The organism is Pseudomonas sp. TUM25319, from assembly GCF_056388475.1.
Map to the genome: position 1 here is coordinate 170,771 of NZ_JBWJFH010000002.1, position 54,085 is coordinate 224,855.

Annotated in this window: 66 protein-coding genes and 4 pseudogenes (2 of these 70 cut by a window edge); 21 read left to right on the plus strand and 49 right to left on the minus strand. The window is 54.8% G+C overall.

Annotated features, from left to right (window positions below):
- The 6 genes and pseudogenes from AC05QJ_RS32255 to AC05QJ_RS32280 all read left to right on the plus strand — a co-directional run.
- Window positions 1-138, plus strand: partial view of a (2Fe-2S)-binding protein gene (locus AC05QJ_RS32255; RefSeq protein WP_476748099.1) — the final stretch only. It extends 177 nt beyond the left edge of the window; only the last 138 of its 315 coding nucleotides appear in the window; its start codon lies off the left edge, out of view; it ends in the stop codon at window positions 136-138.
- Complete coding sequence (locus tag AC05QJ_RS32260; RefSeq protein WP_476748100.1) at window positions 131-1,507, plus strand: FAD/NAD(P)-dependent oxidoreductase; 1,377 nt, start codon at window positions 131-133, stop codon at window positions 1,505-1,507. The genes AC05QJ_RS32255 and AC05QJ_RS32260 overlap by 8 nt, the downstream gene beginning before the upstream one ends.
- A gap of 17 nt (window positions 1,508-1,524) precedes the next feature.
- Window positions 1,525-1,881 (plus strand): RidA family protein, encoded by a 357-nt coding sequence (locus AC05QJ_RS32265; RefSeq protein WP_476748101.1) that lies wholly within the window; start codon window positions 1,525-1,527, stop codon window positions 1,879-1,881.
- A 106-nt stretch (window positions 1,882-1,987) separates the two neighbouring features.
- Window positions 1,988-2,821, plus strand: coding sequence for an ABC transporter ATP-binding protein (locus AC05QJ_RS32270; protein WP_476748102.1), 834 nt, complete (start codon window positions 1,988-1,990; stop codon window positions 2,819-2,821).
- 509 nt (window positions 2,822-3,330) lie between these two features.
- Entirely contained in the window at window positions 3,331-4,116 is a 786-nt protein-coding gene (locus tag AC05QJ_RS32275; RefSeq protein ID WP_476748103.1) for a lysine/arginine/ornithine ABC transporter substrate-binding protein, read from the plus strand.
- Between the two features lie 479 nt (window positions 4,117-4,595).
- Window positions 4,596-4,829 (plus strand): annotated as a pseudogene (locus AC05QJ_RS32280) (Lrp/AsnC ligand binding domain-containing protein); the annotation flags it as partial.
- A gap of 73 nt (window positions 4,830-4,902) precedes the next feature.
- On the opposite strand, the gene AC05QJ_RS32285 reads toward AC05QJ_RS32280, so the two are convergent.
- The 18 genes and pseudogenes from AC05QJ_RS32285 to AC05QJ_RS32370 form a co-directional block, all read right to left on the minus strand.
- The gene (locus AC05QJ_RS32285) at window positions 4,903-6,531 is read right to left on the minus strand and encodes a TniQ family protein (protein ID WP_476748104.1); all 1,629 of its coding nucleotides are present in this window, start codon (window positions 6,529-6,531) and stop codon (window positions 4,903-4,905) included.
- Window positions 6,532-6,803: 272 nt separating this feature from the next.
- A complete protein-coding gene (locus AC05QJ_RS32290) occupies window positions 6,804-8,468 on the minus strand; it encodes a TnsD family Tn7-like transposition protein (protein ID WP_476748105.1) in 1,665 nt (554 codons plus the stop codon).
- A gap of 15 nt (window positions 8,469-8,483) precedes the next feature.
- Window positions 8,484-9,944, minus strand: a complete 1,461-nt coding sequence (locus AC05QJ_RS32295) for an ATP-binding protein (protein WP_476748106.1) — start codon at window positions 9,942-9,944, stop codon at window positions 8,484-8,486.
- On the minus strand, window positions 9,941-12,109 hold the full coding sequence (locus tag AC05QJ_RS32300; protein WP_476748107.1) for a Mu transposase C-terminal domain-containing protein: 2,169 nt from the start codon (window positions 12,107-12,109) through the stop codon (window positions 9,941-9,943). Before AC05QJ_RS32300 ends, AC05QJ_RS32295 begins: the two co-directional genes overlap by 4 nt.
- Window positions 12,106-12,960: a TnsA endonuclease N-terminal domain-containing protein gene (locus AC05QJ_RS32305; RefSeq protein ID WP_476748108.1), complete on the minus strand. Its 855-nt coding sequence runs from the start codon at window positions 12,958-12,960 to the stop codon at window positions 12,106-12,108. The genes AC05QJ_RS32300 and AC05QJ_RS32305 overlap by 4 nt, the downstream gene beginning before the upstream one ends.
- A 364-nt stretch (window positions 12,961-13,324) precedes the next feature.
- Window positions 13,325-13,525: a hypothetical protein gene (locus AC05QJ_RS32310; protein ID WP_476748109.1), complete on the minus strand. Its 201-nt coding sequence runs from the start codon at window positions 13,523-13,525 to the stop codon at window positions 13,325-13,327.
- 368 nt (window positions 13,526-13,893) lie between these two features.
- Window positions 13,894-14,313 (minus strand): hypothetical protein, encoded by a 420-nt coding sequence (locus tag AC05QJ_RS32315; protein WP_476748110.1) that lies wholly within the window; start codon window positions 14,311-14,313, stop codon window positions 13,894-13,896.
- A gap of 350 nt (window positions 14,314-14,663) precedes the next feature.
- Window positions 14,664-15,095, minus strand: a complete 432-nt coding sequence (locus AC05QJ_RS32320; RefSeq protein WP_476748111.1) for a hypothetical protein — start codon at window positions 15,093-15,095, stop codon at window positions 14,664-14,666.
- Between the two features lie 18 nt (window positions 15,096-15,113).
- Entirely contained in the window at window positions 15,114-15,347 is a 234-nt protein-coding gene (locus AC05QJ_RS32325; protein ID WP_476748112.1) for a hypothetical protein, read from the minus strand.
- A gap of 18 nt (window positions 15,348-15,365) precedes the next feature.
- Window positions 15,366-15,869, minus strand: a pseudogene (locus AC05QJ_RS32330) (phage protein NinX family protein).
- Window positions 15,793-16,029, minus strand: coding sequence for a hypothetical protein (locus AC05QJ_RS32335; protein WP_476748113.1), 237 nt, complete (start codon window positions 16,027-16,029; stop codon window positions 15,793-15,795). The pseudogene AC05QJ_RS32330 and the gene AC05QJ_RS32335 overlap by 77 nt, the downstream one beginning before the upstream one ends.
- Before the next feature lie 105 nt (window positions 16,030-16,134).
- A complete protein-coding gene (locus AC05QJ_RS32340) occupies window positions 16,135-16,467 on the minus strand; it encodes a hypothetical protein (RefSeq protein ID WP_476748114.1) in 333 nt (110 codons plus the stop codon).
- Between the two features lie 113 nt (window positions 16,468-16,580).
- Complete coding sequence (locus tag AC05QJ_RS32345; protein ID WP_476748115.1) at window positions 16,581-16,916, minus strand: hypothetical protein; 336 nt, start codon at window positions 16,914-16,916, stop codon at window positions 16,581-16,583.
- A 1,176-nt stretch (window positions 16,917-18,092) separates the two neighbouring features.
- On the minus strand, window positions 18,093-18,374 hold the full coding sequence (locus tag AC05QJ_RS32350) for a hypothetical protein (RefSeq protein WP_476748116.1): 282 nt from the start codon (window positions 18,372-18,374) through the stop codon (window positions 18,093-18,095).
- Window positions 18,375-18,395: 21 nt separating this feature from the next.
- Entirely contained in the window at window positions 18,396-18,626 is a 231-nt protein-coding gene (locus AC05QJ_RS32355) for a hypothetical protein (RefSeq protein ID WP_476748117.1), read from the minus strand.
- The gene (locus AC05QJ_RS32360) at window positions 18,623-18,943 is read right to left on the minus strand and encodes a hypothetical protein (protein ID WP_476748118.1); all 321 of its coding nucleotides are present in this window, start codon (window positions 18,941-18,943) and stop codon (window positions 18,623-18,625) included. Before AC05QJ_RS32360 ends, AC05QJ_RS32355 begins: the two co-directional genes overlap by 4 nt.
- Window positions 18,944-18,952: 9 nt before the next feature.
- Window positions 18,953-19,486 (minus strand): hypothetical protein, encoded by a 534-nt coding sequence (locus AC05QJ_RS32365; RefSeq protein WP_476748119.1) that lies wholly within the window; start codon window positions 19,484-19,486, stop codon window positions 18,953-18,955.
- 90 nt (window positions 19,487-19,576) lie between these two features.
- Complete coding sequence (locus tag AC05QJ_RS32370) at window positions 19,577-19,993, minus strand: hypothetical protein (protein ID WP_476748120.1); 417 nt, start codon at window positions 19,991-19,993, stop codon at window positions 19,577-19,579.
- A 110-nt stretch (window positions 19,994-20,103) separates the two neighbouring features.
- On the opposite strand from AC05QJ_RS32370, the gene AC05QJ_RS32375 reads away from it, so the two are divergent.
- A complete protein-coding gene (locus AC05QJ_RS32375; RefSeq protein ID WP_476748121.1) occupies window positions 20,104-21,087 on the plus strand; it encodes an IS5 family transposase in 984 nt (327 codons plus the stop codon).
- Between the two features lie 659 nt (window positions 21,088-21,746).
- On the opposite strand, the gene AC05QJ_RS32380 is transcribed toward AC05QJ_RS32375, so the two are convergent.
- The 4 genes from AC05QJ_RS32380 to AC05QJ_RS32395 form a co-directional block, all read right to left on the minus strand.
- Window positions 21,747-22,010, minus strand: a complete 264-nt coding sequence (locus AC05QJ_RS32380; RefSeq protein WP_476748122.1) for a hypothetical protein — start codon at window positions 22,008-22,010, stop codon at window positions 21,747-21,749.
- An 8-nt stretch (window positions 22,011-22,018) separates the two neighbouring features.
- The gene (locus tag AC05QJ_RS32385) at window positions 22,019-22,357 is read right to left on the minus strand and encodes a hypothetical protein (protein WP_476748123.1); all 339 of its coding nucleotides are present in this window, start codon (window positions 22,355-22,357) and stop codon (window positions 22,019-22,021) included.
- A gap of 67 nt (window positions 22,358-22,424) precedes the next feature.
- Window positions 22,425-22,730, minus strand: a complete 306-nt coding sequence (locus AC05QJ_RS32390) for a hypothetical protein (protein WP_476748124.1) — start codon at window positions 22,728-22,730, stop codon at window positions 22,425-22,427.
- 17 nt (window positions 22,731-22,747) lie between these two features.
- Window positions 22,748-22,933, minus strand: a complete 186-nt coding sequence (locus AC05QJ_RS32395; protein WP_476748125.1) for a hypothetical protein — start codon at window positions 22,931-22,933, stop codon at window positions 22,748-22,750.
- A 106-nt stretch (window positions 22,934-23,039) separates the two neighbouring features.
- Here AC05QJ_RS32395 and AC05QJ_RS32400 point away from each other — a divergent pair, with 106 nt between their 5' ends.
- On the plus strand, window positions 23,040-23,300 hold the full coding sequence (locus AC05QJ_RS32400; protein WP_476748126.1) for a hypothetical protein: 261 nt from the start codon (window positions 23,040-23,042) through the stop codon (window positions 23,298-23,300).
- An 84-nt stretch (window positions 23,301-23,384) separates the two neighbouring features.
- On the opposite strand, the gene AC05QJ_RS32405 is transcribed toward AC05QJ_RS32400, so the two are convergent.
- The gene (locus tag AC05QJ_RS32405; protein ID WP_476748127.1) at window positions 23,385-23,834 is read right to left on the minus strand and encodes a hypothetical protein; all 450 of its coding nucleotides are present in this window, start codon (window positions 23,832-23,834) and stop codon (window positions 23,385-23,387) included.
- Window positions 23,835-23,977: 143 nt separating this feature from the next.
- Between AC05QJ_RS32405 and AC05QJ_RS32410 the strand changes: the two genes are divergently transcribed.
- The 4 genes and pseudogenes from AC05QJ_RS32410 to AC05QJ_RS32425 all read left to right on the plus strand — a co-directional run bounded on the left by AC05QJ_RS32410 (window position 23,978) and on the right by AC05QJ_RS32425 (window position 26,303).
- Window positions 23,978-24,355: a hypothetical protein gene (locus AC05QJ_RS32410; RefSeq protein WP_476748128.1), complete on the plus strand. Its 378-nt coding sequence runs from the start codon at window positions 23,978-23,980 to the stop codon at window positions 24,353-24,355.
- A gap of 147 nt (window positions 24,356-24,502) precedes the next feature.
- Window positions 24,503-24,862, plus strand: coding sequence for a hypothetical protein (locus AC05QJ_RS32415; RefSeq protein ID WP_476748129.1), 360 nt, complete (start codon window positions 24,503-24,505; stop codon window positions 24,860-24,862).
- Between the two features lie 14 nt (window positions 24,863-24,876).
- Window positions 24,877-25,389, plus strand: a pseudogene (locus tag AC05QJ_RS32420) (tyrosine-type recombinase/integrase); the annotation flags it as partial.
- A 428-nt stretch (window positions 25,390-25,817) separates the two neighbouring features.
- Window positions 25,818-26,303, plus strand: coding sequence for a hypothetical protein (locus AC05QJ_RS32425; RefSeq protein ID WP_476748130.1), 486 nt, complete (start codon window positions 25,818-25,820; stop codon window positions 26,301-26,303).
- Window positions 26,304-27,314: 1,011 nt separating this feature from the next.
- Here AC05QJ_RS32425 and AC05QJ_RS32430 read toward each other — a convergent pair.
- Window positions 27,315-28,253: a restriction endonuclease gene (locus AC05QJ_RS32430; protein ID WP_476748131.1), complete on the minus strand. Its 939-nt coding sequence runs from the start codon at window positions 28,251-28,253 to the stop codon at window positions 27,315-27,317.
- 641 nt (window positions 28,254-28,894) lie between these two features.
- On the opposite strand from AC05QJ_RS32430, the gene AC05QJ_RS32435 reads away from it, so the two are divergent.
- Entirely contained in the window at window positions 28,895-29,506 is a 612-nt protein-coding gene (locus AC05QJ_RS32435; RefSeq protein WP_476748132.1) for a hypothetical protein, read from the plus strand.
- Window positions 29,507-29,978: 472 nt separating this feature from the next.
- Window positions 29,979-30,284, plus strand: a complete 306-nt coding sequence (locus AC05QJ_RS32440; RefSeq protein ID WP_476748133.1) for a hypothetical protein — start codon at window positions 29,979-29,981, stop codon at window positions 30,282-30,284.
- Window positions 30,285-30,599: 315 nt separating this feature from the next.
- On the opposite strand, the gene AC05QJ_RS32445 is transcribed toward AC05QJ_RS32440, so the two are convergent.
- From AC05QJ_RS32445 to AC05QJ_RS32460, 4 genes are all read right to left on the minus strand, one after another.
- Entirely contained in the window at window positions 30,600-30,761 is a 162-nt protein-coding gene (locus AC05QJ_RS32445) for a hypothetical protein (protein ID WP_476748134.1), read from the minus strand.
- Window positions 30,762-30,798: 37 nt separating this feature from the next.
- Complete coding sequence (locus AC05QJ_RS32450; protein WP_476748135.1) at window positions 30,799-31,332, minus strand: N-acetyltransferase; 534 nt, start codon at window positions 31,330-31,332, stop codon at window positions 30,799-30,801.
- 978 nt (window positions 31,333-32,310) lie between these two features.
- Window positions 32,311-32,529, minus strand: coding sequence for a hypothetical protein (locus AC05QJ_RS32455; protein WP_476748136.1), 219 nt, complete (start codon window positions 32,527-32,529; stop codon window positions 32,311-32,313).
- Between the two features lie 200 nt (window positions 32,530-32,729).
- Window positions 32,730-32,909: a hypothetical protein gene (locus AC05QJ_RS32460; RefSeq protein WP_476748137.1), complete on the minus strand. Its 180-nt coding sequence runs from the start codon at window positions 32,907-32,909 to the stop codon at window positions 32,730-32,732.
- Between the two features lie 168 nt (window positions 32,910-33,077).
- Between AC05QJ_RS32460 and AC05QJ_RS32465 the strand changes: the two genes are divergently transcribed.
- Window positions 33,078-33,452: a hypothetical protein gene (locus AC05QJ_RS32465; protein WP_476748138.1), complete on the plus strand. Its 375-nt coding sequence runs from the start codon at window positions 33,078-33,080 to the stop codon at window positions 33,450-33,452.
- 138 nt (window positions 33,453-33,590) lie between these two features.
- Here AC05QJ_RS32465 and AC05QJ_RS32470 read toward each other — a convergent pair whose 3' ends face one another.
- From AC05QJ_RS32470 to AC05QJ_RS32555, 18 genes and pseudogenes are all read right to left on the minus strand, one after another.
- On the minus strand, window positions 33,591-34,289 hold the full coding sequence (locus AC05QJ_RS32470) for a GNAT family N-acetyltransferase (RefSeq protein WP_476748139.1): 699 nt from the start codon (window positions 34,287-34,289) through the stop codon (window positions 33,591-33,593).
- Between the two features lie 70 nt (window positions 34,290-34,359).
- A complete protein-coding gene (locus AC05QJ_RS32475) occupies window positions 34,360-34,617 on the minus strand; it encodes a hypothetical protein (protein WP_476748140.1) in 258 nt (85 codons plus the stop codon).
- A gap of 226 nt (window positions 34,618-34,843) precedes the next feature.
- A complete protein-coding gene (locus AC05QJ_RS32480; protein ID WP_476748141.1) occupies window positions 34,844-36,553 on the minus strand; it encodes a DUF4942 domain-containing protein in 1,710 nt (569 codons plus the stop codon).
- 127 nt (window positions 36,554-36,680) lie between these two features.
- Window positions 36,681-36,902: a hypothetical protein gene (locus AC05QJ_RS32485; RefSeq protein ID WP_476748142.1), complete on the minus strand. Its 222-nt coding sequence runs from the start codon at window positions 36,900-36,902 to the stop codon at window positions 36,681-36,683.
- Window positions 36,903-37,623: 721 nt separating this feature from the next.
- Window positions 37,624-37,974, minus strand: coding sequence for a hypothetical protein (locus AC05QJ_RS32490; RefSeq protein ID WP_476748143.1), 351 nt, complete (start codon window positions 37,972-37,974; stop codon window positions 37,624-37,626).
- 145 nt (window positions 37,975-38,119) lie between these two features.
- Complete coding sequence (locus tag AC05QJ_RS32495) at window positions 38,120-38,377, minus strand: hypothetical protein (RefSeq protein WP_476748144.1); 258 nt, start codon at window positions 38,375-38,377, stop codon at window positions 38,120-38,122.
- Between the two features lie 76 nt (window positions 38,378-38,453).
- A complete protein-coding gene (locus AC05QJ_RS32500) occupies window positions 38,454-39,023 on the minus strand; it encodes a hypothetical protein (RefSeq protein WP_476748145.1) in 570 nt (189 codons plus the stop codon).
- Window positions 39,024-39,123: 100 nt separating this feature from the next.
- Window positions 39,124-39,399, minus strand: coding sequence for a hypothetical protein (locus AC05QJ_RS32505; protein ID WP_476748146.1), 276 nt, complete (start codon window positions 39,397-39,399; stop codon window positions 39,124-39,126).
- Window positions 39,400-39,599: 200 nt separating this feature from the next.
- Window positions 39,600-39,926 carry a hypothetical protein gene (locus tag AC05QJ_RS32510; protein WP_476748147.1) on the minus strand — a complete coding sequence of 109 codons (327 nt, stop codon included), beginning with the start codon at window positions 39,924-39,926 and terminating at the stop codon, window positions 39,600-39,602.
- Between the two features lie 58 nt (window positions 39,927-39,984).
- Window positions 39,985-40,329, minus strand: a complete 345-nt coding sequence (locus tag AC05QJ_RS32515) for a hypothetical protein (RefSeq protein ID WP_476748148.1) — start codon at window positions 40,327-40,329, stop codon at window positions 39,985-39,987.
- A gap of 73 nt (window positions 40,330-40,402) precedes the next feature.
- A complete protein-coding gene (locus AC05QJ_RS32520; protein ID WP_476748149.1) occupies window positions 40,403-40,885 on the minus strand; it encodes a hypothetical protein in 483 nt (160 codons plus the stop codon).
- A gap of 217 nt (window positions 40,886-41,102) precedes the next feature.
- A complete protein-coding gene (locus AC05QJ_RS32525; protein ID WP_476748150.1) occupies window positions 41,103-42,209 on the minus strand; it encodes a hypothetical protein in 1,107 nt (368 codons plus the stop codon).
- Window positions 42,210-42,297: 88 nt separating this feature from the next.
- Window positions 42,298-42,807: an HNH endonuclease gene (locus tag AC05QJ_RS32530; protein WP_476748151.1), complete on the minus strand. Its 510-nt coding sequence runs from the start codon at window positions 42,805-42,807 to the stop codon at window positions 42,298-42,300.
- 549 nt (window positions 42,808-43,356) lie between these two features.
- Window positions 43,357-43,692, minus strand: coding sequence for a hypothetical protein (locus tag AC05QJ_RS32535; RefSeq protein WP_476748152.1), 336 nt, complete (start codon window positions 43,690-43,692; stop codon window positions 43,357-43,359).
- 121 nt (window positions 43,693-43,813) lie between these two features.
- Entirely contained in the window at window positions 43,814-44,143 is a 330-nt protein-coding gene (locus AC05QJ_RS32540) for a hypothetical protein (RefSeq protein WP_225786335.1), read from the minus strand.
- 180 nt (window positions 44,144-44,323) lie between these two features.
- Window positions 44,324-44,581 carry a hypothetical protein gene (locus tag AC05QJ_RS32545; RefSeq protein WP_476748153.1) on the minus strand — a complete coding sequence of 86 codons (258 nt, stop codon included), beginning with the start codon at window positions 44,579-44,581 and terminating at the stop codon, window positions 44,324-44,326.
- A 76-nt stretch (window positions 44,582-44,657) separates the two neighbouring features.
- Complete coding sequence (locus tag AC05QJ_RS32550) at window positions 44,658-44,906, minus strand: PapB/FocB family fimbrial expression transcriptional regulator (protein ID WP_095158318.1); 249 nt, start codon at window positions 44,904-44,906, stop codon at window positions 44,658-44,660.
- Between the two features lie 60 nt (window positions 44,907-44,966).
- A pseudogene (locus AC05QJ_RS32555) lies at window positions 44,967-45,625 on the minus strand (tyrosine-type recombinase/integrase).
- Window positions 45,626-47,315: 1,690 nt separating this feature from the next.
- Here AC05QJ_RS32555 and AC05QJ_RS32560 point away from each other — a divergent pair.
- Together AC05QJ_RS32560 and AC05QJ_RS32565 are read left to right on the plus strand one after the other, a co-directional pair.
- Complete coding sequence (locus tag AC05QJ_RS32560; RefSeq protein WP_476748154.1) at window positions 47,316-47,636, plus strand: LexA family protein; 321 nt, start codon at window positions 47,316-47,318, stop codon at window positions 47,634-47,636.
- On the plus strand, window positions 47,633-48,904 hold the full coding sequence (locus AC05QJ_RS32565; RefSeq protein ID WP_476748155.1) for a Y-family DNA polymerase: 1,272 nt from the start codon (window positions 47,633-47,635) through the stop codon (window positions 48,902-48,904). The genes AC05QJ_RS32560 and AC05QJ_RS32565 overlap by 4 nt, the downstream gene beginning before the upstream one ends.
- An 80-nt stretch (window positions 48,905-48,984) precedes the next feature.
- On the opposite strand, the gene AC05QJ_RS32570 is transcribed toward AC05QJ_RS32565, so the two are convergent.
- Both AC05QJ_RS32570 and mobI read right to left on the minus strand, forming a co-directional pair.
- Complete coding sequence (locus AC05QJ_RS32570) at window positions 48,985-49,308, minus strand: hypothetical protein (RefSeq protein WP_476748156.1); 324 nt, start codon at window positions 49,306-49,308, stop codon at window positions 48,985-48,987.
- Window positions 49,309-49,343: 35 nt separating this feature from the next.
- Window positions 49,344-49,835, minus strand: coding sequence for a conjugative transfer protein MobI(A/C) (mobI, locus tag AC05QJ_RS32575; protein ID WP_476748157.1), 492 nt, complete (start codon window positions 49,833-49,835; stop codon window positions 49,344-49,346).
- Window positions 49,836-50,418: 583 nt separating this feature from the next.
- Between mobI and AC05QJ_RS32580 the strand changes: the two genes are divergently transcribed.
- Window positions 50,419-51,429, plus strand: a complete 1,011-nt coding sequence (locus AC05QJ_RS32580; protein WP_476748158.1) for a ParM/StbA family protein — start codon at window positions 50,419-50,421, stop codon at window positions 51,427-51,429.
- Between the two features lie 14 nt (window positions 51,430-51,443).
- Window positions 51,444-51,932, plus strand: coding sequence for a hypothetical protein (locus AC05QJ_RS32585; protein ID WP_476748159.1), 489 nt, complete (start codon window positions 51,444-51,446; stop codon window positions 51,930-51,932).
- Between the two features lie 39 nt (window positions 51,933-51,971).
- On the opposite strand, the gene AC05QJ_RS32590 is transcribed toward AC05QJ_RS32585, so the two are convergent.
- Window positions 51,972-52,667: a LexA family transcriptional regulator gene (locus tag AC05QJ_RS32590; RefSeq protein WP_476748160.1), complete on the minus strand. Its 696-nt coding sequence runs from the start codon at window positions 52,665-52,667 to the stop codon at window positions 51,972-51,974.
- 347 nt (window positions 52,668-53,014) lie between these two features.
- On the opposite strand from AC05QJ_RS32590, the gene AC05QJ_RS32595 reads away from it, so the two are divergent.
- Both AC05QJ_RS32595 and AC05QJ_RS32600 read left to right on the plus strand, forming a co-directional pair.
- A complete protein-coding gene (locus tag AC05QJ_RS32595) occupies window positions 53,015-53,632 on the plus strand; it encodes a transglycosylase SLT domain-containing protein (protein WP_476748161.1) in 618 nt (205 codons plus the stop codon).
- Window positions 53,633-53,634: 2 nt separating this feature from the next.
- Window positions 53,635-54,085: the 5' portion of a hypothetical protein gene (locus tag AC05QJ_RS32600; RefSeq protein ID WP_476748162.1), read on the plus strand. 59 nt of this gene lie beyond the right edge of the window; 451 of the gene's 510 nt are visible here — the first part of the coding sequence; its start codon is at window positions 53,635-53,637; the stop codon falls past the right edge of the window.

Consider the following 54,085-nt stretch of genomic DNA (forward strand, 5'->3'; position numbering starts at 1 on the left):
TGCATGATGGGTGTGTGCTTCGAATGCCTGGTTGAAATTAACGGCGTCTCCAGACAGGCCTGCCAGGTGCGGACTCAAGCAGGACTCAAGGTCAAAAGCCACTGCCCCGCAGCGGCCGGAGGTGGCGTTCATGGCTAACCACGTACAGGTCATCGTTCTGGGGGCTGGCCCTGCCGGCATCGCGGCCGCAATGCGTCTGCACGCTGAAGGCGTAAAAGTCCTGGTTCTTGATGAACAGGCAACGCCTGGCGGGCAAATCTACAGAGAGGTCAGCCTGGCCTCTCCAAAGCGCAAAGAGCTGCTAGGTAAAGACTATGCAGCGGGGAGCACCCCTGTCGCCACCTTCATGGAGAGCGGGATCGATTACGTTCCCAATGCCTCGGTATGGCTGGTAACGGCTGAGCGCGAGGTGCACTTCCGTGTGGCGGGAGAAACTCGTGTCGTATCCGCGGACCGTATTCTGTTCTGCAGTGGCGCTTACGAACGCCCTATGCCCGTTCCGGGTTGGACTCTCCCAGGCGTCATGACGGCAGGCGCGGGTCAGATTCTGCTGAAAACCGGCGCACGTGTGCCCAATGGTGCCGTTGTGCTCGCAGGCACAGGCCCTCTGCTCTACCTGCTGACGATTCAATACTTGAAAGCCGGTGTGAAAATCAAAGCTCTGGTGGACACCTGCACTCGCGGAGATCTAATCGCCGCAGCCCGCTTTCTGCCTGCTGCATTGCCTGCTTGGAAGCAGCTCTTCAAGGGCATCTCCTTGATGGCTCAAATACGGCGGGCGGGCATCGATTGGTACCAGGGTGCGACTGACATCCAAATCGAAGGTGACGCAAAAGCTCAGGCCGTTAGTTTTACCCACAGAGGCGAACACCGGCAGGTGAATTGCGACCTGGTGCTGCTGCATCAAGGCGTAGTGCCGAATACCCATCCAACGCTGTCCATTGGCGCGGAACACCGTTGGGATGAAGGCCAGGTCTGCTGGGTCGCCGAACAGAATGAATGGGGCGAGCTGAGCGTTCCTGGCTTCTTCATCGCAGGCGATGGCGCGGGCGTGAACGGAGCAGAAGCAGCGGCTTTGCAAGGTCGACTCGTCGGACTTGGCATCGCAGTTTCCCTGGAAAAACTCACCCGTTCGGCCGCACAGCCGGAGGCGCAAAGTGTTCGTCGCGCCTGGCAGAACCTCCGCTGCATACGCCCCATGCTGGAACGTCTGTATCGCCCCATTCGGAGCCTACAACTTCCTGCAGACGGCACCATCGTTTGCCGATGCGAGGAGGTCACAGCAGGCGCAGTGCGCGAATACGCAGCCATGGGATGCCTGGGGCCAAACCAAACAAAAGCATTTGGCAGGTGCGGTATGGGTCCCTGCCAGGGCAGGCAATGCGGTCTGTCCGTGACGCAAATTCTGGCTGATGCCCGACATCTGCCGCCTTCTGAAGTCGGCTACTACCGCATTCGCCCTCCACTCAAGCCAATCACTCTCGCCGAGCTGGCCAACGAAAAGTAACCATGGAGCAGAACTCGATGACTTCAATCAATCGCATAGAGAGCAACGCCCGTTTGAGCCGAGCGGTCGTTCATAACGGTGTGGTGTACCTCGCAGGAATCACTGCTACCGACTGCACTCAAGACATCAGAGCCCAGACGCGCGACGTGCTTCAGAAAATCGAAGAGCGCCTGGTTCAGGCAGGAAGCGACAAAGATCACATCCTGTCCGCTCAAATCTGGTTAGCCAATATCGTCCAGGACTTCGACCCGATGAACGCTGAGTGGAGTGAATGGCTCGGATCGGCCGGTCGGCCTGCGCGGGCGACATGCCAGGTAGCCTTTGATGATCCAACACTGTTAATCGAAGTGATCATCACAGCTGCCGTCGCCTAGACCTGAATGTTGCTCTGCAGGACCAGGGCAAATTATTTACGCCATCCAGCATTTTCAATGCGCCTAACAGAATGTGACGTGCGCAAAGATTAAAATAAGGTGTCTTATGTCCATCTCCTCAGAAGCAACATCCTGGAAATTGAAAAACGGCTCGCAGCCCGCAAATGGCGCTGGAGCTGAGCCAAAACTCAGTATCTCAGGCCTGTGCAAACACTATGGAGAGCACCAAGTCCTCCGTGGGGTATCACTTCAAGCCGACAAAGGAGATGTGATCAGCCTGATAGGAGCCAGTGGTTCAGGTAAAAGCACGCTGTTGCGCTGCGTGAATTTCCTTGAGCAGCCGGACGCAGGAAAGATCCAGCTGGATGACTATTGCCTCGAGATTGGTGGGGCTGCTGGTAAACACAGCCTGCCTAAGGCCAAAGAGCTCCAAAAGCTACGCTCAAGGCTGGCGATGGTGTTTCAGAACTTCAACCTTTGGAATCACATGACGGTCTTGGACAACGTGTGTCTTGGTCCTCAGAAGGTCTTGGGTGTATCCCGCCAAGAAGCGGTTGAGCGAGCTGAAAAGTACCTTGAGAGAGTAGGCCTTCCATCTCGTACGACGCAGCAGTATCCATCAACCCTGTCTGGTGGTCAGCAGCAACGCGTCGCTATTGCTAGAGCGCTTGCGATGGAGCCCGAAGTTTTGCTTTTTGACGAGCCTACCTCAGCGCTTGATCCCGAGCTGGTGGGCGAGGTGCTGAAGGTCATCAAATCACTCGCCGAAGAAGGCAGGACGATGTTGATGGTCACTCACGAGATGGCTTTCGCCCGCCAGGTCTCAAGCAAGATTGTGTTCCTTCACCAGGGATTAATCGAAGAGGAAGGCAACGCAAGCATCTTAGATGCGCCGCAAAGTGAACGGCTGCAGAAATTCCTGGCTAATAGCTTGAAGTAATTTTCTGCGAATGCAGCTCATGACTACAACTGAAATAGGGCTCTGCTATGTCCATCGTTTCGAACCCTCAATACAACGATGCTAAATCCAACAGAGCTGCTAAATATTTGAACAGGCAGGAGTTGCAGTTCATAAATGGGATGACATCCCACTTGCTTCTAGTCATTGAACCTCGATCCAGCGAATTTGTGATAGCAAGTGGTGCCACCGTTCGTGTGCTGGTCGAGCATCAATCAACTGAGCAGGCAATTGAGGTTGAGTACCTTCCCGGTGGCATGGTCGTCTACACGAGCGACGGGGGCCAGGTAGAGGTGTACCAAGATGGACGACGGTTGCCCCATGACAATCAAACTCGTGGAATGGCAACCAAGCTCAATCGATAAAAATCATTAAATGTCTTATTGCCAGCCCGTATGCAGACTTTTGTCCTACTATGAGCATGTATGGTCAACGGTTCTTCCGATGAGCTCGGCACAGCTTTTCACAACTTTTGATACGAGCGCATTAACATGGCCTTGAACAAGTTCGTCTGTACAGTTCTCACCGCAGCAGTGTGTGTTGCCAGCAGTTTATCCATGGCCAGTGAAAAGGCTCTGCGAATCGGCATTGAGGCGGCATATCCTCCATTTGCCTACAAGACGCCGGATAACAAGCTGGTGGGTTTTGACTACGACTTGGGCCAAGAGCTCTGCGCCAGAATATCGGCTAAGTGTGAGTGGGTCGAGATGGAATTTGACGGGCTTATCCCGGCGCTTAAAGTCAGGAAAATTGATGCTGCGATCTCCTCCGTCTCGATCACTGAAGCACGAGCCAGGTCTGTCGACTTCACAAATCCGTACTATCTTCTGCCCGCCAAGCTGGTGACACGGAAGGATAGCGGAATCAATGTTGCCCCCGCCGACTTGAAGGGGAAGCGCATTGGCGTTCAGCGAGCTTCCAACTTTGATCGCTACGCAAGTGAGGTTTTCGAAAAAGCGGGCGCCGAGATCGTGAAGTACGGCACGCAAAACGAGGTGTTTCTTGACTTGGCAGCGGGGCGCGTCGATGCCTCGCTCGCCGGTTCCCTTGTGATTGAGGACGGCTTCTTGAAAACGCCTCAAGGTGCCGATTATCACGTGCTGGATCAGAATTTCACTGATGAGGCTTATTTCGGTACCGGTGCAGGTATTGCGACTCGTAAAAATGATCCATTGGTAGGAAAGCTGAATGATGCATTAGCGGCCATCAAAAAAGATGGCACCTATGAAAAAATCCAGCAGAAGTATTTTCAATATGATATTTCAGGCGACAAGTAACAACCCACCCTACCAACATAGCCTGAATTCATATCTGCCTAATGAGTAGTCCTGATAAATCTGCAGATTGGTTATAAATTTGCGGTTCGGATTATCTTCCCGAACAGAGCCGTGGTAGACAGGCTTCCTGCATATTTGTTGGAGGCCTCTCCACCCCTATGAAATCGTTGGAAGCGCCATCTTTATGCTCAACCATCTTTCTATTCGTGCAAAAGTCATCCTGTTATCCGGGCTGTGCCTGCTCGCGGTAGTGGGGCTAGTTTTGGGCATGAATTTGTATCAATCGCGTGAGAATAATCACGTTGTTGGCGATGCCAGCTCGCAGATGCTGACTCAAAGCGTAAAAAACCTGCTGCAAGCAATTTCCGCTGAAAAAGCCTTGTCAATTCAAAAGAGCTTTGGTGAAAACGTGCTGATGCTGAGCGCGCTGAATGATCAGGTTAAAGATTTGCGCAGGATGGGCCAGAAGCGCTCGATGAGTCAAGGTGCAGCCACGTTCTGGCAACCTAGTGGTAAAGCGCCTGAGAGCCATGGGACAGGTGCAGCAGCTTTGTGCGGTGAGCGGAGAATTCGACTACGTGGCTTGGCTACGCAGCGACTCACCAGAACAACTAGACCAGTTACTCGACCAAATTGGCAACGTGGATGGGGTAGAGAACACCACCACGTCGATTATCCTCAGCAGCAAGGTCGATCGCGGCCAGCCAAGCTGATGGGCTGAGCCCCCTTAGATTGCGCTGCGGCGATCAAGGATGATGGGGGCATACGATCGGAGAGGCGGCACCTCTAAAAAGAGATTTCCATCGGCGGCCCTTCCCAATTCCTAGATACGCCAGTCGACTTCAACAACTCCTCTGCTGAAACACCTGCTTTGGACAAACTTTCCAGGTCCCACTCAAAAAAGCTCGTAAACGCCTTGAACACCTTGGCTGCCAATACCGAGATCAACCTCACCGTCTCGTACTTTACGGGAAGTCCCATCTTGATCAGCTCAGCGACAGTCCATACCAAGGTTCTCAAACGGAAATGCCAGACAGATTCCTGATGAAGCTTGATCAGTTTATATGTCTGGGGGAATTTCTGTGTGCGCAGGCTTATTTCATGGGGCAACGAACGTGGAAGAAGCGTTTGCAAATTGCGCATATTGACCCGCTTCAGATCCTTCGTACACCGATACAAGTCGTCCACGCCTGCTTGAATAAGTGCTGCATACCCAGCATCTCGTGGGTCCACAGCCAGCTTGTCCGTCGCCAAAACTTTATTTGGTTTCCGAAACTGTGCCATCAACCATGCGTTATCGTTTTCATTAATCCATTTGGTAGGTCTATAGGCCTTCTTCCAAAGATAATCCATATCAGCATCTGAACGGAGAGCCAAAAGCATTTCAATTTTTCTGCGATGGCCAGCTCTTTTACTATCCTGACTACCTTCACTCTCTCCTCGAAAAACTGGTCTTGAAGCGCTTAAAAGAATTGATTCGTTATTTAGTGCTGCCTCGAACACATCTGCGCTTCTGAACAGATGAAGGGCAATAATTAAGTGTCGAGCAAGGGGCATGTTAAGTTGACCTTTGTCAGATTTCAACCTAATCCATTGCTCATGCTTTCCTTGCTGGTAGGCCGGATCCGCGCTCGACAAAAGCTCATCACCGAAGGTGTCTCGAATACTCGAAAACAATTTGGCGATGCCTGCGTTATGTCCAAATACATAATCGCGCTTTTTACACTGCCGTACGTAGCAAGAGCTTAATACTGTACTACCAATCGGAGGTATATTTCTGTTCAGAATTTCGTGTGCGAATAATGCAACTTTTTTCTCTAAATGAGAGCCTTTGAGTGTTGACGACGCCTGGAGCGGGCTCCAACCGCAAGCGCATGGCTCAGTCAGGTTTGGGAGTAACCTTAGTTTTCGGTAGAAAGGGTGCGAACATTTGGGACATGCATGGATCAGTGCGTCGCCGTGTCGCCAGCATACGGCTACACCTGGAATATGGTGTGATCGATGCCAATAGGCGTAACCCTGCTCGATGAGGTCTTCCTGGACGCAGGTAGGACAAATCTTAGCCATGCCATGGATGGACCCCTCTCTGCGGGGGACGCGTACCACTCCATCAATAGTGGGCTCTCCTGCGTGCTGCGGTCCTTCCCTGACCCCCAGAAATGGCCTGTATGCTGGAAAGGTGGTGTTGGCATTGATCAGCTCTGCGAGATTGGACTCCGGTTGACCTGGCAGCCTGCCGGCCAGGGCCTCGATCTGCTTTGGCACGATGGTACTCATGCAAAATGGCTTCGTATCAAATAGATCGCGGTACGTCTCCGCCGCGGTCCTATTGCCTGACAGAAAGTGATATCGGGTGATGCGAGAGTGCAGCATTTCGTCCGGCATCGAGGCGGGGAAAAATAGAAGATCAGACATCTTTTCCGACTTACAGGCTAGGGTTAAAAAAGGACGTGCAAAAGGCGATATACCTAGTTGTATAACATGGAAGATTGTACCAGGGTTAGTATTCTTGAAAAATTTGATGTGAAGCCATGTAACCTCAGAGCCACAGCATTTTACTGGAAATTATACTGTTCAGTAAAACTCAGATACTGGACGCGTATTGATAATTTTATGGTTCGTCTTTTCACAGACTTGTTCTATTAATTAGAACAGCAGGGAGCCGATGTGTGAGCCGTGATCGGCTTTTACGTCGAGGGTCTGATGCTCGCTGTCCGGTAAAGAGAAGACAGCGAAAAGGGCTTTCCTTCCAGGAGCAGTTTGCGTCTCGCCCACCGCAGGCGCCGCTCACGAAAGGCGTAGGTTGACTCACACGCCTTGTCGAGCGCAGCCGCACAAAGTGGCAGCTTCGAGAGTTGCTTTTCGAAGCGAGAAAGCACATGGAGCTCTCGTCCAATCCTGGTACGTGAGATGCGCACAGGCTTGCCCGGCAGCGCACTAAGTGTCTTGGCGCAGAGCAGTATGTCGCCGGCTAACCTCGCATCGAGAGCGGCAAACGTCTGGGCACTGTTCCTATTAGGTGCACGATGGGCATTTGAGCCTGTAGTACGCTGCGAAAGCCAGTGTCGATCACAGCGGTACAACCACGCATATCCTCTGCAGGCGTGTGCCTTGTGATGACGGTAATCTGCTTCAAAGGCAGCCCGCTTCTCACGGAGCTCCGCCTGGAACCTAGCCCTCCTCCAGAGCGCCGGCCCGCCAGCAACTTTGCGGATGGATCGATAGACATAAGTCAGAGAAACACCAGTGATGACCGCAATCGTTCGAGCATCGGTCCCTATCATGGCGTGCTTCCACACGGCGGTATCTGCAACCTCCAGGCCATTGCTGACAGCTAACGATGAGACGTTCTCGGGTAGTCCCATGTGAAATTTCGAAATACGCTCAAAATCCGCTTCAACACAGCCGATACGCAGCAATGTGGCCATTTCAACCCGCAGTGCACTGGCCAACAGTATGAATTTGAGCGGATGGTGAGAAGCTCTAGGCTTTCGGAGCAGCTTGGTGACCCATGTGGCGGGGATATCCTCACGAGACTCGCCAAGTACACCAAACTCCCATTCGGAGGGGAGCGCAGCGAAACTCTCACCAATGTGTTTTGCAAGCAACTGTAGCTTTAGACGATTGGATCGAGATGCGAGACCTAGCTTCACTGCGCCTTGTACAAGCGCGTAACGGACCGCACACGCCGGTAGCGCACTTACACCCGAGTCGAGCACCTGCTGCGAGCGCAGCGCTACGTCCCTAAGCGCGAATAGGTACCGCGACTCGATATCCAGGGACACCGTGTGCGCTTGAACAATATCGTCACTGGGTAGGTTGAGGAACCGAGAGTTGCGGCTGGACCACCGATGATCCAAGACCCTGAGGATTGTGCCGTGATACGGACATACCAGCACGCCTGGAAGCAAGTGAACCCTATGCCAGTAAGCTACCCCCCACTCATCCTGATCTTGGGCAATACAATCCGCGCAGCACCTAATCCTAGAGGCGAAGCCGATTCGGCTCGCGTTGACCCCCACGCACAGCATCAGTGCTCTGCCGTTACCAGCCATGGACCTTCGAGCTTGGTCTAGCTGGCTTTGGCTTAGGAAAGGCGCATAGTAGGGCAGCAGCGTGTGTTGCTCGATAAGCTCGGTTACCGATAGCTCGGTGCCTCTGGGTAGCATCCCTGCCAGATCAGCTAGGCGGCTTGGCAAAGCCACATTCTGTGAAAACGCCGGCGCAAACTTCACATCGGCAAATGCTGCTCTAGAGCTGCGTAATCCGCAAAGACGCGCATAGCGAGAAATTAAGCTATGAAGCGTCTCGTCAGGGAATCCTGTGGGGAAGAAATGGAGATGAGCATCCACTTCACCACCTCCGTCTCACTCTTTGCGATACATCGGCGAGAACTCAAAGAGGTCGTTGTTCAACCAACCTGCTGCCCGTAGCGCACCGATAGGATTGTCGTTTTCACTCAGCGCTTTTGCTGCTGACTCTTCCACTGCAACGGCGGCAGGTGCCTGCGGGGTTTTCCCAGCAGTTGCAGGAGGCGGGGCCGTCTGGCTGACGCGGGGTACGACACTTCGGAGCAGAGTAAGGCGGTCTGCCCGACACAAACCGTCAAACGCCATCATGTCATTCAACTGCTCTTCTAGGGGCAAAAGATCGTCAAACCGTCGCATCCGTCCAGGATCTCGACTTCGCAGCGCTGATAAGGCAGGTCTGAGTATCTGCATCTTCGAATTACTAACCTTCTCAATAATTTCGGCAGACACACACTCCGAGCCACTCTGAATCGCATATCGCTGGCTGAGCACCAGCAGCTTCACGAGAAAATCGGTGACGCCTTGCGTGTGTTCGTACAAGGCGTCAAAAATCTCATCGGTGAGTACCGCAGTCTGCTTGCACCACTGATAGCTCCAGAGATTTTCTACCAGTATCTGCCATTCCTCATCGTCCTTTTCAAAACGCTTAAACTCAAGCGTCCCTGAACCAGAGACTCGGCGGGCAGTACGCATGACCTCCGAAAACAAGCTGATCATCGAATTCGTGCCGCTGAAAACGACAGGAATACCAATGTTGTTCACCAGATGTAGAAAGAAATTCAGCATGCTTTCTTTGCCCCCCGTTTTCGCCAAGTGGAGGTTTTGAAGCTCGTCAATCAACAGAGCGCCGATGTAAAACGTACTGGCCACCTGCTCCATCTGCTGCAAGGCGTCATTGATATTCCGATGCCTGTAGCGCTTGTAGTAGTCCTTGTCGCCCAAGGCCTCACCCACCGCATAGAAGAATTGCTGGCAGAAGCCACTCAATGATCCATCCCGTGGGCAGTCAAGCTTGAGCCATGTGATCTGGGTCTGGACGAATTGCTTTCCCTCATAGCGTTCATGCCGAATCGTCTGCGGATAAAGACTCAAGATGGCATGCAACGCTGTCGACTTTCCGATACCACTCAGGCCGACTACCGTAAAAGTCTCGGCGGTAGACTTAAAGGCGTCATGATAGCGCTGAGCCCCCGATAGGGAGTGCAGGTGTCGAACTGTCGACGCTGAGGTAGGGTTGCGACCTACATAACCTCGGCGGATAAGCAGTGAGAACTGGGCCTCCAGCTCTAGATGCAATAGAAACGGTTGCACCACCGTTTTCAACCGGTCAATACAATGAAGCCTGGTCGCGCTTTCAAGGTTCAGCTCATTCGGGTCCACTGGCTGGGGAAAATTCGATATCAGATCCATGGCCGTCACCTCCGACAAGATCGGAGGAAGGGCTTCGATTAGCGGATTCCCAGAATATTCCCGAATATCCTGATTGGAGTAGTTTGCGAAAGTCTGTGCACCTTTCATTGCTTCTGCCCTGGGCGGATTTTTTTGAGCAAATCGATAACCTGCGCAGTGCGCTGGCCGGCGTACGACTCATGTGCTTTCCGGGTAGGTTCAGAAACAGGAGCTACCGGCTCAGCCCGTACTCCATCCGGGACAAATGCGACTTCGCGCTCACGTGACCTTTCTTCAGTACGGTTTTCGCGAATGTTCCCCGTAGCCTCCGCTTTGGTGGCGGCAGCAGGCTCAAGCTTACGCTCCGCAAGTGCATTGCTAACGATTAGATCTACTTCATCGCTGAGCTGCACACGGCTTTCCAGCTCCGCGTGCCGGTGCTGTGGCGGCGTTTGGCGATGCGCTTCGAGCAGGTCATAGATCTCGTCCGAGCGGTAGTCCGAATATTTGACATCAGACCGACGCAGGTCACAGCGGATGAACTGCTTAGAATCATCCTGTATCCAGATATGGGCAGCAGAATTCGGATCGTACCTGCACTCGATCGCCCAAACGCCACGACTGCGTGCCTTGGCAAACCAGTTCTTCTCAACTGCCATCCCGCAGACATAGTGCATACCACGGAAAACAAGCCCACCCTTCTGAACGGTTGCGCGCTCGCGGGGCAACAGGTGCAAGTAGACGAGCTCATCAGGGCGGTTGTTGGGTACGATCATTTGGTTGTCGGATGCCCAGGTCCATATCCCGGTGGGCGTGGGCTCTACACCGTCATTGATCATTGCCTGTGTCAATCGATCAGGCTGGCGATGGTGCCGGTTGTAATGAAGGATGCACCTGATGATGATCTGCGTGAACTCCCTCAGGTTCAGCGTTGCATCGAGCCGGTAATCTCGCTCACCACGCTCCTTATCCCGTGCAGCTACTCCACCAGGAAGCCATCTGATTCCGGTGAGATCATTCAAAATACCAAACCGACTCTCGACCATCGGTTTCCAGTCAGGACGGTACGGGGGCGCAGTGCCCATCTCTATCCCCAGGCCTTTTGAAAGCCCCTCTGCCGCCAGCGACAGCATCTCCCCTCTATCTGCGTATATTTGGTGAGGCAAATGATGGCAGTCCCAGTCCGCCGATTTAATCTCAATGCCGTTCCGCGCACAGAAATCGACCTTAGATGTGAACGTATTGAACAACGCCTGTCGAGCCCCATTCCAGCTCGGACCTTCCAATCCGATATAAAGGCCGACAATCATCCCGGAGAAACTGTCGACAACTATATATACAACTGGCCGTCCTATGAGCATCCGCCGGGAGTAACTGTTAACCAAGTAAATGTCGGCTATGGTCGCATCGATTTCGAACTGATGGCAGGGCCCGCGAAGCCAGTCCCTCACAGTACCAGATAAGGGGCGGCTGTCTTTCAACCACTTCCTTAGTCCCTGACGCCCGCGCTCCGTCTCGACTTCATCAAAAAAAATACCGCCCCAATATTTAAACTGCCTTAGGCTGGGGATTTCTGAAGTCGGCAGAAGCCTAAGCTCTTCTCCATCCTTTTTAGAAACATCGCGCACAGAATAAAATTTTCGTAACATTTCACCATAAGCACTAGAAATGGACGACTTCTTGTCATTTACATAAAGAGCGTAGCCAACTCGAATGCATCGTTTATCCACTGCACTGAGCATTTTGGTAGGCGGAATAAGAACTCCTTGGAACTTTGGTTTTCTCCCTGGAGGTCTTTCCGGGACGTAAACTCGGCTGGCAACACCTACCGCCGTATAGTTCTTCAGCAATGCATTTCGTACCTGACCAAAAACCCAATAGCGGTAAAGAATCCGATAAATAGTTTTCCTCTGAACGCCAAGCTCCGAAGCTCTGCTGCTGACCAATCGACCCAATTCACCTTGAACAAATATTTGCCCTGGATAGTGAGGATCTAGCAGTGGAGCGATTATGGCCCATTTCTCGTCCCTGGCTTGCTTGGCTCTCTCATCCAGATCCTCCTCTAACACCAGCATGAACTCAGGCGTAGTGATAGCCACAGACTTGGTATCACCAGATTGAAGGGAGCCGCGAAGCTCCTCTAACCCTAAGGTGTATGGCTGCCGAGGCGCGTCAACCAAGTCAATCAAAACTACCGCGTCATCTTTATCATCAATGTAAATAACCCTCGCCATCGCGTTGATGACCGACGACTCAGTGACAGGCTCAAAAACACCATTGACGAAAACAGTCACGACAGATTCTCCTTCAGGGATGACTGAACCGGGATTTTGAAGACCTCAAACTTTGGCACTGGCGCGGTAAGGTGTAGAGGAGCATTAACCAGATCGACCTTTAGCGTCTTGGTCCAAATTAGATGAAAGAAAATCCCTTGCGCATCAATATACGAAATGGATAAGTGGTTCGCGATCTTGCGCAGGCATGTGGCTAGCGTCCACGGATATTCTCTACTGTTCTCCAAACATTCAATAAATTCAATATGCAGCGAAACTTTCATCAAGTCTCGATGCAGCTTTGAATATTTCCGGAGTAGCCCGAGATTCTTGATCAGATCAGGAGTAAAAAACTCATCAGTAATGATGGTCCAATCGACACCTTGACTGTTCCAAAATCGCTTTTCAACATCGAGTTTCTCAAACGTGCGCTTGCTGCCTTTACCCACTAGATCCGAACGATATTTAACCGTTCTAGCGACAGACTTAAAGCTCCCGTCAGGCTCCCTCAATGTCAAAAGGAAATCAGTGGTCATCACATACGGTAAGGTGGTTTTAGGATATCTCGGATACCTCACGCCTATCGCGGTCGCGATCGCTTGTGCACGCTCAACCGGAAACAGTGGATATTGCTCACGGATATCCACCACATCTTCAGAAAACTCGCAAACAAGAAAGTACGACCGCTCAAGATCGGAAAGAAAATGGTGAATCCTATCTACCTTTACTCCCTGGATCTTGTGAGAGCGCCCTCTCGAAGGAACGTCCTGAACCCGAAGCCATGGCACATAGCTAACACCGGCGCCCTCGCCAAATCCATTTGCTACGTGCCGTTCAATGTCCTGCTGTGATGCAAAACTGCGACCTCGCAACCCACGCCTCCTCAGTCAATGCGTACAGCTTCACCTCACGCCGGAAAAAGACAGTAGGAGAAAGTGGTCGCCTTACCGACCACCTAAATGATCTCCTACCCTACACCCGTCACAAATCGAAGCGATGAATCCGGACCAACGGAAGAAGCCCGGAAAAGGAAAACCCCCGTAGATACGGGGGTTTCAGGCTTGTGTCAATCTATGTTGCTTTGTGTCGAACTTTATTGTTTTGTGTCAATCTTTATTGTTCAAAACCACTTCATTGTGTTCTCCGTAAATTTAGGGGCGCGAAACCTGCGCCCTGATACCGCCGCTATCCCGGTTTTTTATGCCAAAGCTTGGGATGCAACTGAACGTGTTTTTCCTACTTCGCGGCGCTTTTGCCGAAGGCAAAGCACACAGCGGCGCTGACACCCGCTGCAACAGCGGGAATCATTGGGTTAGGGGCCAGGAAGTAGTGCAGCGCACCGCCAGTCAAACTGCCGGCGACAAAGCCTGCTGCTGCTTTCTGCCAGAGTGGGGCTACACCGTACTGTTTGGAGTAAAAGGCCTTGATACGACGCATTGGACTACCTCAATTTCACGGGCGCGAGAATCGCGCCCTTGTGGCGCACCACCAGGTGCGATTATCAATGACGCGAAGATGGCGTACCTTCACTGGCATAGCCCGCACAGCGGCGGGCTTATAGATGCAGTGGGATTTCCGTTGATTCAGTGCTGATTGCGCAGGGCTGCTTTCGAGGCGTCCCGTTCGATAGCGGCCTGAGTATTCAGGATCGGGAACGAGCTTCCCAAGCCCGGATCGCTCACGACAGCTTTGCTGCACCTGGTGCATTCGTAAATGCAGTAACCCAGCTTGCTGTCAGGGTGGCCCTGGGCGATTTGGAAGTTGTGTCGGCCTAGCAGGCACAGAATCTTCATGGCGTCGTTTCTCTAGACCTTTGGGGCAAAGCCGCCCAGTTCGAACACTGGCTCGGCTTTCGATACATCTACAGCTTCGGTGCGCCCGTCCTGGAGTCGAAAATCGACATTCTGCGGCTTGAGAAAAACGTGGGTAGTGGCCTGGTTGACGATGTTTTCGGCAGTGGTTGTTTCAACCGGGAAGTGCTGCCTGAACGTCGCTGCGTCTTCTGCCTCCACTTCACGTAACTGTTCCGCAGCTTCGTCGCTCAGCCCGCTCTTGGAGTGAGCGAGTGCCAATAGGTCGGTGAGAGCGCCCGACCGCTTGAGGTAATCTGCGTGATCGTCCTCATTGAACGGCCCGACCTGATGCTTGGGATAATAGATGGCCAGCGCTTCCTGATGGGAGCGGGCATTGTCGATCAGCGTTTTTTCCAGTGGTGTAATGGCCATAGTCATTCCTTAGTTGCGCCCGGCTTATCCGGTGCCTCTATCGTCATAGCCCGCACTCGGCGGGCTGGTGATCAGCAGCGTTTTCCGACTTAGCTCTTGTGTTTGAACCAGTGCGGTCGGCAGTACCGAATCCACTCGCTAGATGAATGGCCCAGGCCTGTTCCCAGGGGGCCCACAATCAACAGAGCCAGCCACCAGTACCCGGCTTTAAACAAAACAATCATGGTCATTGTGATGAGCGCGAGGCAAACAGCGCCGATTACAGCAATCATGATCCACACAGTTTTGTTGCTGAGGGCCCGTGCCTTTTCCTGTCTGATCACGTGAATAAGTGCCATACGGGATATCCTTTAACTCTCGAGAATTCCGGTCGCGGCCTGCTTGATTCCGCAAATCACCTCACGGCCAGTTGCACGCTCACGCAGATTTTTGGCATTGAAACCACGAGGGAGGAGGTTATCTCCACTTTGATCGCTCAGGCGAAGCGCCCAAGCGTCCTTCCAGCTCAGTCCGGCCTGTCGTTCAGCAAGATTGTTTCTTAGCTTGTCGAAGGACTGAGTTTTCCCTTTCGCAACTTGGTTTATGTCTCGCAGCGAGGACCAGCGACGGCTGTTTTCATCGGACGCCCAAACAGAGTTCCAGCCCATCGCATTGGCCGTGGAAAGTTCATCGTCACAAAGTTCGTCCACCATCATCAGCGGTTTACTGGACTCAGCAAGAACCGCCTTTGCGGATGCGGCTCCAGCCTCATAGGCTTCTTTTCGTTGTGCTTCGGTAGCCATGATTCGTTCTCAGGTAGATCAATCGAGGCCGCGCAGGGGCAGGCCAAAATCATCGCGCAACACACGCAATTGCTCTTTGTCCATTTCGTCCAAGTCAGAGCAATCGGCGTCGGCTAGGCCCTGACGGCGCAACAGTGCGGCAACATCCTCAACCTGGACAATGAACCGGGCCAGATCAGCAGCTGCGTACAGAATGCCCTGCTGCAACTTGGTCGGTTTCCGAGGGCGTCGGGGCTTTAAGCAGGTGGTCATGGTCTCGTTCTCCGATACCTAGTTAGGTGATTTGATTGCTGGCGTTTCTGCCCTTCTGACAAGTTCATCTGGAACCATAACGGTATCGCCCAGTTGCGAAGCCACAACAGCGCGACAGATGGCAACCAGAGGGCTATCGCCACCCTGGTAGCGTTGATCGTCTTGGCCAGAAACCCAAGCCTCCCAACAGTCCCCGCTCACCTCGATCAAATTCACGCGATACTCAAAGATGAACGGGCCGCCCTAACTCCAATCGGTGGACGGCGTGTAACCACCTGGAACGCGGATAGTACTCAGGCGGAAACCGGTGATTACGGCATGCTTGCCTTCAACCTCAACCAGTTTCTCACCATCGGCCTTAGCCACAGCCCAATCCAAGGCTGCACCAGCCAATTCGCTGGCTTTTACTTCCACTGTTGTTGTCATGGCCTGGATTTTCCCCAGATCAGTGAACCGCTTTCGCACACAGCTCTTTGGCCTGCGCTCGTGCCTCGTCTGCGATGTATTCACGGAAGTCTTCATGGTTCTCGATCATGTCGAGAATGGTCATTTCGTCTTCGTTGGATGCAGCGGTGATTTCGCCGCCGTGCTTCTCAACCAGAGCACGGACGCCAGTGCTGATTGCACTTGAAGCTTCTTGGCCTTCCGGCAGGCGGATGACGTATGTGAGGAATTTGCTCATGCTTTAAGTCCATATCGGTACTGTTCACGGACGCGAAAACGGCGCCCTGGTACGGGCTTAGCCCCACGTTGATGGCGGGGCTTGGGCGTAGCTGGGCGGTTTCTTTTATGCGGCGACCAGCGCCGACATCGCGTCGAGCAGAACGCGCTTTACCTCGTCGGTATCGCCCTCATGCGACACGAAAGCCACGCTGTCCAGCTTGTCATAGGCGGCCTGCATAGCGGCCAGCGCCTTGGGCGCCGAGGTGACTGCGCGGGTGCAAGTGTCGGCAATAAGCCGTTCCTGGTCAGGGTCTGCAGCACGCACGGTGAGGAATAGAATGTAGTCCTCGCCGGCCTCATCCATGCTCGGCACCTGGGCATGGCTGTAGAGCTGGGAATCGCTGACACTGGCCCGCTCCGCTACCGGGAATTTGATCTGCATTGGCTTCATGGTCATGGGTCTCATTCCTTCGATTGGGTGGACGCCGATGGGGTGTCCTCTACGACCTCAGCCCAGCGAGTGATGACTGGGCCTGTGGTGTACCAGGGCGGCAGATACGCCGCGGTTTGCTATGTAGATTGCCGCTCAGTGTCTGTCGCGTCCTCGAAGCCAAGGTTGATCAAATGGTCTTGAAATGTTTCGACGGTCAGTTGTTCAGACCCACTACCTGCGACTACAGCAACCAAGTCATGGCAGAGTGAGAGTGCACGCCAACCGTCATCAAGGACGCGCAATTCAGCACTTCCAGCATGAGAAATCTTCGGCCAAGTGATTTCAAACTCGCCCTGGTAGTTTTCGCCGGCTTCAACGCTAACGATGAATCGCTCGTGGGCGTCATTTTCAAGGGCTGAAGATGCATACCAAGCTCTGGACGTCTGTACGAAGCTCCGCTTGTAAGTGCTCATGGTTTTACGTTACGCCTGCGGTTGAATGGCGGGACTGGCTTTCCAGCCGAATTCGGTCTGACGCCAGATGTAGCCGAGCTTCCGACCAATGCGAAGGTAATAAGATGCCCCTTGGCGAGTGAGCCAAGCTGCGTGCCCATCGGCATCAATCAAGCGAGAATTGCTTCGAGTATTCATGACGATTCCGTAATCAGTTGGCTTATGTCGCCGGGGTGCAGCTGCGGCTCTTTGGAGTAAGATCTCCCTAGCCTCTTGCCTGAACATCCAGGCTGCGGGCACAGCCCCGACTTGTTGTTGGCATTATCCAGCATTACCTGCAAGCGCAAGCAGCAAACTGATACCTTTACTGGGTCGAATAGCTAGAACTCGCGCTGTTAGCGAGCGTCACCCACTGCAGGACTGTCACCCTCATTGACGTTGACCTGTTGGCCAGGAGGCCTGCGAAATCAACTAAAGAAAGCCAGTCGGCTTCAGCCATCCATCCCTCTTCTCCAAGCTCGCTCTCTACGAATGCAGCGATTAAGAATGTGTAATCTTGACAGAGGCCCCATCTTTAGCCCTGCACTCATGCAGATAAATCACATGCAGGCGCTTCCAGTAGTATCGTTCGGCGTCCAGCTGGTCCCGACGCGCTGCTGCGATACATGCTTCCATCGTCTCAAAGAACCGAGAAGGCCCCGCGGCTGGCTTGCATCCATTCATGCAAACAGTTGTTAGGAGAATTACATTCTCAAGACCCACCAATTTAAATCCCTTTTCCTGTTGCGTGGTGTTGCGCGTCGGCAAGCAACAGCCAAGCGCCTTCCTTGAAGGCCCGGCGAACCGGGCGCGTAATGCTCAAAGTGTCTATTCAGTAACAAGAACACCACCGCTATTAACACTGTGTTTCCCAGGTGGGATTAGGACTTTCTCCCCACAGCAAGGGCATTGTGCATTGACAGTGATTGCTCCATGAACGGTCAGCCCCTCCGGCATGTCCAACGTCAACTCACTGACCGTTCCCTTTCCACAGGTATATTGGCGAGTCGCTTTGACATAACTGTTAGAGCTGAGCTTACCGTCTTTAAACGTGAATTCAGGCATTTTTGTCTCCTTGGTGCCCCGGCCGATCCGGCGCTCCTACTGACGTAGCCCAGCATGTGCTGGGCTTGGGCGTACCTGGTCGTTTACCCGGAACTATTCGCTGTCTGCACGCGGTGGAGTATCACGCGCCATACGCTTGGAGCGCATGTCAAAAACGGTGATAGCAGCGGCGACGGCAACGAGCCCGACAACTGCCCCCATGAAGGCGTCACCACTCACAACACTATCAATTGCGCCATAGGCGCCAAGCACAGCTAGTCCGGCGAACAACGTTTCGAGACACAGCTTGCCTTCGCGGCCACGAATTTTGGCGAGAACGAAAATCGCGGCGCCGCTTCCCAAAAGGATAACGTTAAAAACATCACTTTTATTCATCGTTCGGTTTCCTTGCGCTAGTCACGCTTGGGCTTCTTCCAGGGCTTCGATGGCCTGCTCTACAGCATCCACCGCCGTGCTCAATTGCCCGGCTGCCAGCTCCATCGCTTGACCACGTTCGGTTTGTTGCAAGCCTTCGCTCAGATTGTCGAAGCCTTCCTGTTCTTCCTCTTGCAACTGCTCGATGCGCTCGCGCAGATCCTGCAACTGCGTGGTGATTTCAGTCAGTTCCTTGCGGCGTGCCTTGTTCATTCTTCCGGGACCAAAACAAATTCAATCAAATCGGACTTCACCTTGGGCGAGGTAGCCATGCGCCCGAAAGCGTGGTTGAGGGTGTAGGTCGGTGGGATCACCAAAGGCCCACCCTCGGGAGAATCCTTAGCGAAGTCATGCCGCCGTTGAATCTTTGCACCCTTGGGGAGCCAGACCGTTACCTTCGACTGACCTACCAGCGCAGGGCAACACACGATTTCATCGTCCACCGGCTCAAACTTATATGTCGCCGGGTTGCGTTCAAACCACTGACACAGTGCGACCATTTTCACGCTTTTCGTGCAAGGCTTCGACATGGCGATTTTCTACAAGAAAACCGTGTCAGTGACGGTCTTGCCGCCATCGGCACCGATGGCGGTCATGAGCATGCGCGCACCTTCGCCGCCACGTGGCTCGAAGCCCTCGGGAGCCTCGATCAGGAAGCCAAATGCGCGTGTTTCTTCGCTGCCAAGGGTGTAGCCGCGGCTGAAGTCCTCATTCTCCGGCAGGCGATCAGCAAAAAACGGTCGCACCATCTCGACCTCACTGGCGGTGAGCGGATAGAAAACGTTGTTCGAGTGCTGCATCAACCATCCACCGTTGCCTGCATGACACAAGATGTAATTGTCCGAACCGAACTGCCCCTGCTTCAAACGCACCTGGGCAACCCAACCGATTGAGCCACGCATTGAGGCGCCATGCGGGCCTGTCTTCACGAACATGCCTTGCTCGGGCATGCGGCGCCCCGAAAAACCGCCTACGGTCTGCATCCAACGAAGCTCATGATCAGCATGGATTGCATCGTGGATTTGCCTGTGCAGCTCGTCGAACTCGGCCTGGTTGCTTTCATCCAGCGGCATATCGTCATTCCTTCGATAGGGTGGACGCCGAAGCGGTGTCCTCTACGGCCTCAGCCCAGCATGAGCTGGGCTTGGGCATCCTGGGGTTAGTCAACAGCGGTTTGCAGCGGCCTCAACAGCAAGATTTGGCATCGCCATCTCCAGCGCCGCGCGGTTCGGGAACTCGCGGTACAACTCCAGGAATTCGTGGTCCTCGGCGTCGAACGCATGAACCAGGCAAGCGGTATCAGGATGGGGAATTCCGGTGCCGCCCGGATCAGTGATGTGGAACCGCACGCTGCCGATCACCTTCGCGGCGCACACTTGGAAGGCGTCAGCATCTTCGAGGTAGTAGCCAGCAGCCGACCACAGTTCGCAGAGCTGGTCGGTGATGCGCTGATGCCACTCCGCTTGAGAGTAGAGTCCAAAGGCGCCTTCTTGAACGCTGCAGGAGGATACCCAGGAGAACGGCACACCGCAGTGCATCGCATGCTTGAGTTCATCGGTCATCAGATTGTGAGCATTCATCGCTATTTCCTCGGGATTCGTTAGGGATTCTCCGATCAAGTCAGCACAGGCCACCTGAGCTGTGCTGAAATAGCCCTCCCGTCAATTTCCCCCCACAAGCCCTCCATCCCATGAGTCAGATGAGCTTTTCCGATTTCGAGTACGCTGGTAAGCGCAAGCAGACCCGCCGCGAACGTTTCCTGGCCGAGATGGAGCAGGTGGTGCCGTGGAGCGGTTTGGTGGCATTGATCGAGCCGCATTACCCAAAGGCTGGCGGTGGCCGCAAGCCTTACCCACTGGAAACCATGCTGCGTATTCACCTGCTGCAGAACTGGTTCTCGTTGAGCGACCCAGCCATGGAAGAAGCGCTGTACGAGATTACTTCGATGCGCCAGTTTGCTCATCTAACGCTCAGCGCTCCGATCCCCGAAGACACGACAATCATGAATTTCCGGCACCTGCTGGAGAAGCACCAACTGGCTTCGGGGATTCTGGAAACTATCAATAATTACCTTCGAGACAAGGGCCTGTCGTTGCGCCAGGGCACCATTGTCGACGCCACCATCATTCACGCCCCCAGTTCGACCAAGAACAAGGAAGGCAAACGTGATCCTGAAATGCATCAGACGAAGAAGGGTAATCAGTATTTCTTCGGCATGAAGGCGCATATTGGTGCCGATGCTGAGTCGGGCCTGGTGCACCACGTCCACGGCACAGCGGCGAATGTGGCTGATGTAACGGAGGTCGCTCACCTGCTACATGGTGATGAAAATTTCGTCTGTGCCGATGCGGGTTACACCGGCGTGGAAAAACGGCCTGAGCATGACGGGAGGCCCGTGATCTGGCAGGTCGCGGCTCGCCGCAGTACCTACAAGCACTTGAGCAAACGCAGCGTGCTTTACAACGCCCGACGCAAGATCGAGAAAGTTAAAGCGCAGGCACGAGCGAAAGTCGAACATCCCTTTCGCGTGATCAAGCGTCAGTTCGGTTATGTGAAAACCCGCTTCCGTGGCTTGGCCAAGAACACGGCGCAACTGACCACGCTGTTTGCGCTGTCGAATCTGTGGATGGTGCGCCGGCAATTAATGCCTGCTGCGGGAGAGGTGCGCCCGTGAGGGCAGATAACCAAGGCTTTGCCTTGGTTATCCAATAATCAGCGACTGAAAGTCAGGCTTTTCGGCATCCCCGAACCGCCCATTTCCGGCCGATGGGCAACTTGTTCGGAGTTTCCTTAGAGCACAGCGTCTCACGGTTTTCCGACTTCGCAAGGGCACTATCAGCACGGCATGGCTACACATGAACATCCAGTTTGGCCACCAGGCGCTTCAGCCACTTGGGACCGGCCAGGACCGCCTCCCGAATCCGCTTTCATGGCGTTTTCTCTCAACTTGCCTCTGGTGCGCGGCGTCTACAAAGTGGCTGATCGATGTCTCGACTTGAAGGGGATCTGTTCGAGCGAAATCTCGACCAGGCCGGACTCTCTAAGGCGTTGTACTTGCTCATGTGGCAGATCAGTTCGCCACTTAAATGCGTTTTGCCAACCCAGGGTCCAGGCGTAGCCTTCGAGCGAGTCTGGGGCTGATGTGCAGGATGACACTAGCTGTCCGTCGCGGTATGCATCCCTGCCAGCACTACTGCCTTTTTCAAACGTCCGTACCGTTTCTGTGCTCGCCCTCATTGGTGCGAACGGTCACTTCAATTTTTTGCACACCTGGTGTCATGCTGTAGGGCTCCTAGTCACCTTGATCAAAGTCTTTCGGATTTGTGTAGTGGACTAGCTTGCAGGCCATTGAGCTTTAGTCGGGCTGCAACAGCCAACACATGGATCACCTTCATGGTCGTGACCAACGCCGTAGCACCATTCACAGTCAGCGTTCTCCGGAGTGTCGGTCCTGGGCTCCAGCATTGCCTTGTACGCCTTGACTGCTACCTCTTTCGAAAGCGGATAGCCAAGGCCGGCGGCAACCAGCTTTTCCTCAAGCTCAAGCTCCATGCGCCAGTCTTTGGCAGCGACGGCGCGCATCTTGTTGGTATCCATGAGATTTCCTATGGCCGGGAGGATTTGTAGTCGGCTTCTCTCGGAACCTTCGCGGCTGGGAAGCAATCAACGTTGATGGTGGTGCCCTTCGGGATCATCAATTGCGCAGAACTACGAATATCATTTTTAATCGATCTGCCGTCCGGCCCTTTGATTGCACAACCTGGCGCGTCGATCACCAACGGCCCACTAAATGGGTCAAAATTCGAGCTTGGAACACTCTCGGATAGCAAAGACTTGATCGATACAGTCGCCGCCCAAGTAGTTAGGATGCCAAAGCAAATTGCGACGATGAGGATTCCCCCATTTTCCGAGTCTCTTTTCACATTCATTTCTTTCGATTCCATGCGCTGAAAGTGCCCTGTCTTTACGACCGCGGCCAGCGCGGGGGTACCTGGGCAGCTATTTCCGATATCAACATGACAGGAAGCTTGGTGCCTTAACTTCGGCGTAGTGTGTCACTACACCATCCTCGGGCACCCGGCCAAAATTGACAGAATCGACAGCATCGAAATAGGGCAACCCGTCATGATCTTGCTCGACTGTCGCCAGGACAGCTGAGCGCACAAGCTCCCCCGTGTACCGACCAACCGTCCTGCCATCGTCATCTGCATCTATATCAACGTCAGGTGCTTCAACCAGTAGCCAAAACAAGCCCGACTCATAGTCCTCGTAGTTGAATGCCTTCCACTCAGCGTTGGTGATCGTCAGCTTGTCCATTGTCACGCTTTCCTTGATTAAGCCATCGGATCGGGAAGGTCTTCGGGCAGGTTTGCGTCGCTACCCGGTACCTTGGGGCGTTCTTGGCAATAGATCGACGCTATATCCTCGGTTTCACCACCGCATTCAGGGCAGTGACTTGCATCAGTCTCGTGGTGCTTGCCCTGCCAGCTGCATGCGTGGCACTCGTAGGTGGCACTCATCGTCGTTTTCCTCGAATCCGTTTACTTGATGCTGCCACCGGCTGCGAGGATTGCAACACGCACGGCTTCCAGTTTCTCTTTCGGCACGGCAACGGAGAGGTAGACCGTGTTCTGCTACAACGTCGCCCTTTTTGGCCACGGTAACGCCTACCCGACCACCGATGTGCGCCGGTTGATCCTGAAAGTGGAGCGGAGCCGGCGGAACCTAATGAATGTGCTGCATCTGGTGGACGGCGTGCAGGACGCTTGGCGCCGTCACGTCGAAGGCCAGCAGCAGAGCCTCTTCGCGCTCAAACAGGTGCTGGCCAGCGAGCAGCATCGCGGGGTGATCGAGGTCGTGCCGTACCCGAACGTGCCGCACTACTGACTACCCTCCCCCTCTGGCGTAAAACCCGTGCCGCAGGCATAAAAAAAGCCGGGGTAATCCCCGGCTCTTTCCTGACAACGCCGATCAAGCGTCGGGCTCGCCACCTTGACTGATGAACAGCTCATCCGAACCGTTCAGATAGTGGCCAAGTTTGGCACTGATCAGTTCCTCGAAGACGCCATCTTTATAAATGATCCGGGCCGAGTCGCCATTGTGGAAAACAACGGAGTGCACCGTAGTATCACCTTCAAAGCTGGTGGTGAAAGAGGCAACTTGCGAAAGATCATGAATACCAACCGACTTGGGTTTGGTAATCAGTCGAATTCCACCGTGCTCCATAAGTTGGAACTGGAAACCACTTTCACGAGTTACCTGAATACCACCTTCAACCTTTTCGATCCGGTTGCCGCCGGCATCAAGTTCGAAGTTGCCCGCCGCATCGACATTCAACGTGGCGTTTTCCACCTTCAACACCGAGCTGCCATCGTCGTTCTTCGTCCACTGGGGGATCTGACCTGCCTGGATATCGTTCATGCGTCACTGCTCCTGGGCGACAGCCCGGATTGGCTGCCTCATGGCGATATGGTGGCGATTTGGCGGAAAACAAGCGCAGCGGCCGGCTGGGTGCGTTTGTGGTGATAAAATACGTTATCACCACAAAGCCCATGGAGGGCTCCATGCCATCATCCAAGCCGCGTCCCCACCTGTTCACCGTCGCCTACGACCGCAGTTACGATTGCCTCACCTGCGAAACCGAACACCTGGTACTCCATGACGACCTCGACAGCCGCACCTGGTGCTGCAAGACCTGTGGCCAGCCGGTGCAGATCCTCGTCGCCGGCAGCGACGGCCAGGCCTTCGTCGTCGAACGCCGCCCGGCGCGCACGCTCAAGCGCAACGACTTCGTTGCCCTGGAGCACGACCCGTCCCAGCTGCACCGGGTGAACACCTCCGGCCCGGGCCTGGGCCAGGGCAACCTGTGGCATCTGGCCCTGGACGGCCACGGCAGCCAGCGCGTCGACCCCGAACGCTTCTACAACTGCATCGCCGGCTGATCGAGCAGCTGATCGACCAGCTGCTCGATGCCTTGGCCAGCACACCGCCGGCAGCGCCGCGAGCGGTCAGCTTTAAAGCAAGGTCACAATAGTATTCAACGACTTACACGCTCCGGCCTGACCGGGGAAGCCACCACGGATGACACCATGCCAATCAGCGACCACGACCAGCTTTACACCTGTCCGACCTGCTCCTGGGAAACCGCCGACACCCAGCACCTCGATCCGCGCACCTGGTTGTGCAGCACCTGCCAACGCTCGGTTCACATTCTGATGCGCGATGGCCACGGCCGTGGCTGCATCGTCCAGCGCGTGCCCGCACAGCGCGTGGAAGTCGGCGACGAACTCTACTATGACGGCGGCAGCGGCCTGGCCCCGGCGCAGGTGCGCGCCTCGGCCAAGGCCACCGGCAAGGGCAGCGCCGGCCTCTGGTCGTTGTCGCTGAGCGGCCCGTATCAGTTGACGGTGGACCCACGCCGCTACTACAACCGGATCCTGCTGGCATGACCGGCCAGAATCTGGACCACCGGCTGAACGCTCCTGCAGGAAAATGGCCGGCACTACCAGTGCCGAACGAGTGGGCGAGCGAAGGCAAGACCCCGGCACTGGGCGACGACCAGGTCAAGCGCTTGCTCGATGCGCCGCCAACCGAAACCCTCAAGGGTGCTCGCGACCGGGCCGTGCTCGCCGTGCTGCTGTACCACGGTCTGCGCCGCGAGGAAGCCGCGCAACTGCACACCGGCGACCTGCTGCAGCGCCGCGGCATCAAGCACCTGCGCATCAAGGCCAAGGGCGGCAAGGTGCGCTACCTGCCCCTGCATCCGGTCGCGGCCGAGCGCATCCACCAGTACCTGGAGCTGGACACCACTCGGGACGAAGGCAACACGCCGCTGTTTCGCTCGATCCGCGGCCGTAGCATCGGCGCCGGCATCACCGCCAACGGCATATATATGCTGGTGGACCACTGGACCCTGGTCGCCGGCATCGTCGTCGCCGGGCAGAGCGTGCACGGCCTGCGCGCCACGGCCGCGACACCAACTCCTACGGTGTAGCGGCCCAGTCAATGCCCGCAACCAGCTGCAGTACCTGGCGGTAGCTGTTCAAGGCGTCTATCGCATCCTACAGGTGCAGGTCGCTCATTACTTGACCGGTTAACTCAACCGGGACAGGGCTGCTGGGTGGAGTGGAGAAGAACCTTTTCGAGTGCCATCAGAGAGCACATCCCTTGTGCAACTGGACGCCAGTAAAAAATCCGACAACTTCACCAACTGATGGTCCCGCTCAGGATGATGCCCAAGTCTGCCCCTTGGTTGGGGCTCGACTGGCGCTGTCACTCTCCGGCCCCATGAGAAAATTCTCGTCCGATTGGGGGATATGTTCGGTCGCATTGATGATCCCCTACATGCCCAGGATGAAGCCAAAGCAGGCTTTGGCCCAGAGTCGCAGCAATTAGGACCCCTCAATGACCATTATCCAGCAACACGAGAGCCCGGCTGAACACGCGCCGATCATCTTCCTCAACCAATGTGGCCAGATACCTTGGAGCGGCCGCCACCAGTCTGCTTTCACCGGACTGGAGGTGATTGACCTCCTTCAGTTCTGTGAAGATGAGGGCCATCGCCAGGGGTTCAATGATGCTAACAAGGACCGCATTGGCAGCCGGGTAGAAGCACCATTCCACGCAGCGTTCATGAACGGCTTCCCCAAAAAGCTTTGGGAAAGCGCCTACTGGGGCGGTGTGCACGAGCAATGCGATTCCACTCCGGAAGCAATTGAGCTTGAGGTTCAGAAAATCCTGAGTAGTCCCGACACGAGTCACTGGCTTAGTGAGGCGCTGGCCAGCGCACTCACGCGTGACTGCGCGGATGCGGTGAACGATGCCGAACATCTCGGTGACATGCTGAGACGACGCTTCAATGCCACAGTAATGGCCAGCAGCGCTGGTTAAGAAGATCTCCGTCCCAAACCTGCAGGACGAATCAAACTTCATGTCAGTTGGAATCCGCGGCTGTTCTGCCTGGGTGGGAGCTCTTGGCCGTAGGTACTGTTGCACTTTGGCACATGGCCCAGGCGAGCAGTAGGAAATCGAACGTGAGTCCTCCCCAGCTCCCATTCAGTAATCGCTGATACAAGGGTGCTACAGCGCCAGCATAGGAGAAAGTCAATGCAAATCGACCCGATCAAAGAGCAGGAACGGCTTCGGCTCAACAGGGAGTACTTCGAAGAAGGCTGTGCGTGTATTAACACGACCAAAACCCTACAGCCGTGTCCGACAAACATGCCTGACATCAAGGCCGTGGAGTTTTACGAGAAGCATTGTACGTGCACCCGAAACTATGTTTCGAGCTGATCCGGACTGGAGCAGCCTAGGGCTACGCTGCTGTCCTGGTCTGCACTCTATCGCTCAAACATGTTGCTCAACTAACTCCGGACGCGAACGATGGCTGATGACTTGTACACGCTGATCCTGTTGGCTCTTACCTTTCTCCCCATCCCCGCTTTACCTCAACAGCAGCCAGGTCGTCAGCCCCATGGCGTGGCTACCTGTAACCGCCCGTCCCCGTGGCAGATCCGGCTCCCTGACGGAAGCCGACAGGGCCGCCTTGACTGAACATCGGCACATTGCGCCGACTTACATTCCCCAGGCCGATTGCGACGCCGACTTCATCAGAGCTACTGAAAGGTGACCGCCACCGGCCAGTGGATGCCAAGCGCTATCCAACTGATGGCGCCAGGTGAGGTCACCGAGGCCCAGTTCAGACAGCCCTCTTTCCAGGTGGTGTCGCTGGCACCGCTAGCGGTACTGCTATCCGTGAAGATGAGTCCCTGGTTGCCAAGTATTCGAGCCGCATCTACCTAATCGAATTTGGGGCTCATTGCACCACATCACCAGGAAGCGAGAATGCCATCAACATCTCCGGCGAACCAGGCAGTCATGGCGGTTCACTCCGAAGTGAGATCAGCCCTCAATCTGCCGAGTGCCACGGCAAGCCGGGAAATTGAGACATCCCAGGAATACATTGCTTGCAATCCCGTTGTTCATGGCTTTGGCGTATCGAGGGGTCATTCCCCCTCCACAGCGTGGGCAAGACAGCAACTGCTTGTTCTTGGTGGACTGGGCTTGGCGCTCATCAACTGCCTCGCCGTTCAACACTACTGCCGGCTCACTTATCGCTTGATCCGCAGCGGGTTCCGAGTTGCCTCCGGGCAATGCGTGCCCCTTCTCAGATGCTGGCTTGAACCACTCGACAAGCCGCTCCCCGTCCACAAGACTCACGTTCGTTGCACGAGCAAACTTCCAAGCGTCCTTGGTGAATCCACCTGAGGTCACCACGAAGCCTCCCGCGGCGCCTCGAGCAGACATGACGCCATAGAGCTCGCGTACCACCTGAACACTTACCTTGGCTGCTCTCCACTGTTTGCATTGGACCAGGAACATTTCCCCTCCTTTGCGTAGGACCAGGTCGACGCCGCCGTCCGGACCTTTCACGGTTTCCTCAACCCTGTAGCCCTGCTTTCTGAAAGCTTCGCCAATCATGTGCTCAAACTGCTCCCAGGTCAGATTCCGCAAAACCATTCCCGGCTGCTTGGAATTCGAAATGCTGTTGAACTTGCGCGTCCTTATCGCACGTTGCAACCACCCCATAATTCCACCTAGCACGAAGACGGTTGGTATGACGTACTGGCCAATAAAAGCAAACAGCCTGAGGAAGTAGTCCACGAGTACCTGAGCAAGCTCACCGCTTTGCGCATGTTGCATCGTGGGTAATTGGGAGCCGGCGTAATACCGCAGCAGGGCAAAAGCCCCGCCAGCAATCACCAAATTCGCCCATAGGGGCATCTTCATGGCGATGCTCAGCAGGTCATCAAGAGTTGAGGTGTTACGGCGCCTGGCCATACGATGCTCCGCAAGAAAAAAGTCATCTTGGCGGATAGAGTCAGGCTTTAGCTGGCAATCAGCGCCCTCCAAAGGGTCACTCCTTCCCAGGGGCTGACTCCTAGCCCTCGTGGTCAAGAGTGAACATCCGGTCCGATACTCACAGAAGAACCTTCTACCTCTCAATCACGGACCACGACAGCAAGGGCACCTGAGGTCACCCGCAACAGAAGAAGGATGTACCTTCACTTCAAACCCGAAGCTCTGGGGCCGGTACGGCACTTGCAATCCCGTGGTCGTGTTGTTTTATGTCGGTGTCGGCTCTTGAGTTAGTCGAGTGCAAGATTTCACCCGAAGCGCTAATCACAAAGCATACGCCGATCACTGAATTCTTAAGCTTCGAATCGCGCACTTTCGCCGGTTCTCCCGAGCCCCCGCCATGCGGGGTTGCGGCCGTGGAGAGGCGCGACATTCGCGCCCGCGCAGTGGGTAGAGAAGAGATGGAGTTTAGTTGGCAAGCGTCATTCCACTCCGGAATGTCGGCCACGTCCGACCTTCGTGCAGCAGTCGACGAAGGCGTACCTGTTGGGGTTGTTGCAACGTTGTTGGACACACTCAAAATGATCAGAGTACTTCCCCGTCACCTCGACGCCGGAGGTGCTGTGTTCATTGACTCTGGGGCTTTTACTGCTTTCCAGAAGGGTGATTCGGTGAACTGGTCAAAGGTGTTCTCAGCCTATGAAACAGTACTGGGCCACACCGATCGGCCTGATGGTTTGAGCATCGTCGCTCCTGACGTCATCGGCGATCAGACCGAAACTCTCGCGCTGTGGGAGGTGCACGCAAATCGCGTTGGTGCCTGGATCGCCCGCGGTGCTCGCGTGGTCGTCCCACTGCAGCGAGGGAAGCTATCAGCCGGCACGATGCTCGCTCATGCTATACGCATCTTTCAAACTGACCGGTTTTGCGCGGGTATCCCATCGAACCTGGCGGCGATGACCGCCGAGGACTGTTCGACGCTACACCACCATGACTTCCATGTCCTTGGACGAGTAATCCTGACTCCAGAACTGACAGTCAAAATGCAGGCCCTATTGGCAAATAATCCAGATGCCAAGTACACCGCTGATGCCAACTGGATGCGGTCGCGGATTCAGAAAATCAGCCGTGTCGCGCAAACCTTTCGGCATGAACCGACACGGAATCCGTTTGATACGTCACGAGCTCGCGCGGTTCGATCTGTGCTACGTGAAGAAGCCTACCCACACACCTAGATCAGAATGGGAGATACCTAGAATGACCAGTCATTCTGGACGCAACCCATCCACCAGGTTGCGGCGTAACCAGACTTGGGTGCATTAGCTACACCGAAGCGGGTCACTGGCAGGTTGACCCGCAAGCCGTGCAGAAGATGTTCCGCCTGCCGGCGGAAGCCCAGTAATCGAGCCGACTGCGAACAACGGAGAAAATATCCAGCCGCCAAATAGCCCGGTCTGCCGGGCGATTTGCGCAAAGCTCGCAGATCCTCGTCGCGTTCGCGAAATAGCTGCGACTTCTGATGGCAATTGTTGCGACTGTCTTAAAATTTTTTGCAAATAGATGCGACTGGCCTAAACCATTTTCCATGACGTTTGGACTTGAGCTTCCACCTGGGCTCCATAGGCGCACTACACTTGAACCCCTCCCGATCCAGGTCGAGGCCCCCACCATCCAGATGCACGACTGTGCCCAGCAGGCCTTCCACCCATGGAAAGAAAAGGCGCACAACCTGGCAAAGCTGGTATAGCCACTCAAAAAGTCGTTGCCCCCTCAAGCCTGCTGCCGTGCTTATCTGTCGCAGCTATTTCCAAAATTTCGCATTTATTTCGAAAGCCTCCAAGCGGTCTTCTCTTGGCCCCGGGCGAGATCCGCAGGGTGCAACTGAGCCTTGCTATCGATGTGTTGTACTTTGGACCGGGGCGCATGAACATTCGTGATGAAGGCGCTGGATGCAGCCTGCACGAGGCTACCCAGCACTTGCTGGTGGCGCTTCACGCGACGCACCAACATTAATCAGGCCTGCATGGTAGAGGAGAGTTTGCACGGCCTTCGTCACTTACCACTGTGCATACCAGGGCCAGCCTGCAAACTATGCCGGCAAATGGAGTGCAGATGGTGAATCGCGCCACTAGCGCACCGGGTGTGTCAGTGATCGCCAAGACTTGAGGTGGGTTGTTCATCGGCACGGCATGGCCGACGAATCGCAGGCAGTCTGTTCATGCTAGGCACCGCCACTCAACCTGAGGAACTTGAGGTCGGCCTAAAAAGCGGGCATAAAAAAAGCTGCCTTAAAGGCAGCTTTTCGGAGAAGATCGGTGAACAGATAACTTAGCCAGCCAAGCGGCCTACAGGTTCGAATTCACGACCTTTGGACAGCGCCACATCAAGGAATCGGCTGCGTTTGGCAGTACGCGACGCCAGCGTGGCACGTGCTTCGGCCTGGAAACGAGCAGCCATCATTGGCTTTGGTTCGTGCTTTGGCTTTTGCATGGAAACCCCTCGGGCCTCAAAATTTAAGTGGATAGTATTACTGCTCGACCGCAATAACAAGTCGGCCTGTCGGGTCGTGCGTAAAGCCAAGGCTTTCGTACAACGGAATAGCACCTGCAGCTGGCTCCTGGACCTCGATCTCAGAACACCCAATCAGCAGAGCGTAGTTTTCAATTGCAGTCAGCGCCAGTGCGGCAACAGCTCCTCGCAAAGGATGGGTGCGGTCTGGCTTGCCTTCAAGAATCACAATTTTGATGCAAAGCTTGCTTTTTCGGGGAGTGGCATAACACAACCCGCACAGTTCTTGAGCAAACCAGAGCGAGATGTCAAATCCTCGAGTGTCCTTTTGCTTCCAATCGTGTACGTCATCCCACGGGTACAGAGTGGCCTCATCCCCCCAGAGATAGGACGCTTCGATAGCACTTTGCGTAATTGGCTCGAAGCGTATCTCCGACGTGTCAACGCCACGGTCAATGAGGTTCTGGTTTTCATTCACTAAATCCTGTGCAGCCTTACGTGCTTCGGATCGGCAAACCTGATAGCGGTAGTCGTTGCCTCGATGCTTGGACATGGTCAACCAGCTGGTAATACTGAGCCTGAAATTGTAACCCAACAGTAAGGTATCTGGGGGTGCCTGACTCTGTAATCCGGGAAGATTGTTTTTTCGCCCTACTCAATCCCAAGCACCGAAACTGTCTGCCGATTCCCCATCCGCTGGGCGATCGGCTGGAACAGCTTAGCGACGTTAAGCGCTGTCACCGGACGACCCATCGAAACTGGTGTCCTGGACATCAGCGTTGGCGAGCAACTCAGGTGTTCTGCCTCATGCCTCTACCGCTCGCTAGACGAGGCCCAGTTGTCACTTGAATCAGAGTCACAGGCCAGAGGCCTGCCAGTAGCCGGGTTGTAGCGAACGAACGTGCTTCCTCTGTAGCGCTCAATCAGTCTCACAACCTGTATGCGGTTGATGCAGTAGATTCTGTATCTCACACCAAACTGTTCAAAACCTGCGTTGTGCCCACCACTGCAACGTAGCGCCAGGCCCTGAGCATCAAGCAGTGCTGCAACTGGGCTCCCTAAACGAGTCAGGTAGCTGACCCCATCCACGCAAGTCGTCATTGAGGCCAGCTCAACCTGAGAGACAGTCACGCCTGGCAGTTCAAGCTGTTTAGGCGGCTGAGGACCAAAGAACGTGAAAAGGGAATAGCCACCAAGGCCGCAGATCACTATTGCGCAACCGACTTTCCGGAGCGCTTGGCTGACTGGGTGTTTCGGATTCACTGCCATGGTGAACTCCAAGCAGTCAAAAAAAACAGGCGACGCATCTTATACCCTCCAGAGTTAGCGAACAGCACCACCGGTGCCGGCGGTATTGTCACGAACCTCGGGAGCCATGTATTGGCAATCTGTCACCTGGAAAGGGCCCAATACACCGGACTTCCAGCGCTTTCGTGCAAAGGGAGTTCACCTTGTGCCGGGCGATCGGCTGAAACATCTTATCGGCATTATCCACAGTCGCCGGACCACCCAAAGCATGGCGTCCTGTGCATCAGCGCTGGCTTGCAGCATCCTGCGAAGCCACCATCGATCGAATGACTGATCCACCCACAATGCCAGGAACGACAGCAAAACCGAGCATCGTCATCCGAATTAAGTCACTTTGGAAGCCGAATTCGCGAAGGAACTCTTCTCCAGGCCTGACCCAAAGAAGAAGTGCGGCGGCGATTGCGAAAGCAATGAGGTTGCTGCATTGGTAGATGACTTTCATAGCAAAACCCTTGGTCGATTCTTTGATTTTGGTGAGATGGCCCGGTTAACCGGGCCAGTGGCTTAAATTGCTAACACAACCGGCGATCTGCACCACCGGTGCCGCTAGTATTATCCCTAGCTTTAGGGGCCATTCATTGGCAATTTGCCACCTGGGAAGGGCCGGTTACCCGGGTCCCCTCCACTCTCGCGCCGAGGGAATTAAGACCAGTCTGGGTGTTCGGGGTCGACCAGGGCCCGGCCAGAAACGACCATTTGCTTGCCCGTGTCGATTCGGGAGACAACCCAGTTACCGGGAGCGCCGTAGGTGGTCTCCTCAATCGTTCGCACGAGGTTGCCGCTCTTTACGAATCGATAGGTCGTTTCAGGTTTGATAGGCATGTGATCCTCCTGCATCTGTAGCGGTCTCCCCTTCCTGGACTCAAGCACCGATGCGTGGTGACCGGATCGATCCCGATAGTCGACGTCACCAAGTGTAGCGCTGAGGGCCATTTCCACCTACGCTGCTATGCGAAATTTATGGCTGACATTTTCAAAGGAGAACTACCGGTGGACAAGCAAAAACTCCAGCAAATCGCGGCGTTCGCCGCCGATGAGAAACGACTGAACGCGGCCTTTGATAATGTGATTGAAGGCATCGAACGCGGCCGCATCCGGGGTGATGACTTTCCGATCGCAGCTGCACCGCTCAGAGCGGGCGGACTGAAGGATAACCGGGAGTTTGTGGCACGATACCTGGAGCAGTGTGCTGGACTGACGCTCAGCCCAGACCAAAAGCTCGAGCTCGATGACACGATAAACGCTCTTCCTCCAGGTGCGAGCATTGAACAGCTGTACCTTGCCCTTGATCAGGCTCCATCACTGGCAAGCTTCACCGCGGCCCTGCGAAAAGCCCAAGCCGAATCGGTAGATGCCCCACACTGAGGCTGGCCTTCGGTCATGCCCCTCTCCAGGGCCTGTGGATCGCACTACGGTCAGTCCTGGGCGTGATGCTCGCGCCCTCACCTCCTGCTGCAACCTCCCGTTTCACGGCCTGGAGCAGTCGCTGCGATATGCCTGAAGTCACTCTGGGGCTTGGACAGCTTTAGGACGGGCGTCAACGAATACCTTAGCCCGTTGCGCAAGCTGCGCAACGTGGCGTTCAAGCTGTTTCTCAGCCTGGATCATTGCCCTGAGCCCCCAGCGCTGCACCAGAGCGCTGTGATGCTCCCTGACTTCGCTCGACTCGTAGATCGGCTTCACGTCAAGAACAGCCATCAGCCCTGGAGTGCTCGCCGAACGCGTGTTCATCACCACCTGAGTGTTGTGCGAGTCCAACACCTGAAGGCCAAGTGACTCGTAGAACGGTACCTTTTTGATCTGGCAGGTGAGCTCAGTGTGTGGGTGCTGTCCGATCAGCATCTTCATCAACTGGGTACCAATTCCGCGACGGCGATGGGATTGCTTGACGGCCATGTAGTTGACCCCGCACGCCTCAGGGTGCGTAGGCACTGGAGAGTACAGGAGGAACCCGACTACTTCATGCGGCGCCGCGTCGTCGAATGCCACCAGGAGCTCTACCGGCTCACTAGCAACTTTGCCAATGCGGCTGATGTACACCCCAATTTCGGTAGGAAGCGCCCAACGATAGATCTCGTAGAGATGATTGCTGGGCGGTACAGCGACCATGCTCAGGTCGGTGATGTTGTCCTCCACGAGCCTGAGTACTTTCTCGCCGATAACTTGGCTGGGTGGAGTGGCATGGTAGCGCGTGATGCTCATTCGGGTGATTTCCTTGTCGTTGAGGTTGGATGACAGATATGCGGGCTGATAATAGAACGGAGCCCAGCGCCTAATTGGAGAAGGCTTTCGCCTGCTGTTCAATTGGCTGGCACCTCTTTTCGAGGCCTACGAGGTCCCGGCGTCGGATCTCGATCGCATTGCGGTTGGCCTGCCTGAGCAGTTTAGCGGCACAGTCTGACCCGGCCATTGCCGCTTGAATTTCGGGTACCGTTGCAGCCTCAAAAGTGCTTGCGACCGACAGCACTCCAGCTGCAGCCGATACGCAGCCGGCGAGAGCTGCTCCGATGAGCGTGACTTTGCTTTTCATGGTCATTCCTCTTTCGTTCCGATGTGAGCGGCCGGCTTCATTGTTCAGGCCACCTGGGAACACTGTGGTCAGGCTTTCGGCACCCATCGCGTCACAGCCCAGTAACTGGAATTTTCCCACAGTCGAGAATCGCGCAAGCTCCAATCCTGCCCTATAGGTGGCACGAGTCCTGGGCTGGCAATTGAGGCTAGCAAGCGGCCTCGATGCCTCATTTTCCCGGCCAGGGTCAGGCCGTTTTGCGCCTCGCCACCAGGATAACGACCGATACTGCAGTGCCAGCGAAGGCGTTTTCGATTACACCGGACCACTCCAGTTCGAAGCCTGGGAGCAAATCCTTGTGCTTCGCGCTGGCCGGCAGAACCGCAGTGATCTGACCGTCATCAGTCAGCAACTCTGCTGCAGCGTTCAGATGTGACAACCAGCGGCCTTCGCTGAACGGTGGGTTGCATACGATCCGGTCGAATCGCTCATCAGTCGTGCTCGCCCACTCAAGGAAATCAGCCTGGGTGACATCGAAGCCTTTCGCTGCAAGCACCTTGCAATGCAACTCGCTGATCTCGATGCAGCGGGTCTGGTCCTTGGGCATGTGATCGGCCAGGCCGCCGACGCCAGCCTGCGGCTCGAGGCAGGAATGTCCCTCCTGGATGTCAGCCAGATCGACAACCTGCACAGCGAGACTATCGGGGGTTGGGTAGAACTGATGCCCTTTGGTATCCGGGATGCAGCCGCTGATGATGACCTCATCGAGCGCCTCGCGCGGGTCGAAAGCGAACTCAAACCATACATGCGCATTCTTGTTATGGCGCACCCCACCGATCATGGCCAGGACCTTTTCTGCCTCAGCCTGGGCTGCCGCGTTACGATCGCCATAGAACTGGAGGGCGTAGGGGTTTGCCGTCAGCGGCTGCCGTGGTTCCTGCCAGCGATCGTATTTCACAGGTTTGTTTGGCTCAGATCGCATAGCCGAGAGCATGGCGATCACCGGGAATGGCAACGGTTTCCCGAAAACCTTGTGCTGTTTGCCCTTGGCTTTTGGCTTGGTGCGGAAGCTCGCCGGGATGGCCGATGGGTAGATGCTGGCCAATACCGCATTGAGTCGCCATGCCATTTCCGGATGGACCTCGATATGGCAGGTACCTTTTTTGAACAGCTTCATGCGCAGGGTGCCGCCATCGACGTCGAACCATTCGCCCGTACGACGACGGAACGCGGTCAAAAGCGGTTGAGTATCACCGTGTTTCGGCTCCTCCCGCCCCATGAATTTGGCGATGATGCAGCGCAGGTCATTCAGGTAACCAGAGCGGTCATGATCGATGGTGTCATAACTGGTGATCATGTTGGCGACGATCAACCGATTGCCGAAGGCGCCGGGCTGGTTGGTGACATGGTCGCCGGACAGTGCCCGGAATATACCGTCGACCCTTTCAGCAAAAAACCTTGAGCGCGACAGCAGCAAATCGTTGAGAGTTGACCTCACACTCCTCTCTTCGAAATCAGGCAGAGGGTGGATCTCCCATTCTTCCTCGACCTGTTCCGACGACCCCCGCCTGTGAGCCCTCTTGCCCAATGGGTTGCGAATCTGTTCCTGCCACTCGGATCGGCGTTTCTGGGGCATACAATCATAGACGTCTGTCAGTGCCAAGGCCTTACCCCAGTAGGACGCGTTGAGCGATCCTATGGCCGGCTCCAACTGCATAAGATTCGCGATGTTGGTGGTGTAGTAGCGTCCCTGTTCGCTGGTGTTGCCCTCCATGAAGTGATGGAGCGCCACGCTGTAGCCACCACCCGTCATCATCTCGTGCAGCTGCTCGATGCGGACGCGTTCGGCTTGGTAACCACCAATCAGACCGTCCACTAGGTCAGAAGAAACCGGGGCGAAGAACTCGCAAGCGTCCTCGACGAGGTCACCAATCTGGGCGTGGGAGAGGTCAGTCATGGGCAGTATCTCGAAAAAGTTTCAGTACTGGCGAAGCCCCCAGTGAAGGAGGCGTGATTGTCGTCAGCGTAAAATCGAAGGTTCTTCTAGGCGGCTGGAAATGGCGCAGGGCGTACCTGGTCGACCGTCAGGAATAGACGTACTTGATGTTGTAAACCGGGATCTCGTGGAACTTGCGGCCACAGGCATCGTCTGCGACAAAGCAGCCGCTGACGTCGTCGGTGAAGTCAACGCCAAGCCGGCCACGATCTTCGCTACGGATGACGCCCTTTGCCCCGACGGTGGCGATCAGCTCGCCATGCAGGTTTCGGTAGTCTTTTTGAATCTCAACATTCTTGAACTGGGTCATGTCTCGGCAAACTCTGCAATCCGACTTCATGAAAAAAGTCTCTCCTGAGAAGTCGAATATGCAAGGGGCAGCAAAGACATTTTTATCGAGTGCTTACGGCCGGCCGGGCTGTAGAGTAGTGACACGCACAAGCGTCCTTGATCCCTGGCCAGGAATCGTGGTTCAGACCGCGCGGAGCATTGACCGTCCGCAGGGTCTCGAACGACATTCCCGATCAGTTCTGGGGGCGGTAATGTTCGAAGTTTTACCCCGCGATTGGCTGAGCTCGCGCCAGCTGGTCTGGCTGAGTTTCAACATGAGCGCATCACGTGCATCGTCAGATTCTGACGCTCCGTTGGCGATGAGCACCGATAGCCAGATACAGCCCTGGCTATGATCCTGTGGTGCGCTTCGCCCGAAGGCATACGCAAGGCCTAGGCGTGTCCGCCCTTCAGCAAGCCCCTGCTCTGCAGCTTCGCTGTACCAAACGAACGGCAGGGCTCGTGAAGCGCATAAACCTCGGTCGTGGTGATTGCCGAACTTGAACTGGGCCGGCGCTAAGCCCTGCTCTGCTGCGCGCGGAACCAGTTGGAGGCAAGCTTGGAATCCTGCGGCACATATTGCCCCTTGGCATAGTGCCCCGCATGGGTAACTGGGTCGCCGCAAGGTCTTGCGAGGCAGCTTTTTCTTATATCTGAGCTGATCAGGCGCGCTTTTAACCTATGGGTGTAGATCGCCCGCGCTATTTCTTCTCACCGAATCCCCTGGCAAGGTCTGGAATGTTCAGCGAATACCGTTCGCCCTCTTTTGCCATGGCGAATTTGTCGTACACCGCCTGGCGGGTTCGAGGACCATAGTCTTTCTCGACAGCGCGGAGAATCCGCTTACCGGTGTAGGCCGAGTAGAAAGGGAGCGCGGAAAAGGTCAGTATCAGGGAGCCCCCGATCCAGAGCGGGATTGGAACAACCCCATTGAACTGTTTGATGGTGAACCCTACTGTCACGAGAGTCATCAACCAGGGGAATCCAAAATAGCCAATGGGGTTCCCGAGGGTAAAAGCAATTTGGCGTAGCACTTTGTTTGAATAGCTCATGGTGTTCCTCAAACCTTCAGCCAGGCCCAGCGTTCGACGGCTGGGCTTGGGGCGCAACTGAGTGGGTTTTCCTTGAATTTTTCGTCTCTCGACAGCCGCTTACCTGAAGCGGCTCTTGAGAGAGCCCGGCAAGCCGGGCTAATGGTCAGTAGTTCAGCTCAGCCAGTGATTTTTGGTCAACCGTGAGCCAAACGCTACGCCCCTTCACTTTGGTGCACACCTGAGTGATGCCTTTAGCGAGGCTGGCGAGCTCGCCCTGCTCGTAGATGTAGCCTGCTGCAACACACTGACCTGGTTTCAGGTCGCTCACGTTCTGCGTGAACTTCCGCTCAACGCCATCGGCAACGGCCAATGAACATGCAGCGACTGCCATAACACCAATGCAGGCTCGTACTTTCGTCATTCCAACATCCTCTTCGTACTTACGGGACGGCGTCCGGCCGCAACGGGGCGCTATGAGCGCCAGACTGTTTTCCTGCTTACTTCGACGGTTTGTGCAACTGATCGGCGCCGATGAAAACCGACTCGGGAGCCTCGGGCCATTCGCGGCGGATCACATCAAAATCACCTTGGTTCCAAAGTCGCAGGAACTGCATGCCATCATCATCGTCCAGGGCGAACTGGATTGCTGCGGCAGCCGGATCCTCTGCCAAAACTGGTGAAGTCTGCATCTGCAGAAATGCGCCGAGGAATCCACCTATCGGCCTGACCTTCGCCTTTGGCAGCGCGCGGTAGTTCTTCAAACCACCTGCTGCGATCACTAGAGAGGCCTCATTCGAGGCAACGATTGCGAAACCGGCAAGGCTCACGTAGATCGCGCACGCACTCAAAATGCTGCTGATGATCTCAAGGGTGCTGCTGTCCAGCGTGCTCATGTCAGCGATGTTCAGCATTACAGGCGCTACGCCAAAGACCCCCAAAAGACCGTTGAGCGGATGGTCATCACCATAAGTGAAGAAGCGCACCAGTAACCAGAGAGAGCCCGCAAACAGTGCGACGCCAAGGCAGAACATCGCTACCTGGGCGAACACTGAAAGAATCTTTTTCATCGTATTTTCCTGCTTGATCCTGGGCACACTTACAGTGCCTCTCTACGGTCTCGGACCCACGTTTTGACGGCGGTGCTTGGGCGTACCTGGGCGATTTCCGTTAGCTGGTTGGTTGCTGTGCGCCGAACACGGAGGCGATGACTTGGGCCGGGGTTTGACCTGCTTCAAAGCATTTGATGTAAGCGGCATCGGGGTTGTCCGGCGTTCCGGCCAGCTCTGGGTGACCATATTGCCCGCCCAGATTGTTCACATCCCGTATCCACTGACGCCGTTCTTCTGCGCACTTTCGCTCGAACGCCCGCCACCAGTGGTAAACCGAGACTAGGCCGACTACACCTGCACAAAACATTACGTAGGAAATAGGGTCATTGAACATCTTTAAGTCCTTTACTGTTTTCCTGGTCGATCTTGGAGCGCGAAGACCGCGCCTCAGGGTTCAACATTTTACCTCCCACTAACCTTGTGAAAGGCAGTATCGGCTCCAGTAACTGGGCCAGATAATTGGCCGTTCTTTTGGCGTGTCTTGTCCTCCGTATACGCGTGCAGGATTGCTACCGGGCCCCACCCGCACACCCGTCAGAACTGCATCAGGTACTGCCCACATTCAGCCAAAGGAGGCAGCGGTGTAACTTCCACCGACGCACTCATGGGGTCATGCGTCCGGGCAGCACCGTTTAGCCTGGCAATCAACGCTTCAGGGTTGTTCAGGATCTCGCGTAGCCCCAGACGGTGCAGTTGGTTTCCGATCCGGAGCATGCGGTCCCATTCGGAATGACCGCCTTTCTTGAACGAGACCACGCCAAAGCGAGCCAGGTAGTGCACGGCCTCAGACGGCGCCACGTCTGCATGTGGGCCGTAATATTCAAGGGCACGGTCGAGCTCGAACTCATAAAAGAGCTCCACCGCTTCAGGTCCGCGGCGCTGACAAAGCAAAAAGCCCCACCGACGGCGGGGCTTTTGCTTAGTTGTTGGACATAACCACCACCAGATGTTCGCGCAGGACCGTTTGAACACAGCCGTGCCGCTCACTCAAGGCGGTCTTCAGTTTCTCGACAACTGCACTCCAATAAGGCATGTCGCTATCGGTGCCTTCACCACTGAGACTGGGGTCGACGAAGACTACGACATCGGCCAAGTCGTCTGGATCGATTGGACCTTTCTTGTTGTGCCATGTCATGACCTGCGAGCTGTTTACGAAATCCTGGAATCCAGGATCAGCGAACAACTCGGGCACCACCAGCTTGATTCCGAAAATGAATCGGGCTTCGCTGGCCATGATGGCTTGGTCAACTGCTGAATTATTCATAGCTACTCCTGCTCTGGTAAGTAGGAGGCCAAGCCCTAAAGGGGCTTGGACCCCCTAGGGTTATGGATCTGGATCAGAACTCGATGGTGCCGTTTGCAACCAAGGCAGCACGAATGCCGTCGAAGGTTGCTTGCTGACAGATATCCGCACTTGCTCCATCCGGCACATCCGTATAGGTGGCACTGATGATTTCACCAGGCTCCAGATCCTGGACCAACTCTTTCGCCAAATCGTCGAATGAGAGGCCGTTGGTATTGCACACGCGCTCGGAATAGGCTTCTAGGACGGCTGATACCACCCCCGCTGTGACTTTGCACGGCGGCTCACCGAAAACCTCAGGCTGCCCGAGTACAGTCGCGCTATCTACTGAACTTTCCCCTGGGAAGTGCACACCCTTGTCTTCCTCCTGCCAACCAGGAAGAGCGACCACCAAGGTGAGGTTTTCGTGCATCGCTGCGGCAGACGCAAAAGCGTTCTGAGCATGGTCAGCCAGGACATGGTAGGAAACGATCTGACCACTTGCCTCGTTGATCGCGATGACAGTGAATTTTTGCATGTGAAGCTCCTTCAGTTCTTGGAAGGAGCCCAATCCCCATAGGGGCTTGAGCCCCTGATGGGTTTGTGTGAGGTGCTTATTCGACCGAGGTCGGGCAAAGCTGGCCACATGTGCCCGTATGGCACGTAAAGTCTGCAGTGTATCACCAGCGATCTGCAGGAAAGCAATGGGCTAATGCAGAAGGTAAGTAGTGCCTGTACGTAGCCACATCGTAAAATTACGCGTCATCATCCTCGTGCACCATCTGCATGAACCATCCTGTTTCTTCGTTCTTGGCTTGTACAAATTTCACCACATCATCAGGGAAATCATCCGGTTCGTAGCCAGAGAGATAGATACTCGATAGCGCACTGAAAGAACCATCAATGTCCTCGACTGCCGGATGACCCTGGTGGATATCTGTTACATGGTCATTGAGTTCAAGAAGCGTGCCTAGGCTGTTGCACTGCAGGTTGAAATAAAGATCCTGCCACTCGTTCGCCTCACCGTTATAGACACTTCCAGCATGGCAATACCATCGACCGTCGATGATTTTCATGCATGGCCATCGCATTAGCATCAGCGCAAAATCCGCGAAGTCACTCCATGTAGCCATGTAATCACCGACACATGCCGCTCTTTGAAGGCGCTGAGTGCGCTCAACAGGTTCACCCTCGATTGCCGGCGGAAGACTCAAGGGAGTTATATAAACTGGAACCTGCCCTAAAATCTGGTCAAAAATGACGAAAGATGCCTCATCAAAATCGGGGATTTCGTCTATCTCTTCGTACTCCCAGCCCAAGGCTTCAAATATACCGGTCCAAAGCAGAGGCTCTGTATCACCGCATAGGGCCAGCGCTAATCTGGTTCGACTTGGCTCACACATAAGGTCGAATAATCCAGGCTGCCTGTGCGCTTCAGCATATTGATGACCCATATCACTCTGTGCGAACTCATGAGCGAAGGACTCAAGCGTTTGGAGTTGATCAGCACTCAACTCCATTTCGTCCTCCAATGTGAAGGACTTCCAAGGCAGGCCAGAAGTAGGGCAAATCATACTTACGATGAAGACAGCGAAGGCGGGATCAAATTCATGCCCACCAACGAGTACCTTGAGGTGGTGGCTCATGCGGGCTCGAGCAACCTCAACACTCACCTTTTCATCAACTGGTGAGGGAGGTAGAGCTTCGACCGCATACGTCATGATCTCCCACCCCCCGAAACCGCAGAGGTTCGCGAGCATCATTGCTGCTTTTTCCTTTGGCAGTCCCGCGCAGCGGCTACAAATATCGACCCACTCCCTGGCTCTGTCTATTGAGCTCAAAATAAACGGCTCTTCGGTCACGTGAGACCTCCTGATCGTGGAGTGTGTTGACGGCTCTATGGCTGCAGCTTCCACATAGACTCAGAAGTCAAATGGGTCAGAATTCACTCTAGCTGATATGCCCGTGCCCGGCTTGGGGCAGGTCCACGCCCTGCAAAAGTGCCCGCTCTCGGAGCTTCACCTTTTCGATCACCGCGAGGTGCCCCGCTGCGTGATTACATGGTCGACAGGCCAGCACAAGATTCGCGTAGCAATCAGTACCGCCGTCCCGACGGGAGAGAAGGTGCTCTAAGGTCATGTTCTCCCTTTCCATAGGCCTGATGCAAAAGAAACAGTCATCTCCGTCACGCCTCCTAAGGGCAGCGACTTTTTTCCGCCGTTTACGGCCGGCCTCTTTGTCTTGGGATTCAGGAGAAGGTTCTTCTAAAGGTGGTGATAGTGGCTCAGAGAGTAGCCGTAGGCACGACTGATCAGAATCCCCTTCCCATCTGGCGCGACCTTTGGACAGCAGCTTGGTTGCTCTGGTCAAGGTTGTGGCCGCGAGTGCTTGGCCATCCATTCCGACCACTCTGATCACACGATAAGGCGAGACTTCTGGCGCGTTTGATTCTTCTGTCATGGGTCAAGGTCTCAAATCTGACTGATTGAGATCTTCCCGGTATTCAAGTGCTTGTGTACTTGAGTTGGCACCTCTTGAGACACTCCTTGCCCGGTACCAGTGTGCAGGCGGCAATAAGGAACAGGTGCACCGGCACCTGTTCCTCCCTTGGTCACGAGTTGCTGGCGGACTCGGCCTGACGGCGCTTGGCCGAGCTTGGCCGGTACCGCGGTGCTTCATCGACCAGAAGTTGTTGCGTCACAGGAAGAATGAACCTACAGCTAGTGATCCCATTAAGCCCCAACCCAAACCGAAAGTACTAGGAAAACACAGCTCCGTTAAGTGCTGTTCCCGAAGGGCTTTCAGCCTTACCTTCGTTCAAATTGAGTTAGATCGTTCGGCCTTATAGCCCGACCACCTAAGCCGCATCCCTTGTAAACATTGGGCTTTTAGCGTTGTGTCAAACTTTAATAGCTTGTGTCAAACTATATTCCGTTGTGTCAAACTTTATTCCGTGCAGCCACCTCGGCCCCGGCGTTGCCGGGGCTTGGGTGTACCTGGTGCGAATTCCTAGACCTTTGGGGCAAAGCCGCCCAGTACGAGCACACGCTCGGCCTTCGACACATCAACACTTTCGGTGCGCCCGTCTTGGAACCGAAAATCGACGGGCTGCGGTGGGGCTTCAGGGATGAGGCCGTACGCCTTTTTGCCCTCGGTAATCTTCATGAACATCGCATTGCAATGTGGGCAGTCCGACAAGGTGTCCCACACGTCACCTTTCGGAGCTGGAAGGGTCTCTATGCTCTGTCCGCAGCTCGGGCAGGCGAAGGCGATCAGTTTGATTCCTTGGGCTTTCAGCCGGTCGTTGTACTCGGTGTAACGCTGCATCAGAGTGCCGGTTGCCATGTTGTCAGTCCTTCAATGTGGTGGACGCCAAAGGGGCATCCTTCTACGTCGTAGGCCCCAGTTTCTTAGGCAGGGGCTTGTGGTGTACCTGGTGCGCTTTCCGTGAATTTTAGGAATCCATTCAATGTGTCGATTCGCAAGCTGCGTCGTGAAGTGCCGCGAGCTCCTCAAACGAGTGACGTACCGCAATTACGGCCGCTTCGTTTTCGGGATCGGGCTCTATCATCCAGACCCATACGGGGGACTCGAAGAACGGCCCCTTATCATCCATCTCGTAGAAGAAATGAGTGCCTAGCTGCATCACCGCGTCAACGGCATCCTGAGGATTAGTCGTGACTACGGGTGTTCCGGTTTGCGGGCAGATAATCTGATAGCGACCTCTTTCTTCCGTACCTGGATTGGCTTGATTTTTTCGACCTGCGCGGCCTGGACGTTTCGATTTTTTGCTCACGATCTGCTCCTTGGCATTTGCGGCGCTCGCATCGCGCCTCCCTACTGTCGTTGCTGCCACCCTCATGGCTGGGCTTGGGCGGTTCCGGCATGTCCTGGTCAGCCTCTGTGCTGCCGTCCCAGTCGTCGTAATGCAGCTACAGATTTCCTTGAAGGCCCGGCGAACCGGGCCTGGCAGTGACTAGTTCAGCAGCTGACTGGTAGTGATGATGATGCTGGAGCTGTAACGCTCTACCAAATGGGCCTGGTCCTCTTCGGTGACATTCCCATCGGCATAAAGCTGTCCTTCAAAGACCTCTTGAGCCAGAGACTCATCATCAGCCAACACCAGGTATGCAGTGTCGTCATCGTCACCGGGAATGCGACCTGCGATCAGCCATGCTTTTGCGCCGGCCCCGATGAAATGCTTTGCCTCAATTGCGATTTGCTGTGCCGCCATATTCACCACCTCAGTGATTGGTTTCAATGAGGTAATTTTACCTTATATGGTAAAGTTCGCAAGCTTTATTTTACCTTTAAAGGTAAAATTCACTTAGTGCCGCTGCGCGCCGATGCTCTGCACGGATTACGTCCAGGCGTCGTGAAAACTGGCTCATGTTCACACCATGCTTTGTCCAGGCCTCACTGGCGGTCAGGCCATCAACAAGGTGCTCCCGCAGCGCCTCGATCAGCGCCGGGGCACGAATGGAAGTACCTTCCAGAAGTAGCTCAAAATGCCGGGGATCGACCTTGCCAGCGATCAGCCCCGAATCGGTATCAACCATCAAGAATCAGCCTTGTGCGAATGAATGTAGCTTTACCCTTTATGGTAAAGCCCATGACGACTACAAAGCAACTTCAAATGCCTGACGAATTGTCGCTTGATCGACCGTCAAATAGGGCTGTGGTCAAGGCACGCATGGCCAAGGATGGTTTGCACCGTCTCAACATCGCCTGTTGCAGCCAACACCTTAGCCGCAAGTGAGCGTCTACCGCTGTGCGACGAACCCTGCTTAATACCGGCCTGTCGGTAGAGCCTGCTGATGGTCTGTTGTAGCGAATCACATGCCCGGTATACCTCTGGCCCACTGTCCAGCTCGCGGCGCTTGAATGCCAGTTCAAAGGCCTGGCCTTTGTGGCTCAGAACAAGTTTGGAACCTGGGCGCATGCCTCGATACTCATCGGCGCCGGAATAACCCCAACGGCGAGCCATACGCACCTCAAACCAGCGCTCAAGGGCTTCAACGCATTTCGGGTGCGTGAGGTAAATGTTCCGGGCACGACAGCCCTTCGTGATGGGCGACGACAGATACACCTCTGGTCGTACCGCTCCACTTGGATAGAGCACGTCTGAGATTTCGACCTGGGCCAGTTCGGTGACACGAATACCGGTCGTGACCCATAGCAGCATTACGTCACGCTCAGGATTTCGCCCAGTAACTGATGCAACGCGAATGACGTGTTTGAATTGGCGAAGGGATGTTGCACGGCGAATATCGGTCATAGGGCTCTCTGTCAGGATTGAACGCGGATCGAGGTCGATCCTGAGAGAGTTGGTGGTAGGCCTCCAGCGAAGCCTAACACCAATGTTTTCGGCATGTTCACGGAAAATTGGCTAACGCGCCCGCTGGGCTTGCTGGCTGCCGCCGACCTGAACGACACGTCACCCGGTCCGTCACCAGCTCCACGGGCACCCGACCAATGTCCTATGCAGACGCCGCACATCAATGAACACCCGCTCACAAGCTCAACGTCACCCTGGAACCCTCCAGGGCTCGACTAGCTGAATGTTCGGTCCGCGTCACACCAGGCCAGATAGCGCTGAGCTTTGCACCCTGCGACCAACGTGGCACCACAGGTTCCAGTCATGCTGGTAGCTTGACGCACCTGCTGCAACGCGGTTTCTGCTCCAGCCATTTTCTTGTCCAGTTCGGACAGCTATTCACCAGGCGCAGCACTTTTATGACGCCGTGCGCAGGCTCTCCTTCAACCGCAAGAAGAACCTTCCGGAGCAAGGACAAGGCAACTGGCCACTCTGGCTATCGCGACAAAGGCTGGTGATGCTGACCTACAAGCCCGGCATTGTCGCTTTCTGACGCTGGCGCTTTTCTGTCTGTGTCCTGGTTGTGCGAAGGGCGTGCGCCAAACCTTACGCCTGAATTGCGTCGATCCTGGTACCAAGTGCCTTGCGACTGGCCTCACCCTGGGCAAACTCGCACCCAGCGTGTCCTACTTTGACTCGCGACCGCAGCACGGCACCCACCAGACCGGCTATTGATGCCGCTTGCCAACGTCGACGGCCAGGCAGGTAGCGCTTCGTGGCCACCTTCCTAACGCTCAACTCCCATACCACCACGGGATTTTGCAAGCAGCCAAGCAGACGTGGACAGCACCACAAGGCCTGCCAGCACCGGTATAGGCCAGCTTGAAAGTGCAGAGAGCGGAGAGAGGAACAATTTGACTCAGGGCCTCGCCCGCCCCTGGTCTACCCCGGAAATCTCTCATCGGAAGCTCACAGCCGGCGTGTCTGCATATCACGAAGCGAAAGGTACATGGCTCCACTCATCACCCTTCGGCACGGGATCCTTCGCAACCAAAATGGCTTTTGCCACAGGGCATCCCCGGGAATGCCACCGCGGTGCCGTGAATGGGCGGTTCGTCCAAGCCATCCTGCTTCATGAGCGGAGGTGCGCCTAGGACTGGAGCAGTACCACTGAGCGCCAGTAAAGGACGATGTCGGCCGGATTCGTTCCGTGTCCTTTTCGTGCGGTGCGCGTGCTGCGAATCAAGGTCCGGAAAATGCCGCGCATAGTCCGTGGCGGACTGGGTGCGCTGAATGTCCCTTTTCGGGTTCCAACGCTTTCGCTCGGCTTATTCCAACGTCAGGACCGCAGCCAGCACACACGGCTCCAGGGGCTGCGCCCTTCCCTTTCCATTTTTCCGGCTACGCCGGGCCCGCTGGGCGGGCTTTCCCTTTCCATTTTTTCCGGTGCCCCGTCTAACGCGTGAGCCTTGTCGACCGCAGCATCGCGTGTATCATGCCTAGACATACTGTACATTTATACAGGCAGTCTATGCACACCATATCAATTCTCGGCCGCATTCGGCTTGAACCTGTATCCACTCCGCTTCAGCTCTTCAGCTCGCGACTGAGCTGCGGCTTTCCGAGCCCTGCTGAGGATCTCGTCGAGGAAATGTCTTCCTTGGATGACATCGCTGTTGCCAACCCCCCTGCAACGTACCTGGTACGCAGTGGCGGCGACTCCATGATCGATGCCGGCATCTGGCCGGACGATGTGATCGTGGTGGACAGGTCTAAGAAAGCAGTCAATCGCTCAATCGTTGTCGCCATTCACGAAGGCGAGTTTGTGTGTAAGCGCCTGGTAATTGCTGGTGAAGTCGTCTTGCTTTGCCCGGAGAATCCAAGTTACGCACCAATAGTAATTGCGGACAAAGAGGCACTCATTGTCTGGGGGGTTTGCACGTTCAATCTTCACAGGCTCTGCCCGGTATGAGCGGACGCCCGGCATTCATATTGTTCGAGGCCAACAATTTTTATGTATCAGTTGAGCGCGTGTGGCGTCCTGAACTTGAGAACAAGCCTGTTGTTGTCGCCGGCTCCGGCGATGGCTGTATAATTGCGCGCTCAAATGAAGCCAAGGAACTTGGCATTAAAATGTCTGAACCTGTTCACCTTGTCCGTCAGGAACACTGGCGCTCTGGCGTCATTATTTGTTCTGCTAATTTCCCTTTGTATGGGGACTTTTCGTCACGGATGATGAGGTCGATTGCAACCCTCGCGCCGAAAATACTTACTTACTCAATTGATGAAGCCTTCGTTTTCGCCCACGGCATGTCTGACGAACAACTTCACCAGGTGACGATGCAGATAAGGGACCGCGTCCTCGCCTGGACCGGCCTTGCCACAGGCGCAGGAGTCGGCCCTACCCCGACCCTTGCAAAGCTGGGCTCGTACGGCGCTAAGCGCGTACTGAAGACCGGCTACTGCAACCTGATGTCGCCGATCGACCGAGATCAGTTGCTGGCGCTCACTCCAGTCGGCGAGGTATGGGGGATCGGAGCAGCAACTGCGTCCCGGCTGACTGACATGGGAGCGACTACAGCTGCTGAATTCGCCAGGCTCCCGAAGCACATCGTCGAGCGGGAGTTCCCAGTCAACGTACGTCGTACTCAACTGGAGCTGAATGGCACCTGCGCTGTGGACCTTAGGGGCAACGACGGCCCTCGAGAGATGATCAACGTGAGTCGAACCTTCGGTTCACGAATAGATACGCTTGATGCCCTCACAGCCGCACTGGTTGAGTTTTCTAGCCTGGCATCCAGCAGACTGAGGAAACAGGGGGCCGCAGCCTCTGCGATGCGGGTATACGCTCGGACAAGTCCTTTCGATACTAAGGGTGCGCCGTACGCCAAATCGATCACCGTCCCATTCTCTCAGCCAGCGTCCGATGTACGCATCTTCGCCAGGGCTGCCACGCAAGCTGCGCACGCCATATTCAGGTCTGGGATTCGGTTTTCTAAGGCGGGTGTTTTGCTTATGGGAATTCAGCCAGCATCAGCTATGTCCCAACAGGACATGTTCGGTTACGACACGCAATCGCAGGATCGGTTGATGTCCACCTTGGACGAGATCAACTCACGGTTTGGCCGCGGTACAGTGAAGCTGGGCAGAACCATCGCTGGTACTGGGTGGAAGCCCAGGTCGGACAACGTGAGCCCTGCGTACTCATGTCGACTGTCCGACCTCAAAGTCGTCTTCTGATCTGGGCCGCCATTGGCTACTCCGGCCCTACTGCTAGCAGCGCTGCTGCTAGTCCCTTTCCATTTTCCTCAGCCTTGAATTCAGCGTTCACCATGCCTGGTGCTGTGAACCAGTTGCAGGTGCCGGGGCGCGACCTTGGGCTTTTCATCTCCGCTCGCCCATACCGCCTGAAGATCCGTTGCAGTCCTTACCTGTTCAGGCATCAGAGGGAGATAACCGTTTTCCAGACAATCGAGCGCTGATGACTGCCCTGACTGGTTCAGGTAGTCATAGGGGCGCTGCAGAAACTCCGACAGCGTAACGGTACACAGCTGTGCAAGCCTGGCCTTGCAGTAGATGTCAGCCCAGAGGTCCAGTTCGACCTTGTCGATGGTGATCTGGGTGTCGCGGGGAGTGGAAGTCATCTTGAGCCCTATCTGAGTGGTTTATGCGACCCACTCTATACGCCTTCCACGATATGCAACCCATCCCTGATCGGAGGGTTGGCATTGACGCGGCGCTGCAGATCAAGGAGCTGCTTTCGAGCCTTCATGTTGATCAGAAGGCTCTCGCGGATAATCGCGAACTTCGGCTCGTATACGTGGAAAAGCTGCTGAAGCCAAAAGTCGGCATTTTTGACAACCGACGATTCCCTGTAGCTATGGGCCTTTCCTTTAGGTATGGCAACGGACCACGCCTTCAGGCCACCGCTGGTTTGCTGGAACGTCACACGCTTCCAAATGATCGACACCGATCCCGCCGTATTCACCTTCACCTGAACCGTGCGGTACTGAATCTTCCCCTCTCGCTTGGCATCCTCCTGGAACTCATCCCTCAACTGAAAGGCTTCGCGCTTGAGCTTCTCATGGACGATGTCGAGTTGCTTAATAACGTCGGAGTAGATCCCGCTAATCTCGCCGCGGACATCAGAACCACTGATCGGTTCAATCATTACCCTATCCTTATAGTAGGAATTTTGAAATCTGGATTCCCCTACAAAACCAGCAGCCGGAATCGCCGGGAAATCAGCAGTTTAAGACCTGGCAATCTTGTTTTTCAAGAAAAATGCAGAATCCTCTAATAAGGGAATGTAGCTTTTTCTTATGCTCGTTATAACCAAACCTACTATTTTTTGTGTATTCCCCTAATAGAGGAATACAGACTGTAAATTTATCATAACGCCGTAACCGGATTTTTATGGCTTGTATTCCCCTATTAGCGGAATTCAGAGAAATGCTGCCGATAGAGAAATTCAACCAGGCTATACGATTTTTTAGCCTACGCGGTTCACGTTTCGCCGGACTGAAATGAGGGTCAGATTGGGGGGTTGCATATTGGAAATCGATGGCAGGATTTAGATGAGAGGTGCGTTTCTAGACCGATTGTGCTCCCACCAGGGAATCGAAGCCGCGGTACCGGCCACCTCACAAGGAATCTCATTTCCCTAAGCAGTTTCGATAGTCGACCGTTAGTCGACCGTTTGAACGCTGCTTGGATACCGACAGTAAACCCATGCAAACGCTTAAGGAGCAGACATGGCAGCTAAAAACAAACCAACCGGCGACTTCGTGGTAGGTCTGGACATCGGCTATTCGAACGTGAAGATTGCGTTCGGTCATGCGGAACAGGAACGGCCCAACCTGATCATCCGTCCAGCCCAGGCAGCTCCAGTGGCAAGCCTCAATGGCAACGTGGATCTGAAGGACGGCGAGCACTACGTGTTTCTGAACGACGAGCAATGGGTCGGATTCGTGAATCCAGGTCGCTCCGGGGTGAAGCGTGAGCTTCATGCAGACTACCCGGCCACAGACACCTACCGTGCCCTCTTTAACGCGTCGATCAGCGAGGTGTGTAAGGACGGCCAGACTGAGATCGACCACCTGATTACTGGCCTCCCGGTGAAGCAAGCCCGTGATGAACGATTGGTCGAGCGACTGATCACTCAGTTGACAGGGACTCACAAGGTCTCTCCCAAGCGTGAGATCACCGTGAAACGTGTCACGGTGCTGCCTCAACCGGTCGGCACCTTGAACTACATCTGCGCTACCTATGAGAACCCAGAGATTCTCGAGGAGTCGGTGCTGCTTGTACTCGACCCCGGGTTCTTCTCCGTTGACTGGGTTGTTTTCCGTCGGGGAGACATCGTTCGCGACTCTTCTGACTCCTCCATGGAAGCCATGAGCGCCCTTCTGGATGCCATCAACGCAGAAATCGCCAAGGACTACGGTGGCAGTGGGCCGGGCCGCGATAAGATTGAGATCGCATTGCAGAACGGCCGCAGCCAAGTTCTCCTTTTTGGCGAGCAGGTCGACCTGGCCCCCTACATTGAACAGGCCTGCAGCATCGTGGCCCCTAAAGCCCTGCAGAACATGAAGCAGCAGATGCGCTTCCTTGATGGAGAGGCGATGGACTTCGTGCTTCTGGGCGGCGGCGGCGGGCAATGCTACATGCCAGCCGCGCAACAGGTCTTCCCGCGGTCCAAAACTCTTACCTCAGACCGCCCGGTCATTTCGAATGCCTTCGGGTATTGGCTGCATCACGCCTAAGAGGGATGACAAAAATGAGCGAGGTAGTGGAAGACGACACTCTGAAGATGGTGGTCAAGCTGACTTCGGAATCGAAGATGCTTTATAACGATCTCGAAAGCATCTCAAAAATGCGGCGGGCCAGGCGTATCCTCTATCTCGCTCAGCTCGGTCTGATGTATGAAAGAACGCTTGAAGGAAAAACTTCGACAGGTGCCGTTATCCCAGACATGACAAAGGAGCCCATTGCCCCTGAACGGACCGATGAATTAGGTAGTGACGAGCCATCAAAAGCAGCTAGTGAGCAGCACCAGGTGAAGTCTACTACCCACCCTGCCCTTTCGAGGGTTGATTCACCAGTCGAACGTTCGCAGGTCGCCACGGAAAACAAGAATGCCGACGATCTCGTGGTTAACACAACACCTTTGGAACAACCCCCTCCGCGTGCGAGCGAGGTTTCCACTGGTGACACGAATTCAACCCCGCCTGCACTGAACCGTAGGAAACATGGCTTTAAAATTTAACTAGATAAAACTGCAAAGCCCCTAACATAGGGGCTTTTTTTATAGTGCGCTTAAAGACATTCGACAAACAACTTTTGCTATCACCCGCGTATCACTATTTTTGGGAAGCCCTGTTTCAGGGTCTATTGGCACAGTAGTACCAAGGATGTTTGGATTTGTAGAAGTAAGAGCAAAACCAGTTATGACCGGCGACACTTGCCTCAGCACGACCGAGTCACGAATAGAGATCAAGTAAACACCTTCGTGAAGCGTTTTCTGTGATATGTCGACCAAGATAATATCGTTTCTTGATATCACTGTTTTTAGTGCATCAGTGTTTACTAGAACCGCTCTTGTATTCTCTGGTGTCAAGCCGTACTCCGATAATAACCTGAGAGGCATTGGTAGGGTTCGCAGAACCGACTCAACAACAATCGCTGGGGGCTCTTTCTTCAAAACACCCAGGGTGAAGGCCAGTTGTTCCGGACTTTGCACCAGCAAAGACGCAGAGTCATCCGCCTTCGTGAGGTCGGAGCCCGTGCCCAGGTACTCGACCGTCGTCTCCAATACACGAGCCAACTGAACAAGCCTCTCACGAGTGCAAGCAGTACCTTTGTAAAGCATGTTCTTGACCGTTGATTCAGATTCTTCCACCAGCTGTGCCAGCTTTGTTGCTGAGATTTCCTGGGCCTTCATCAACTCAGTCACACGATTGACAAAGGCTTGATGGCTAGTCGCTTCAGCGGCGTACTGCATGTAGGGCGGTCCTCGGCAATTCCACCTTGATTGAAATTCAAATGATCAAAACAGCTCATTTATAGGTGTGTCAATTTACACCCTTTCACTGGTGTAAATCAAAACCAAGAAATCTGACCCTTTTAGGGTAATTTTTCTAGTTTGCAGTGTAGATTTTTATAGTAGCACCATGATGTCAAAAAGGTGTCAGATAGATGGCATGGAGCCAAAATTAAGCAAAAAACGTAAAAACAAAGTCAAAATACCGCCGCCAGTGCCACCTTTCGTCAGATTATCACCACCTATCTACACCGACAGCGGGTCATATTATGGTGAACCATCTTGAAACATCTTGAACCATGGGTAGAATGCGCCTCGACGATGAGCGCATTTATGCACAAGGACAGGGTCATATTTCGATGGATTGGACACCTCAACCCGTAAGGACAATAGCCGCCGGTTTAGCTCTTCTGCCAATGGTCGCAGGAGCCTTCAGCCTTGAGGGTACCGTCTGGGAGCAAGAGTCGAATCGAGCCTGCAAGGTTGACCCCAAGCTCCTGTACGCAATTGCTCTCGTCGAGTCCAAAAAAATCTCCGGCGCCGTCGCCAAGCCGAACCCCTACGCCTTGAACATCGACAACAAGGCCTATCACCCAACGACGCACACCAAAGCCGCAGATCTGCTCAGTAGTGCCCTGACCACGACAAAATCTATAGCTGTCGGTGCCATGCAGGTAAGCATCCGCTGGAACGGCAATCGTGTATCAAATCCCGAGGACTTGCTGGACCTCCGGACAAACGTACGCGTTGGCACCCAAATTTTCTGCGAGTTCATCAAAGGCGGCAAAGGCGACGATGACAGCCTGGCTATTGCTTTAGGCCGGTATCACACACCGAACCCTGAACTGAAACATGTTGCTCATGACTATGGGGTAAATGTCTTGCGGGTATGGCGCCGCCTCATCGTTCTTGAGCAGGAGGGCTGACCATGATGGACTCGTACGCTCTTAACCTGGCACTACGCGTTGCACAGGAATGGGCGATCAGCAACAACCCTGCCTTCGGCCGTTTCTTCGACCTAGCGCCTGTCGATCGCCACTGGCTCATTCAGGCCTCGGAGAGCGATCTAAGCGAGGTGGCCTCCCTCCCCTCCTCCATTCTTCTCGTGAAAATCGGAACCTTGAGTGACGAAAGTTGCGCTGGCTTTGATACCCCTTCCCATGCGGTTTCGACGGTCAGTCAGCTGCTGGGGGCGATCTCAGATGACCTCCGGGTGAGAGGCCGGGTTGCAATGATTGACTGGGGAATTAGTTCCCCTGACAAAGCAAACTGGCTTGCACAGAGCAAGATGAAGGATCGTGTCTGTCTAGCCGCCCAAGGGAAGGTTACATTCGCTACACGTACGTCATTCAGCAAGATCATCGTTGGCGCTCCAAGTA

What these genes read in the sequence shown, in the direction of transcription:
- AC05QJ_RS32425 (WP_476748130.1), top strand. Translation starts at nt 25,818, where the DNA reads ATGACCATTATCCAGCAACACGAGAGCCCGGCTGAACACGCGCCGATC.
- mobI (WP_476748157.1), bottom strand. Translation starts at nt 49,835, where the DNA reads ATGATTGAACCGATCAGTGGTTCTGATGTCCGCGGCGAGATTAGCGGG.
- AC05QJ_RS32335 (WP_476748113.1), bottom strand. Translation starts at nt 16,029, where the DNA reads ATGAGCAAATTCCTCACATACGTCATCCGCCTGCCGGAAGGCCAAGAA.
- AC05QJ_RS32325 (WP_476748112.1), bottom strand. Translation starts at nt 15,347, where the DNA reads ATGACCACCTGCTTAAAGCCCCGACGCCCTCGGAAACCGACCAAGTTG.
- AC05QJ_RS32395 (WP_476748125.1), bottom strand. Translation starts at nt 22,933, where the DNA reads ATGAGTGCCACCTACGAGTGCCACGCATGCAGCTGGCAGGGCAAGCAC.
- AC05QJ_RS32560 (WP_476748154.1), top strand. Translation starts at nt 47,316, where the DNA reads ATGTCTTCCTTGGATGACATCGCTGTTGCCAACCCCCCTGCAACGTAC.
- AC05QJ_RS32445 (WP_476748134.1), bottom strand. Translation starts at nt 30,761, where the DNA reads ATGCAAAAGCCAAAGCACGAACCAAAGCCAATGATGGCTGCTCGTTTC.
- AC05QJ_RS32275 (WP_476748103.1), top strand. Translation starts at nt 3,331, where the DNA reads ATGGCCTTGAACAAGTTCGTCTGTACAGTTCTCACCGCAGCAGTGTGT.
- AC05QJ_RS32470 (WP_476748139.1), bottom strand. Translation starts at nt 34,289, where the DNA reads ATGAGCATCACGCGCTACCATGCCACTCCACCCAGCCAAGTTATCGGC.
- AC05QJ_RS32360 (WP_476748118.1), bottom strand. Translation starts at nt 18,943, where the DNA reads ATGTCGAAGCCTTGCACGAAAAGCGTGAAAATGGTCGCACTGTGTCAG.
- AC05QJ_RS32580 (WP_476748158.1), top strand. Translation starts at nt 50,419, where the DNA reads ATGGCAGCTAAAAACAAACCAACCGGCGACTTCGTGGTAGGTCTGGAC.
- AC05QJ_RS32365 (WP_476748119.1), bottom strand. Translation starts at nt 19,486, where the DNA reads ATGCCGCTGGATGAAAGCAACCAGGCCGAGTTCGACGAGCTGCACAGG.
- AC05QJ_RS32385 (WP_476748123.1), bottom strand. Translation starts at nt 22,357, where the DNA reads ATGGAATCGAAAGAAATGAATGTGAAAAGAGACTCGGAAAATGGGGGA.
- AC05QJ_RS32455 (WP_476748136.1), bottom strand. Translation starts at nt 32,529, where the DNA reads ATGAAAGTCATCTACCAATGCAGCAACCTCATTGCTTTCGCAATCGCC.
- AC05QJ_RS32315 (WP_476748110.1), bottom strand. Translation starts at nt 14,313, where the DNA reads ATGGCCATTACACCACTGGAAAAAACGCTGATCGACAATGCCCGCTCC.
- AC05QJ_RS32565 (WP_476748155.1), top strand. Translation starts at nt 47,633, where the DNA reads ATGAGCGGACGCCCGGCATTCATATTGTTCGAGGCCAACAATTTTTAT.
- AC05QJ_RS32475 (WP_476748140.1), bottom strand. Translation starts at nt 34,617, where the DNA reads ATGAAAAGCAAAGTCACGCTCATCGGAGCAGCTCTCGCCGGCTGCGTA.
- AC05QJ_RS32515 (WP_476748148.1), bottom strand. Translation starts at nt 40,329, where the DNA reads ATGAATAATTCAGCAGTTGACCAAGCCATCATGGCCAGCGAAGCCCGA.
- AC05QJ_RS32265 (WP_476748101.1), top strand. Translation starts at nt 1,525, where the DNA reads ATGACTTCAATCAATCGCATAGAGAGCAACGCCCGTTTGAGCCGAGCG.
- AC05QJ_RS32355 (WP_476748117.1), bottom strand. Translation starts at nt 18,626, where the DNA reads ATGAACAAGGCACGCCGCAAGGAACTGACTGAAATCACCACGCAGTTG.
- AC05QJ_RS32585 (WP_476748159.1), top strand. Translation starts at nt 51,444, where the DNA reads ATGAGCGAGGTAGTGGAAGACGACACTCTGAAGATGGTGGTCAAGCTG.
- AC05QJ_RS32480 (WP_476748141.1), bottom strand. Translation starts at nt 36,553, where the DNA reads ATGACTGACCTCTCCCACGCCCAGATTGGTGACCTCGTCGAGGACGCT.
- AC05QJ_RS32320 (WP_476748111.1), bottom strand. Translation starts at nt 15,095, where the DNA reads ATGGCTACCGAAGCACAACGAAAAGAAGCCTATGAGGCTGGAGCCGCA.
- AC05QJ_RS32295 (WP_476748106.1), bottom strand. Translation starts at nt 9,944, where the DNA reads ATGAAAGGTGCACAGACTTTCGCAAACTACTCCAATCAGGATATTCGG.
- AC05QJ_RS32390 (WP_476748124.1), bottom strand. Translation starts at nt 22,730, where the DNA reads ATGGACAAGCTGACGATCACCAACGCTGAGTGGAAGGCATTCAACTAC.
- AC05QJ_RS32310 (WP_476748109.1), bottom strand. Translation starts at nt 13,525, where the DNA reads ATGCGTCGTATCAAGGCCTTTTACTCCAAACAGTACGGTGTAGCCCCA.
- AC05QJ_RS32270 (WP_476748102.1), top strand. Translation starts at nt 1,988, where the DNA reads ATGTCCATCTCCTCAGAAGCAACATCCTGGAAATTGAAAAACGGCTCG.
- AC05QJ_RS32415 (WP_476748129.1), top strand. Translation starts at nt 24,503, where the DNA reads ATGCCAATCAGCGACCACGACCAGCTTTACACCTGTCCGACCTGCTCC.
- AC05QJ_RS32450 (WP_476748135.1), bottom strand. Translation starts at nt 31,332, where the DNA reads ATGTCCAAGCATCGAGGCAACGACTACCGCTATCAGGTTTGCCGATCC.
- AC05QJ_RS32285 (WP_476748104.1), bottom strand. Translation starts at nt 6,531, where the DNA reads ATGTCTGATCTTCTATTTTTCCCCGCCTCGATGCCGGACGAAATGCTG.
- AC05QJ_RS32550 (WP_095158318.1), bottom strand. Translation starts at nt 44,906, where the DNA reads ATGGTTGATACCGATTCGGGGCTGATCGCTGGCAAGGTCGATCCCCGG.
- AC05QJ_RS32495 (WP_476748144.1), bottom strand. Translation starts at nt 38,377, where the DNA reads ATGACGAAAGTACGAGCCTGCATTGGTGTTATGGCAGTCGCTGCATGT.
- AC05QJ_RS32485 (WP_476748142.1), bottom strand. Translation starts at nt 36,902, where the DNA reads ATGACCCAGTTCAAGAATGTTGAGATTCAAAAAGACTACCGAAACCTG.
- AC05QJ_RS32535 (WP_476748152.1), bottom strand. Translation starts at nt 43,692, where the DNA reads ATGGCAACCGGCACTCTGATGCAGCGTTACACCGAGTACAACGACCGG.
- AC05QJ_RS32490 (WP_476748143.1), bottom strand. Translation starts at nt 37,974, where the DNA reads ATGAGCTATTCAAACAAAGTGCTACGCCAAATTGCTTTTACCCTCGGG.
- AC05QJ_RS32520 (WP_476748149.1), bottom strand. Translation starts at nt 40,885, where the DNA reads ATGCAAAAATTCACTGTCATCGCGATCAACGAGGCAAGTGGTCAGATC.
- AC05QJ_RS32545 (WP_476748153.1), bottom strand. Translation starts at nt 44,581, where the DNA reads ATGGCGGCACAGCAAATCGCAATTGAGGCAAAGCATTTCATCGGGGCC.
- AC05QJ_RS32380 (WP_476748122.1), bottom strand. Translation starts at nt 22,010, where the DNA reads ATGGATACCAACAAGATGCGCGCCGTCGCTGCCAAAGACTGGCGCATG.
- AC05QJ_RS32405 (WP_476748127.1), bottom strand. Translation starts at nt 23,834, where the DNA reads ATGAACGATATCCAGGCAGGTCAGATCCCCCAGTGGACGAAGAACGAC.
- AC05QJ_RS32340 (WP_476748114.1), bottom strand. Translation starts at nt 16,467, where the DNA reads ATGACCATGAAGCCAATGCAGATCAAATTCCCGGTAGCGGAGCGGGCC.
- AC05QJ_RS32460 (WP_476748137.1), bottom strand. Translation starts at nt 32,909, where the DNA reads ATGCCTATCAAACCTGAAACGACCTATCGATTCGTAAAGAGCGGCAAC.
- AC05QJ_RS32505 (WP_476748146.1), bottom strand. Translation starts at nt 39,399, where the DNA reads ATGTTCAATGACCCTATTTCCTACGTAATGTTTTGTGCAGGTGTAGTC.
- AC05QJ_RS32410 (WP_476748128.1), top strand. Translation starts at nt 23,978, where the DNA reads ATGCCATCATCCAAGCCGCGTCCCCACCTGTTCACCGTCGCCTACGAC.
- AC05QJ_RS32370 (WP_476748120.1), bottom strand. Translation starts at nt 19,993, where the DNA reads ATGAATGCTCACAATCTGATGACCGATGAACTCAAGCATGCGATGCAC.
- AC05QJ_RS32530 (WP_476748151.1), bottom strand. Translation starts at nt 42,807, where the DNA reads ATGACAGAAGAATCAAACGCGCCAGAAGTCTCGCCTTATCGTGTGATC.
- AC05QJ_RS32590 (WP_476748160.1), bottom strand. Translation starts at nt 52,667, where the DNA reads ATGCAGTACGCCGCTGAAGCGACTAGCCATCAAGCCTTTGTCAATCGT.
- AC05QJ_RS32500 (WP_476748145.1), bottom strand. Translation starts at nt 39,023, where the DNA reads ATGAAAAAGATTCTTTCAGTGTTCGCCCAGGTAGCGATGTTCTGCCTT.
- AC05QJ_RS32375 (WP_476748121.1), top strand. Translation starts at nt 20,104, where the DNA reads ATGAGTCAGATGAGCTTTTCCGATTTCGAGTACGCTGGTAAGCGCAAG.
- AC05QJ_RS32430 (WP_476748131.1), bottom strand. Translation starts at nt 28,253, where the DNA reads ATGGCCAGGCGCCGTAACACCTCAACTCTTGATGACCTGCTGAGCATC.
- AC05QJ_RS32595 (WP_476748161.1), top strand. Translation starts at nt 53,015, where the DNA reads ATGCGCCTCGACGATGAGCGCATTTATGCACAAGGACAGGGTCATATT.
- AC05QJ_RS32350 (WP_476748116.1), bottom strand. Translation starts at nt 18,374, where the DNA reads ATGAATAAAAGTGATGTTTTTAACGTTATCCTTTTGGGAAGCGGCGCC.
- AC05QJ_RS32260 (WP_476748100.1), top strand. Translation starts at nt 131, where the DNA reads ATGGCTAACCACGTACAGGTCATCGTTCTGGGGGCTGGCCCTGCCGGC.
- AC05QJ_RS32570 (WP_476748156.1), bottom strand. Translation starts at nt 49,308, where the DNA reads ATGACTTCCACTCCCCGCGACACCCAGATCACCATCGACAAGGTCGAA.
- AC05QJ_RS32440 (WP_476748133.1), top strand. Translation starts at nt 29,979, where the DNA reads ATGGAAAGAAAAGGCGCACAACCTGGCAAAGCTGGTATAGCCACTCAA.
- AC05QJ_RS32345 (WP_476748115.1), bottom strand. Translation starts at nt 16,916, where the DNA reads ATGAGCACTTACAAGCGGAGCTTCGTACAGACGTCCAGAGCTTGGTAT.